Source organism: Streptomyces sp. NPDC054783 (assembly GCF_053611725.1).
Genome location: NZ_JBSHAY010000016.1, coordinates 1 through 54,445 on the forward strand (window position 1 = coordinate 1; position 54,445 = coordinate 54,445).

The 54,445-nt window shown below is 71.5% G+C and carries 55 protein-coding genes and 3 pseudogenes; 33 read left to right on the forward strand and 25 right to left on the reverse strand.

The annotated features are described in order from the left end of the window. Positions 1–44: 44 nt before the first annotated feature. Positions 45–866, reverse strand: a complete 822-nt coding sequence (gene modA / locus ACWGJ5_RS25940) for a molybdate ABC transporter substrate-binding protein (protein ID WP_453312068.1) — start codon at positions 864–866, stop codon at positions 45–47. A gap of 206 nt (positions 867–1,072) precedes the next feature. Between modA and ACWGJ5_RS25945 the strand changes: the two genes are divergently transcribed. Continuing rightward, positions 1,073–1,561, forward strand: coding sequence for a molybdopterin-dependent oxidoreductase (locus ACWGJ5_RS25945; RefSeq protein ID WP_453312069.1), 489 nt, complete (start codon positions 1,073–1,075; stop codon positions 1,559–1,561). Positions 1,562–1,739: 178 nt separating this feature from the next. Here the strand turns inward: ACWGJ5_RS25945 and ACWGJ5_RS25950 are convergent. Further along, positions 1,740–2,399 (reverse strand): annotated as a pseudogene (locus ACWGJ5_RS25950) (2Fe-2S iron-sulfur cluster-binding protein); the annotation flags it as partial. Next, complete coding sequence (locus tag ACWGJ5_RS25955; RefSeq protein ID WP_453312070.1) at positions 2,396–3,352, reverse strand: FAD binding domain-containing protein; 957 nt, start codon at positions 3,350–3,352, stop codon at positions 2,396–2,398. The gene ACWGJ5_RS25955 and the pseudogene ACWGJ5_RS25950, both read right to left, overlap by 4 nt. A 75-nt stretch (positions 3,353–3,427) precedes the next feature. On the opposite strand from ACWGJ5_RS25955, the gene ACWGJ5_RS25960 reads away from it, so the two are divergent. Next, a complete protein-coding gene (locus tag ACWGJ5_RS25960; protein WP_453312071.1) occupies positions 3,428–5,038 on the forward strand; it encodes a helix-turn-helix domain-containing protein in 1,611 nt (536 codons plus the stop codon). A 27-nt stretch (positions 5,039–5,065) separates the two neighbouring features. Here ACWGJ5_RS25960 and ACWGJ5_RS25965 read toward each other — a convergent pair whose 3' ends face one another. Then, positions 5,066–5,461, reverse strand: a complete 396-nt coding sequence (locus tag ACWGJ5_RS25965; protein ID WP_388758078.1) for a TOBE domain-containing protein — start codon at positions 5,459–5,461, stop codon at positions 5,066–5,068. Between the two features lie 80 nt (positions 5,462–5,541). Between ACWGJ5_RS25965 and ACWGJ5_RS25970 the strand changes: the two genes are divergently transcribed. Beyond that, positions 5,542–6,168, forward strand: coding sequence for a DUF1707 SHOCT-like domain-containing protein (locus ACWGJ5_RS25970; protein ID WP_453312072.1), 627 nt, complete (start codon positions 5,542–5,544; stop codon positions 6,166–6,168). Positions 6,169–6,249: 81 nt separating this feature from the next. On the opposite strand, the gene ACWGJ5_RS25975 is transcribed toward ACWGJ5_RS25970, so the two are convergent. Further along, a complete protein-coding gene (locus ACWGJ5_RS25975) occupies positions 6,250–8,208 on the reverse strand; it encodes an amino acid transporter (RefSeq protein ID WP_453312073.1) in 1,959 nt (652 codons plus the stop codon). Positions 8,209–8,521: 313 nt separating this feature from the next. Beyond that, a complete protein-coding gene (locus ACWGJ5_RS25980; RefSeq protein WP_453312074.1) occupies positions 8,522–9,052 on the reverse strand; it encodes a universal stress protein in 531 nt (176 codons plus the stop codon). A 266-nt stretch (positions 9,053–9,318) separates the two neighbouring features. Between ACWGJ5_RS25980 and ACWGJ5_RS25985 the strand changes: the two genes are divergently transcribed. The 5 genes from ACWGJ5_RS25985 (at position 9,319) to ACWGJ5_RS26005 (ending at position 15,404) form a co-directional block, all read left to right on the forward strand. Next, a complete protein-coding gene (locus ACWGJ5_RS25985; RefSeq protein WP_453312075.1) occupies positions 9,319–11,070 on the forward strand; it encodes a glycoside hydrolase family 43 protein in 1,752 nt (583 codons plus the stop codon). Positions 11,071–11,180: 110 nt separating this feature from the next. After that, positions 11,181–12,476, forward strand: coding sequence for an extracellular solute-binding protein (locus ACWGJ5_RS25990; protein ID WP_453312076.1), 1,296 nt, complete (start codon positions 11,181–11,183; stop codon positions 12,474–12,476). Positions 12,477–12,484: 8 nt separating this feature from the next. Then, complete coding sequence (locus tag ACWGJ5_RS25995; protein ID WP_453312077.1) at positions 12,485–13,501, forward strand: carbohydrate ABC transporter permease; 1,017 nt, start codon at positions 12,485–12,487, stop codon at positions 13,499–13,501. Continuing rightward, a complete protein-coding gene (locus ACWGJ5_RS26000) occupies positions 13,498–14,328 on the forward strand; it encodes a carbohydrate ABC transporter permease (protein ID WP_453312078.1) in 831 nt (276 codons plus the stop codon). Before ACWGJ5_RS25995 ends, ACWGJ5_RS26000 begins: the two co-directional genes overlap by 4 nt. Positions 14,329–14,357: 29 nt before the next feature. After that, positions 14,358–15,404 carry an endo-1,4-beta-xylanase gene (locus ACWGJ5_RS26005; RefSeq protein WP_453312079.1) on the forward strand — a complete coding sequence of 349 codons (1,047 nt, stop codon included), beginning with the start codon at positions 14,358–14,360 and terminating at the stop codon, positions 15,402–15,404. A gap of 100 nt (positions 15,405–15,504) precedes the next feature. Here the strand turns inward: ACWGJ5_RS26005 and ACWGJ5_RS26010 are convergent, their stop codons facing one another. Both ACWGJ5_RS26010 and ACWGJ5_RS26015 read right to left on the reverse strand, forming a co-directional pair. Beyond that, the gene (locus ACWGJ5_RS26010; protein WP_067045924.1) at positions 15,505–15,711 is read right to left on the reverse strand and encodes a DUF5999 family protein; all 207 of its coding nucleotides are present in this window, start codon (positions 15,709–15,711) and stop codon (positions 15,505–15,507) included. A 275-nt stretch (positions 15,712–15,986) separates the two neighbouring features. Then, entirely contained in the window at positions 15,987–16,589 is a 603-nt protein-coding gene (locus ACWGJ5_RS26015) for a hypothetical protein (protein ID WP_453312080.1), read from the reverse strand. 569 nt (positions 16,590–17,158) lie between these two features. Here ACWGJ5_RS26015 and ACWGJ5_RS26020 point away from each other — a divergent pair. After that, complete coding sequence (locus ACWGJ5_RS26020) at positions 17,159–18,676, forward strand: glutamate--cysteine ligase (RefSeq protein ID WP_453312081.1); 1,518 nt, start codon at positions 17,159–17,161, stop codon at positions 18,674–18,676. Positions 18,677–18,936: 260 nt separating this feature from the next. Further along, positions 18,937–19,737: a CPBP family intramembrane glutamic endopeptidase gene (locus ACWGJ5_RS26025; protein WP_453312082.1), complete on the forward strand. Its 801-nt coding sequence runs from the start codon at positions 18,937–18,939 to the stop codon at positions 19,735–19,737. A gap of 19 nt (positions 19,738–19,756) precedes the next feature. Here ACWGJ5_RS26025 and ACWGJ5_RS26030 read toward each other — a convergent pair whose 3' ends face one another. Next, positions 19,757–20,569, reverse strand: a complete 813-nt coding sequence (locus tag ACWGJ5_RS26030; RefSeq protein ID WP_453312083.1) for a PhzF family phenazine biosynthesis protein — start codon at positions 20,567–20,569, stop codon at positions 19,757–19,759. A 192-nt stretch (positions 20,570–20,761) separates the two neighbouring features. Here ACWGJ5_RS26030 and ACWGJ5_RS26035 point away from each other — a divergent pair, with 192 nt between their 5' ends. Continuing rightward, positions 20,762–21,388: a PadR family transcriptional regulator gene (locus ACWGJ5_RS26035; protein ID WP_453312084.1), complete on the forward strand. Its 627-nt coding sequence runs from the start codon at positions 20,762–20,764 to the stop codon at positions 21,386–21,388. 64 nt (positions 21,389–21,452) lie between these two features. Here ACWGJ5_RS26035 and ACWGJ5_RS26040 read toward each other — a convergent pair whose 3' ends face one another. Next, positions 21,453–21,881 (reverse strand): type II toxin-antitoxin system Rv0910 family toxin, encoded by a 429-nt coding sequence (locus ACWGJ5_RS26040; RefSeq protein WP_453312085.1) that lies wholly within the window; start codon positions 21,879–21,881, stop codon positions 21,453–21,455. A 309-nt stretch (positions 21,882–22,190) separates the two neighbouring features. Here ACWGJ5_RS26040 and ACWGJ5_RS26045 point away from each other — a divergent pair, with 309 nt between their 5' ends. The 3 genes from ACWGJ5_RS26045 to ACWGJ5_RS26055 all read left to right on the forward strand — a co-directional run bounded on the left by ACWGJ5_RS26045 (position 22,191) and on the right by ACWGJ5_RS26055 (position 25,064). Next, the gene (locus ACWGJ5_RS26045) at positions 22,191–22,811 is read left to right on the forward strand and encodes a Clp protease N-terminal domain-containing protein (protein WP_453312086.1); all 621 of its coding nucleotides are present in this window, start codon (positions 22,191–22,193) and stop codon (positions 22,809–22,811) included. 72 nt (positions 22,812–22,883) lie between these two features. Then, the gene (locus tag ACWGJ5_RS26050; protein WP_453312087.1) at positions 22,884–23,888 is read left to right on the forward strand and encodes an EamA family transporter; all 1,005 of its coding nucleotides are present in this window, start codon (positions 22,884–22,886) and stop codon (positions 23,886–23,888) included. Between the two features lie 192 nt (positions 23,889–24,080). Beyond that, on the forward strand, positions 24,081–25,064 hold the full coding sequence (locus tag ACWGJ5_RS26055) for a DMT family transporter (RefSeq protein WP_453312088.1): 984 nt from the start codon (positions 24,081–24,083) through the stop codon (positions 25,062–25,064). Here ACWGJ5_RS26055 and ACWGJ5_RS26060 read toward each other — a convergent pair. Then, positions 25,046–25,726: a pyridoxamine 5'-phosphate oxidase family protein gene (locus tag ACWGJ5_RS26060; RefSeq protein WP_453312089.1), complete on the reverse strand. Its 681-nt coding sequence runs from the start codon at positions 25,724–25,726 to the stop codon at positions 25,046–25,048. The two genes, ACWGJ5_RS26055 and ACWGJ5_RS26060, sit on opposite strands and share 19 nt — an antisense overlap. Positions 25,727–25,802: 76 nt before the next feature. Between ACWGJ5_RS26060 and ACWGJ5_RS26065 the strand changes: the two genes are divergently transcribed. Continuing rightward, a complete protein-coding gene (locus ACWGJ5_RS26065) occupies positions 25,803–27,134 on the forward strand; it encodes an aminotransferase class I/II-fold pyridoxal phosphate-dependent enzyme (protein ID WP_453312090.1) in 1,332 nt (443 codons plus the stop codon). 107 nt (positions 27,135–27,241) lie between these two features. On the opposite strand, the gene ACWGJ5_RS26070 is transcribed toward ACWGJ5_RS26065, so the two are convergent. Then, on the reverse strand, positions 27,242–28,174 hold the full coding sequence (locus ACWGJ5_RS26070; protein WP_453312091.1) for a DMT family transporter: 933 nt from the start codon (positions 28,172–28,174) through the stop codon (positions 27,242–27,244). A 74-nt stretch (positions 28,175–28,248) separates the two neighbouring features. On the opposite strand from ACWGJ5_RS26070, the gene ACWGJ5_RS26075 reads away from it, so the two are divergent. Then, positions 28,249–29,151: a LysR family transcriptional regulator gene (locus tag ACWGJ5_RS26075; RefSeq protein ID WP_453312092.1), complete on the forward strand. Its 903-nt coding sequence runs from the start codon at positions 28,249–28,251 to the stop codon at positions 29,149–29,151. Positions 29,152–29,154: 3 nt separating this feature from the next. Here the strand turns inward: ACWGJ5_RS26075 and ACWGJ5_RS26080 are convergent, their stop codons facing one another. Beyond that, positions 29,155–29,625 (reverse strand): pyridoxamine 5'-phosphate oxidase family protein, encoded by a 471-nt coding sequence (locus tag ACWGJ5_RS26080; protein WP_453312093.1) that lies wholly within the window; start codon positions 29,623–29,625, stop codon positions 29,155–29,157. Positions 29,626–29,763: 138 nt separating this feature from the next. Between ACWGJ5_RS26080 and ACWGJ5_RS26085 the strand changes: the two genes are divergently transcribed. Further along, a complete protein-coding gene (locus ACWGJ5_RS26085) occupies positions 29,764–30,408 on the forward strand; it encodes a cysteine hydrolase (RefSeq protein WP_453312094.1) in 645 nt (214 codons plus the stop codon). Positions 30,409–30,414: 6 nt separating this feature from the next. Here the strand turns inward: ACWGJ5_RS26085 and ACWGJ5_RS26090 are convergent, their stop codons facing one another. Further along, complete coding sequence (locus tag ACWGJ5_RS26090) at positions 30,415–30,912, reverse strand: Rieske (2Fe-2S) protein (protein WP_453312095.1); 498 nt, start codon at positions 30,910–30,912, stop codon at positions 30,415–30,417. 208 nt (positions 30,913–31,120) lie between these two features. On the opposite strand from ACWGJ5_RS26090, the gene ACWGJ5_RS26095 reads away from it, so the two are divergent. From ACWGJ5_RS26095 to ACWGJ5_RS26125, 7 genes are all read left to right on the forward strand, one after another. Next, a complete protein-coding gene (locus ACWGJ5_RS26095) occupies positions 31,121–31,885 on the forward strand; it encodes a HipA family kinase (RefSeq protein ID WP_453312096.1) in 765 nt (254 codons plus the stop codon). Further along, on the forward strand, positions 31,882–32,331 hold the full coding sequence (locus ACWGJ5_RS26100; protein ID WP_453312097.1) for a DUF3037 domain-containing protein: 450 nt from the start codon (positions 31,882–31,884) through the stop codon (positions 32,329–32,331). The genes ACWGJ5_RS26095 and ACWGJ5_RS26100 overlap by 4 nt, the downstream gene beginning before the upstream one ends. A 151-nt stretch (positions 32,332–32,482) precedes the next feature. Beyond that, positions 32,483–33,244: a 3-oxoacyl-ACP reductase FabG gene (fabG, locus tag ACWGJ5_RS26105; RefSeq protein ID WP_453312098.1), complete on the forward strand. Its 762-nt coding sequence runs from the start codon at positions 32,483–32,485 to the stop codon at positions 33,242–33,244. 13 nt (positions 33,245–33,257) lie between these two features. Then, on the forward strand, positions 33,258–34,025 hold the full coding sequence (locus tag ACWGJ5_RS26110; protein ID WP_453312099.1) for an SDR family oxidoreductase: 768 nt from the start codon (positions 33,258–33,260) through the stop codon (positions 34,023–34,025). Positions 34,026–34,212: 187 nt separating this feature from the next. Next, complete coding sequence (locus ACWGJ5_RS26115; protein WP_453312100.1) at positions 34,213–35,790, forward strand: ABC transporter substrate-binding protein; 1,578 nt, start codon at positions 34,213–34,215, stop codon at positions 35,788–35,790. A 108-nt stretch (positions 35,791–35,898) separates the two neighbouring features. Continuing rightward, a complete protein-coding gene (locus tag ACWGJ5_RS26120; RefSeq protein ID WP_453312101.1) occupies positions 35,899–36,582 on the forward strand; it encodes a uracil-DNA glycosylase in 684 nt (227 codons plus the stop codon). A gap of 212 nt (positions 36,583–36,794) precedes the next feature. Beyond that, complete coding sequence (locus ACWGJ5_RS26125; protein ID WP_453312102.1) at positions 36,795–37,250, forward strand: hypothetical protein; 456 nt, start codon at positions 36,795–36,797, stop codon at positions 37,248–37,250. A gap of 108 nt (positions 37,251–37,358) precedes the next feature. On the opposite strand, the gene ACWGJ5_RS26130 is transcribed toward ACWGJ5_RS26125, so the two are convergent. Together ACWGJ5_RS26130 and ACWGJ5_RS26135 are read right to left on the reverse strand one after the other, a co-directional pair. After that, on the reverse strand, positions 37,359–37,823 hold the full coding sequence (locus ACWGJ5_RS26130) for a hypothetical protein (RefSeq protein ID WP_453312103.1): 465 nt from the start codon (positions 37,821–37,823) through the stop codon (positions 37,359–37,361). 115 nt (positions 37,824–37,938) lie between these two features. Beyond that, positions 37,939–38,451 carry a DinB family protein gene (locus ACWGJ5_RS26135; protein ID WP_453312104.1) on the reverse strand — a complete coding sequence of 171 codons (513 nt, stop codon included), beginning with the start codon at positions 38,449–38,451 and terminating at the stop codon, positions 37,939–37,941. A gap of 99 nt (positions 38,452–38,550) precedes the next feature. Here ACWGJ5_RS26135 and ACWGJ5_RS26140 point away from each other — a divergent pair. Continuing rightward, positions 38,551–39,253 (forward strand): annotated as a pseudogene (locus ACWGJ5_RS26140) (FAD-dependent monooxygenase); the annotation flags it as partial. A 28-nt stretch (positions 39,254–39,281) separates the two neighbouring features. Then, on the forward strand, positions 39,282–40,193 hold the full coding sequence (locus tag ACWGJ5_RS26145) for a Gfo/Idh/MocA family protein (RefSeq protein WP_453312105.1): 912 nt from the start codon (positions 39,282–39,284) through the stop codon (positions 40,191–40,193). On the opposite strand, the gene lnt is transcribed toward ACWGJ5_RS26145, so the two are convergent. Together lnt and ACWGJ5_RS26155 are read right to left on the reverse strand one after the other, a co-directional pair. Continuing rightward, entirely contained in the window at positions 40,111–41,685 is a 1,575-nt protein-coding gene (gene lnt, locus ACWGJ5_RS26150; RefSeq protein ID WP_453312106.1) for an apolipoprotein N-acyltransferase, read from the reverse strand. The two genes, ACWGJ5_RS26145 and lnt, sit on opposite strands and share 83 nt — an antisense overlap. Before the next feature lie 72 nt (positions 41,686–41,757). Further along, entirely contained in the window at positions 41,758–42,375 is a 618-nt protein-coding gene (locus tag ACWGJ5_RS26155; RefSeq protein WP_453312107.1) for a TetR/AcrR family transcriptional regulator, read from the reverse strand. A 63-nt stretch (positions 42,376–42,438) separates the two neighbouring features. On the opposite strand from ACWGJ5_RS26155, the gene ACWGJ5_RS26160 reads away from it, so the two are divergent. Further along, positions 42,439–42,618: a hypothetical protein gene (locus tag ACWGJ5_RS26160; RefSeq protein ID WP_453312108.1), complete on the forward strand. Its 180-nt coding sequence runs from the start codon at positions 42,439–42,441 to the stop codon at positions 42,616–42,618. Here ACWGJ5_RS26160 and ACWGJ5_RS26165 read toward each other — a convergent pair. After that, complete coding sequence (locus ACWGJ5_RS26165; RefSeq protein ID WP_453312109.1) at positions 42,615–43,121, reverse strand: nuclear transport factor 2 family protein; 507 nt, start codon at positions 43,119–43,121, stop codon at positions 42,615–42,617. The genes ACWGJ5_RS26160 and ACWGJ5_RS26165 overlap by 4 nt on opposite strands. A gap of 234 nt (positions 43,122–43,355) precedes the next feature. On the opposite strand from ACWGJ5_RS26165, the gene ACWGJ5_RS26170 reads away from it, so the two are divergent. Then, positions 43,356–44,009, forward strand: a complete 654-nt coding sequence (locus ACWGJ5_RS26170) for a hypothetical protein (RefSeq protein WP_453312110.1) — start codon at positions 43,356–43,358, stop codon at positions 44,007–44,009. Between the two features lie 284 nt (positions 44,010–44,293). Here ACWGJ5_RS26170 and ACWGJ5_RS26175 read toward each other — a convergent pair whose 3' ends face one another. From ACWGJ5_RS26175 to ACWGJ5_RS26185, 3 genes and pseudogenes are all read right to left on the reverse strand, one after another. Next, positions 44,294–46,354, reverse strand: a complete 2,061-nt coding sequence (locus ACWGJ5_RS26175; RefSeq protein ID WP_453312111.1) for a restriction endonuclease — start codon at positions 46,352–46,354, stop codon at positions 44,294–44,296. Positions 46,355–46,530: 176 nt separating this feature from the next. Next, on the reverse strand, positions 46,531–46,710 hold the full coding sequence (locus tag ACWGJ5_RS26180) for a hypothetical protein (RefSeq protein ID WP_453312112.1): 180 nt from the start codon (positions 46,708–46,710) through the stop codon (positions 46,531–46,533). A gap of 355 nt (positions 46,711–47,065) precedes the next feature. Beyond that, positions 47,066–47,212 (reverse strand): annotated as a pseudogene (locus ACWGJ5_RS26185) (undecaprenyl-diphosphate phosphatase); the annotation flags it as partial. 245 nt (positions 47,213–47,457) lie between these two features. Here ACWGJ5_RS26185 and ACWGJ5_RS26190 point away from each other — a divergent pair. The 4 genes from ACWGJ5_RS26190 to ACWGJ5_RS26205 all read left to right on the forward strand — a co-directional run bounded on the left by ACWGJ5_RS26190 (position 47,458) and on the right by ACWGJ5_RS26205 (position 50,633). Further along, a complete protein-coding gene (locus ACWGJ5_RS26190) occupies positions 47,458–48,639 on the forward strand; it encodes a Gfo/Idh/MocA family protein (protein WP_453312113.1) in 1,182 nt (393 codons plus the stop codon). Next, positions 48,636–49,568, forward strand: a complete 933-nt coding sequence (locus ACWGJ5_RS26195; protein WP_453312114.1) for a DUF6807 domain-containing protein — start codon at positions 48,636–48,638, stop codon at positions 49,566–49,568. The genes ACWGJ5_RS26190 and ACWGJ5_RS26195 overlap by 4 nt, the downstream gene beginning before the upstream one ends. Continuing rightward, the gene (locus tag ACWGJ5_RS26200; RefSeq protein WP_453312115.1) at positions 49,562–50,287 is read left to right on the forward strand and encodes a cupin domain-containing protein; all 726 of its coding nucleotides are present in this window, start codon (positions 49,562–49,564) and stop codon (positions 50,285–50,287) included. The genes ACWGJ5_RS26195 and ACWGJ5_RS26200 overlap by 7 nt, the downstream gene beginning before the upstream one ends. Before the next feature lie 70 nt (positions 50,288–50,357). After that, positions 50,358–50,633: a YciI family protein gene (locus ACWGJ5_RS26205; RefSeq protein WP_453312116.1), complete on the forward strand. Its 276-nt coding sequence runs from the start codon at positions 50,358–50,360 to the stop codon at positions 50,631–50,633. Between the two features lie 3 nt (positions 50,634–50,636). Here the strand turns inward: ACWGJ5_RS26205 and ACWGJ5_RS26210 are convergent, their stop codons facing one another. After that, positions 50,637–51,107, reverse strand: coding sequence for a winged helix-turn-helix transcriptional regulator (locus tag ACWGJ5_RS26210; RefSeq protein WP_453312117.1), 471 nt, complete (start codon positions 51,105–51,107; stop codon positions 50,637–50,639). A 136-nt stretch (positions 51,108–51,243) separates the two neighbouring features. Here ACWGJ5_RS26210 and ACWGJ5_RS26215 point away from each other — a divergent pair, with 136 nt between their 5' ends. Next, positions 51,244–52,413 carry a thiolase family protein gene (locus ACWGJ5_RS26215; RefSeq protein WP_453312118.1) on the forward strand — a complete coding sequence of 390 codons (1,170 nt, stop codon included), beginning with the start codon at positions 51,244–51,246 and terminating at the stop codon, positions 52,411–52,413. Positions 52,414–52,423: 10 nt separating this feature from the next. On the opposite strand, the gene ACWGJ5_RS26220 is transcribed toward ACWGJ5_RS26215, so the two are convergent. Next, positions 52,424–53,191: a TVP38/TMEM64 family protein gene (locus tag ACWGJ5_RS26220; protein ID WP_453312119.1), complete on the reverse strand. Its 768-nt coding sequence runs from the start codon at positions 53,189–53,191 to the stop codon at positions 52,424–52,426. A gap of 98 nt (positions 53,192–53,289) precedes the next feature. Further along, positions 53,290–54,441 (reverse strand): glutathione-independent formaldehyde dehydrogenase, encoded by a 1,152-nt coding sequence (locus ACWGJ5_RS26225; protein ID WP_453312241.1) that lies wholly within the window; start codon positions 54,439–54,441, stop codon positions 53,290–53,292. Between the last annotated feature and the right edge of the window lie 4 nt (positions 54,442–54,445).

Genomic DNA, 54,445 nt, shown 5'->3' on the forward strand with positions numbered 1-54,445 from the left:
GCCCGTGCGGGGGCCGGCCGCTGCGCCGGGCTCGTCGAGCGAGGTCACGGCTTGAGGAACCCTGCCTCGCTCAGCACCTTCTGGCCCTCGGCGGACCGCACCAGGGCGATGAACTCCTTCGCGGCAGCGGCGTTCGGCGCGTTCTTCAGCAGGACGATCGGGTAGGAGTTGATCGCCTTGGCGGACTCGGGGAACTCCACGCCCTCCACCTTGCCACCGGCGGACTTCACATCCGTCTTGTAGACGACCGCGGCGTCGGCCTCCTTCAGCTCCACCTTGTTCAGGGCGGCCTTGACGTCCTGCTCGTAGGAGACCGGGGTCAGCTTGAGCTTGCTGGCGTCCAGGGCCTTCTGGGCGGCGGCGCCGCACGGCACCGTCTTGTCGCACAGCACGACCTTCAGGCCGGACTTGGTGAGGTCCTTCAGGGAGGACACCTTGTCGGGGTTGCCCGGCAGGGTGGCGATCTCCAGCTGGTTGCGCACGAAGGTGGCCGGGGTGCCGTCCGCGTCCTTCTTGCCCGTCACGATCGCCATGGTCTTGGGGCTGGCGGCGGCGAAGACGTCCGCCGGGGCGCCGCCGGTGATGCTCGCGGCGAGGGTGTCGCTGCCGCCGAAGTTGAAGCTGACCTTGGTGCCCGGGTGCTGCTGCTCGAACTGCTTGCCCAGGGCCGTGAAGCTCTCCTTCAGGGAGGCGGCGGCGAACACGGTGATGTTGCCGGACACCTTCGGGGAGGCGGAGTCCGACGTGTCCGACTTGGTGTCGGACGAGTCCGAGGACGAGGAGCAGGCGCTGAGTGCCATCAGGGCGGCGGCTCCCGCACCGGCCAGCTGCAGCATCCGCCGGGTCCGGCGCACGGAACGGGTCATCACGGATCTACTCCTCAGGTTCTGTGGAACGACTGTCGCGCCCTGTCGCGGCCGGCGGCACCGGCCGTGCGGGGATGATACTGCCGCATCTGCCAGCCGTAAGTCTCCTGTCGTATTGCATGAGCTGCGAAGTTGTGACTTACAGCTTGCATGTGCGTTTGTACGGCGCTCTGCGGCGGGTACGGTCCTGCGGGAGGTGGTCGCAGATGACGCTCGTGGAAGTCGCCCTGACCGGTGATCTGGCCCGGCCCGCCCGGCTGACCGTGCCCGACCTGCGCCGCTGGCCGCAGCACCGGGTGGACGTCAGCTTCGAGTGCGCGACCAGCGGCATCCAGCACCACCGGTTCGCCGGACCCCGGCTGTACGACGTCCTCGCCGACGCGGGGCCCGGCTTCGACCCGGCGCGGCGCAAGGACCGGCTGCGCTATCTCATCGCGGTGACCGGCACCGACGGCCACCACGCCGTGCTGTCCTGGGCCGAGATCGACCCGGACTTCGCGGACGCGCCCGTCCTGCTGGGCGTGCGCATCGACGACACCCCGCTCGACGCGGCCGGGCCCCAGCTGGTCCTCCCGCAGGACCGGTGCGGGGCCCGGCACATCAGCGGGATCACGGGGATCCGGGTGGACGGCGGCTACCGCTGTGCCGGTCCAGCGCCCGCCACACCCGGTCACGCAGCAGCGGCACCTCGGTGAACCGCACGCCCGTGGCGTCCCGCAGCGCGTTGGCCAGGGCCGGGGCGACGGGGTCGAACGGGCTCTCGCTCATCGACTTGGCGCCCAGTGGGCCGATCGCGTCGGAGGTCTCCATGAAGTGCACCTCGGTGCGCGGCACGTCGGCGTACTGCGGGAGCCGGCCGGTGCCGGGAAGGTGAGCGTCGTGGTGATTGAGGACGGCGTGGACGCCGGGGACGCGCAGGGCGGCCGTGGTGTCGACGGCGAGGATGCGGGCGTGGGCGTGCGGGGAGCGCAGCAGCTTCATGTGGAGCAGGCCCGGCACCTCGAGGTCGAAGGTGTAGCGGGCGGTGCCGGTGACGACCTGCGGCCCGGCCGGTGCGGGCAGGCTACGGCCCACGGACTCGCCGGGCGCGGGCTGCTCCACGTGCTTCACCCCGCGTACGGCGTCCTCGATGGCCCGGTAGCCGGTGCACCGGCACAGGTTGCCCATGAACGCCCGGGGCAGGTCGGCCAGTTGGTCCTCGTCCAGGGCAGCGGTGGTCATCAGGAAGCCGGCCGTGCAGAAGCCGCACTGGAAGCCCTGCGCGTCGAGGAACTTCTGCTGGACGGGGTGGAGTTCGCCGGCCGGGCAGGCCAGGCCCTCGACCGTGGTGACGCAGTGGCCGTCGGCCCGGAACGCCGGGTACAGGCAGCTGTGCACGGGCCTGCCGTCGACGTGGACCGTGCAGGCCCCGCAGTCGCCCGCGTCGCAGCCCTTCTTCACGCCGAACCAGCCGCGTTCGCGCAGATAGGTACGGAGGCACTGGCCGGGCCGGGGCTCCTCCCCGAAGCTCCGGCCGTTGATGTGAACCTTCATCGCCGCTCCTCCTCCGCCAGCTCCCGGCGGATCTCCGCCGCCAGCCGGAAGGTCATGTGCCGCCGCCACTCGGGCAGTCCGTGGATGTCGTCGAACCACGCGTCGTCCGCGACCGCCCCCTCGATCGCCGCCCGCAGCGCCGCGGCCGTCGGGGCCGGTGGAAACCAGACCCGCACCGGGCGGACCGTGGCCGCGGTGAGGGTGATCGCCACCGAGTGGTCGACCGGGTCGAGCGTGCCGATGACCAGGGCGGCCGAGCGGCCGAGGCCGTACAGCGAGGTCTGCCGGAACGCCGTACGGCAGGCCAGGGCGCGGGCGGGCAGGGTGACCGAGCGCAGCAGCTCGCCCTCGGCGAGGTCCTTGCGGCCGGCCCCGGTGACGAAGTCGGTGACCCGGACCCGGCGCCGGGCGCCGTCCTGGGCGATGAGCAGGCACTCCCCGTCGAATGCCGCCGTGAGGGAGATCATCGGGCCGGCCGGCAGACCGTTGCAGAGGTTCCCGCCGACCGTGGCCATGTTCCAGATCTTGAACGACGCGAGGAACGCGCGGCAGCACTGCTCGACCAGCGGCGCCGTGGGGGCGAGCAAGTCCCGTGCGCACCGTGACAGTTCGGCGATGGTGCAGGTGGCGGCCAGCTCCAGCGAGCCGTCCGCGTGGCGCTGTACGGGCGTCCAGCCCATGCGGCTCAGGTCCACCAGGCGCCGCAGGTGCGGCTGGGGCTCGGAGAACAGGTACGTTCCGCCGCCGAGCCAGGCGTCCCCCGGCCGCCAGGGCGCGGGCCGCCTGGCGTCTCGTAGGCCACCGTGTTCAGGTCCATGGCCGGAAGTGAACCAACGGGATCCGGCCCGGACGACTGGTGCCGAGCACGGAATCACCGACCGCGAAACGGCTCCGGCTGGAGGATTCACCAAGAGGCATTCCGCTCCCTGAGGCTTGCATTTACGATGTTTCATCTCGTACTCACCTGGTGAATGCGAGATGCCGGGGGTTTCCGTTCGCCACCCGGCGGCCGTACGAGGAGCCAGCACATGCACGTCGAACACCTCCTGGGGGACGCCTCCCTCGGCCTGCGCCTGCTGTGGGCGGAGGACGCGCTGCTGAGGCGTGAAATCAGCGGAGTGACCGTCACGGACCTGGAGGACCCGGCCCGGTTCGTGCGGCCGGGCGAGGTGGTGCTCAGCGGACTCGTGTGGTGGACGCCGCAGGCCGGCTCCGGCAAGGCGGAGCGGTTCGTCTCGGCGCTGAAGGACGCGGGCGCCGCCGCGCTGCTCGCGGGGGAGGAGACCCATGGGGGCGTGCCGGACGACCTGGTCGAGGCGTGCGTACGCCACCGGGTGCCGGTTGCCGGAGTGCCGGCGCACATCATGTTCCGGTCGATCACGGACACCGTGTATCTGCGTCAGTGGGGTGGGCTGAGCCGGCATCACGCGCTGCCGGAGAACGCGCGCGTGCGACTGAGCCGGCTGCTCGCGCAGGAGGCCGGGCCGGACGCCGTCCTCGCCGCGGCCGTCGCCCACCTCGACGGGACCGCCGCGTACGTCTTCACTCCGAGCGGGCGGACGGTCGCGGCCACGGCCGGCGCACCCGCCGTGCCGGCTCGGGAGGCGGTCGCGCTCGTCGCGGACGGGTCCGGGGTGACCGTCTCCGTTGACGCCGGCGGGGTGTCGCCGTACGAGCGCCGGCTGTTGTACCTGCCCGACCCGCATGCCGCCCCGCCGCGCATGCTGCACGAGGTCGCCGCCGTGCTGGCGCACTGTCAGCAGGCCGGCGCCCGGCGTAGGTCGGCCGGGCCTCGCGGGGCGGACGAACTCGGCGCGCTGCTGGCCGTGCCGGCCGGTCGGGAGGACGGTGCGGTGGAGGCGGCACTGCGCCGGTGCGGACTGCCGGAGTCGGGGCCGTACCAGGTGATCGTCGTGGATGCGGCGGCACGGCAGTCACCGGAGGGTGAAGTGCCGCTTGCCGAGGGCGCGTTGACGGAGATTGCCGGGCATCTGGTGGGGGATGTCCGAGGTGCCGGTGCGGCCAGTGCTGCCGGCGCGGTGGGGGGCGAGGGCGGTGCGGCTGCCGAAGAAGCCGGTGCCGGGACTCCCGCCGTGGCGGCCGACGTGGGGAGGCTGCCGGACGGGTGCGCGTTCGCGGTGCTGTGCGGTGCGCCGGCCGGCTGGGCGGACGAGGTGTGGCCGCTGGTCGCCGACTGCGTGTCCGGTGTCGTGCTGCACGCCGGTGTCGGCATGCCCGCGGCGGAACCCGAGGGGCTGGGCGGCGCGCTGGCGCGGGCCCGTTACGCCCTGGCCTCGGCCCGCACCACCTCGCCCGCCGCCTCCCGCCTGACCGACGCCGGCTCCCTCACCACCCTCGACGCCCTGCTCACGGGCGTGCCGGCCGACGTGCGTGCCGCCTTCAGCCGTACCGTCCTCGGCCCGTTGCTGGAGGACGGCCGGCCCGCCACCGCCGTCCTGCTGAGCACGCTGGAGACCTTCCTGGCCTGCGACGGCTCCTGGGCCCGCACGGCACAGGCGCTGCATTTGCACGTCAACACCGTGCACTACCGGGTGGAGCGCATCGAGCGGCTCACCGGGCGCGACCTGTCCCGGCTGCGGGACCGCCTCGACCTGTGGGCGGCGCTGCTGTGCCGGTGACGCCGGTGACAGCAGGGACGTGACGGGTCAGACGCGGTCGATGTGCACGTTCGTCGACTTCACGCGCGCGGTGGCCTCCATGCCGACCTCCAGGCCCAGTTCCTCGACGGCCTCCCGCGTCAGCAGCGACACCAGCCGGTGCGGGCCCGCCTGGATCTCGACCTGGGCGGCGACGTCACCGAGCTTGATCGCCGTGACGATGCCGGGGAAGGCGTTGCGGACGGAGGTGTAGGAGGCGTCCTCCTCGCCGCTGCCCGCCTTGGCCAGTTCGACCGAGAACGCGGCGAGATCCCTGCCGTCGATGAGCCGTCGCCCGGACTCGTCGCGATGGGTCGCCACCCGGCCCGCGTCGGCCCAGCGGCGGGCGGTGTCCGGGCTCACGCCGAGCAGCCGTGCCGCCTGGCCGATCGTGTAGGACTGCATGCCGGTCACGATAGGGCCACGTCACGGGAACCGCGGACGTGGGGTTGGCCGTTGGGTATAACGCGATATAGCGTTAGTGCGTGACGACGACCCCCTGCGGGGACCTGATGAATCGGGGTGAGGGTATGGCGGCCGAGCTGCTGCACACGGAGATGCCGTCAGGGCTGCGTGCCTCGCACGCGGACCGGGACCGGGTGGTGGACGTCCTGACGGGTGCCGCGGGCGACGGCCGGATCACGGCGGAGGAGCTGGAGGAGCGCGTGTCGGCCGCGCTCTCCGCGCGCACGCTGGGCGAGCTGGCGGCGCTGACGGCCGACCTGCCGGACACCGCCGGGACCGCACCGGCCAAGGACGTCGTGCGGATCGAGCAGCAGGGCGCATCGGCCGTACGGGCGGACGGCTGGGCGGTGCCACGACGCATGGAGATCGCGTCCGCCTGGGGGGACGTGACCCTCGACTTCTCCAGCGCGGTGATCAGGCACGACGCCCTCCGCATCGACCTCGACATGCGCGGCGGCACCCTGCGGCTGATCACCCGGCCCGGCGTCGTCGTGGAGGCCGACGCGCTGGTGATCGGCTACGGCAAGACCAGGGTGCGGCCGGCCGGTGATGCCGGGACGCCAGCCGTGCTCCGCGTGGAGATGCACGGCCGGCTCAGCATGGGGCGTCTGGAGGTACGGCCGCCCAGGCGCTGGTTCGGCCGCTAGGACGACCTCGCCGCGGCTGGGGCGACCTCGCCGCGGCGCAGCCCTGCGCCGCGGCCCGTCCCGGTCGCGTCCCGCCCGGTCTCAGCCGGTGTGCACCCGCGGCCGACGTTCCCGGTCCGGCTCCGCCTCGCGCAGCACCTCGCGGGTGACCGGGGCGACCTCGCCCTGGCCGAAGAGGAAGAAGCGCAGGAAGTTGGCGAAGGGGTTGCCCTCGGTCCACTCGAAGTAGATGTGGGGGGTGCAGCGCGTCGTGTCGCGCACATGGAGGAGGAGCGCGGCGAGGGCGTTGGGGATGGAGGAGGACTCCAGGGTGAGCACGCGGTAGCGGTCGTGCAGGACCTCGCCGCGCACGGTCAGGCCGGCCTCGAACTCGGAGGGGTCGGTGACCGTGACCTCGACGAAGACGAAGTCCTCCTGCTCCGGCATGTCGTTGTCGGCGCGGATCTGCTCGACCTTGTCGCGGTACTCGGCCTTGTCGCGGTGCCCGGGTTCGTTGGCGATGAACCGAATCTTCCGGCTGGCCATGTCGCGGATGAAGCGTTCCGCCATGGGGTCGAGCGTCATGTGGGTCACGCGCAGCTCGAAGGCGCGGGCCAGCCGGGACAGCAGCGAGACCAGGATGATGCCGACGATGAAGCAGGCACCGATCTTCACACCGTCCGGGCGCTCGATGACGTTCGCCACGGTCACGTAGAGCAGGACCGCCGAGACGACCGCGAAGGCGATGGTCCAGCCGCGCTGGCCGGCCCGACGGGCGGCGATGGTCACCGCAATGGCCGCGGAGGACATCAGGACCAGCACGCCGGTGGCGTAGGCGCCGCCCTGTGCGTCGACGTCGGCGTCGAAGATCCAGGTCACCAGGAAGGCGACCAGGGTGAAGACGATGACCATCGGGCGCACGGCGCGGGCCCAGTGCGGGGCCATGCCGTAGCGGGGCAGGTAGCGCGGCATGAGGTTGAGCAGGCCGGCCATCGCGGAGGCGCCGGCGAACCAGAGGATGGCGATGGTGGAGAGGTCGTAGACCGTGCCGAAGGCGCCGCCGAGGTACTCGTGGGCGAGATAGGCGAGCGCGCGGCCGTTGGCCTTGCCGCCGGGCTTGAACTCGTTCGCCGGGATCAGCACCGTGGTGATGAAGCTGGTGGCGATCAGGAAGACGCTCATGATCAGCGCGGCGGCCGTCAGCAGCTTCTTGGTGTCGCGGATGCGGCCCTTCGGGTTGTCCTCGGTGTCGTCGGGGTCGCCCTGGACGTGGGGCATGACGGCGACGCCGGTCTCGAAGCCGGACAGGCCGAGGGCGAGTTTGGGGAAGACCAGCAGGGACACACCGATCATGGCCAGGACGTTGCCGTGCTGGGTGGTCAGGGCGCTGGTCCAGTCGGTGACCACGTGCCCGGCGGTGAGCACGTGCCACAGGCCGACCACCACGACCACGGCGTTCAGGGCGAGATAGACCACCACCAGGGCAACCGCGACGCCGATCGCCTCCAGGAAGCCCTTGAGGAACACCGCGCCCAGCAGGGCCACCAGCAGCAGAGTGATGATCATCTGCTGGCCGTGCAGGACGTTGGTCAGGTGCGGGTTCTCGATCAGGTGGGTGGAGGCGTCGGCGGCCGACAGGGTGATGGTGATCAGGAAGTCGGTGGCGGCGAAGCCCAGCAGTGTCAGGACGAACAGCTTGCCCTTCCAGAAGGACAGCAGCCGCTCCAGCATGGCGATGGAGCCCTCGCCGTGCGGGCTCTCCTCGGCCACCCTGCGGTAGACGGGCAGGGCGCCCGCGAGGGTGACGACGACGAGGACCAGGGTGGCGACGGGGGAGAGCAGACCGGCCGCCAGGGCCGCGATGCCGGGCTGGTAGCCGAGGGTCGAGAAGTAGTCGACACCCGTCAGGCACATCACCCGGTACCAGCGCTGGCCCTTGTGCGGGGGCTCCGGCTCGGCGTGCGGGCCGGTGTGGCCCCCGGCCTTGCCCATGTCGGACAGCCCTTCCAGCATCCAGGCGCGGAGGCGGTTGGTACTGGGAGGCTGCTCGGTCGTGGCCATCAGTGGGCTCCTGTGTGCGGCTCAGCTCTTTCTGGCCATCACGCAGATGGCGGCATCAGCGTAAGCGGAGAGTGACGCCTGGGCCCACGGATACGGGCGGAGGGGTGCGTCAATCTTGCGTTAAGAATGGCGCGCGGACGCCAGAGCCGCATCAAGAAGTTGAGGCCGGAGAGGTGTTCCGGGAGCAGGGCCCTTCGGGGCGCAGGTCGTGCCGCGGGACCATTGACGGCCACCGAGTGTCATATTTCACAGCGCCGACCGCACCATCTCATTCCATGCCGGAGGCCCTCGCTGTCAACGCGCCGGGCCGACGTCACAGGCGCCGGATGTCCATGCGCAGGTGCCAGGTGTTGCGCCGGTGGACGGACAGCAGTTCCGACTCCAGTGGGGACGGGGGCACCGCGAGCACCGGACAGACCGCGTGCGCCAGGCAGTGCCGGCAGACGCGGCCCGAGAAGGCGCGCTGCAGGCCGCGCCGGCCCGCACCCACCACCAGGACGTCGTCCTCCCGGTCGGCGGTCGCCACCAGAGCCGGCCCCGGGGCGCCGCGGACGACGAGGGCGTGCATCGGAACACGGGGGGCGTTCCCGCCGAAGATCTCCTCGAGCACCGAGGCGAGCCGCTGTCCGGCCAGCCGCTGCCAGTCCTCGATCAGGAGGCCGGCGGCGGGGGAGCGGCGCGCGGCGGAGTCACCGCCCGGCGGCTCCCAGGCCAGCACCGGCCACAGTTCCGCTCCCAGCCGGCGGGCAAGCGCGGTGGCCCGCCGCAGGGCCGTGACACTGCCGAGGGATCCGCTCACACCGACCACGACCCGAGCGGTCGCCGAGGCGTCGTAACCGGACATCACTCCACCGTTCCTCGCGGGCGACGCCGGGGCGTCTCGCGCGCGGACGTGCCCGCCCTGCAAGGCCGTTGCTTCCTTCCATCCCACTCCTGTACCGGCGTTTCGACCAGCCGTGCGGACGGTGTCTTTTCAACTGTTTCCGTCCGGCGGCTCGACGGATTCCGTTCCGGGGCAGTCGGCTCTTCCGTTTCGGGGGCAATCGGCGTGCCCGCCACTAAGATTCGGCGCCGCATCCGAAAGTTTCGACTGCCTGTTGGGGGCGAACCATGCGGATCTACGACAACCCCGTCCTCCCCGGCTTCCACCCCGACCCGAGCGTGTGCCGGGCCGGTGACGACTACTACCTCGTGTGTTCCAGCTTCGAGTACTTCCCCGGCGTCCCGCTGTTCCACAGCCGGGACCTGGTGCACTGGCGGCAGATCGGCAACGTCCTCGACCGGCCGGGCCAGTTGACGCTGCCCGACGACACACCGGCCTCGGGCGGCGTCTACGCGCCGACGATCCGTCACCACGACGGGCTCTTCCACGTCATCACCACCGACGTCACGGCCGGGGGAACCTTCCTCGTCACCGCCGAGCGCCCCGAGGGTCCCTGGTCGGACCCGGTGTGGATCGACCTGCCCGGTATCGACCCCGACCTGGCCTGGGACGAGGAGGGTTCCTGCTGGTGCGCCATGGCCGGGGTCACCGTGGCCCGGATCGATCCGCGCACCGGCGAGGTGCTCGAAGGCCCGCTGCCGATGTGGTCCGGCACTGGTCTGAGGGACCCGGAGGCGCCGCATCTGTACCGGATCGGCGACTGGTGGTACCTGCTGCTCGCCGAGGGCGGGACCGCGCTCGGCCACGGTGTCTCGGCCGCCCGCGCCCGCTCGCCGCGCGGGCCGTGGGAACCGGCTCCCGGCAACCCGCTGCTGTCCCACCGCGGTACGGGTCTGCCGATCCAGTGCACCGGCCATGCCGACCTGGTCCAGGCGGCCGACGGCACCTGGTGGATGGTGCTGCTCGGCACCCGGCCGCGCGGCTACTTCCCGGAGTTCCATGTGCTGGGCCGGGAGACCTTCCTGGTCCCGGTGGAGTGGGCCGACGGCTGGCCCCGGGTGGGCCCGGTGCGCGAGCGGCATCCGGCGCCTGCCACCTGGGTTCCCCTCGAACCACCGCCGGTGCGCGACGACTTCAACTCCCCGGTGCTCGCGCCGTACTGGATATCCCCGCGCCGCAGACCCGAGGGGTGCTGGTCGCTCACCGGGCCGCCCGGCCGGCTCACGCTGACCGCCGTCGGGGACAGCCTCGACCGGCCCGGGCACACCTTCGTCGGCCGCCGCCAGCAGCACCTGGACTGCCGGGCCGCCGTGCGCCTGGAGCACTGGACGGGCCGCGCCGGACTGTCCGTCCGCCTGGACGAGGACCATCACTGCGACCTGGAGGTGGCCGCGGGAAGGCGCCTGGACGTGGCCGGGGAAAACGGCCTGGAGGCGGCCGCGGCAAACGCCCCGGACACGGGCGCGGGAAAGTGCCTGGACACGGGCGTGGGAAATGACCCGGACACAGGCATGGGAAACGGCCTGGACGGGCCCGCGGGCCACGACGCGGACGCGGGCGCGGGCCACGGCTTGGGCGGGGCCGTGGGCAACGGCCCCGGCATCGCCGCCGGAAAGCCCCTGGGCGCGGTCGCAGGAGACGAGTCGGAAGCGGGTGTGCGGACCGTGGCCGTGGTCGTGCGGATCGGGCCGGTGCGTCGGTGCGTCGCCGAACTCCCGTTGCCCGTGGGCCCGGTCACCCTGGCCGTCGACATCCGGGCGGCCCGTGCCCCCGGACCCGGGAGTGGCCCCGACAGCATCGCCTTCTCCGTCGAAACCTCCGGGGGAACCGTCCGGCTGACCGAGTTGGACGGCCGCTATCTGTCGACCCAGGTGGCCACCGGATTCACCGGCCGTGTCATCGGCATGTACGTCACCGAGGGCCGCGCGGCCTTCGACTGGTTCGACTACGCGCCCGCAACCTCCTGCGCGACACCTTGACGCTCCCCACGCGCGTTTCTAGAGTCGCGGTCCGGAACGTTCGGGATTTTCTTCGAATGTTTCGAAAACACCTCTTCGAAGCAACTCCGAAATTTTTCGAAGGAGCGCAGATGGGCGACCCTGCACTGTCCCGCCGCGGCTTCCTGGCGGCCTCCGTCGCCGCCGGTCTCGGTGTGACCGCACTCAGCGGCTGCGGCGGCGACTCGGACGGAGGGTCGTCCTCGGGGACGACCACGATCGAGTGGTGGAACATCTCGACCACCGAACCCACCAAGACCGTATGGGCCGGTCTCGCCAAGAAGTTCGAGGCGCAGAATCCCAAGGTCAAGATGAAGATCGTCCAGTTGGAGAACGACGCCTACAAGTCGAAGATGACCGCGCTGACCGCCTCCGGGAAGCTGCCGGACATCTTCCACACCTGGGGCGGCGGCGTGCTCCAGCAGCAGGTGGACGCCGGGCTGGTCGAGGACCTCACCGACCGCACCAGGCCCTGGGCCGGCGGACTGCTGTCGGTGGCCAAGCAGCCGTACCTCCTCGACGACAAGCTGTACGGCATCCCGTTCGACATCGGCATGATCGGCTTCTGGTACGACAAGGCGCTCTTCGAGAAGGCGGGGATCAGCGCGCCCCCGACCACCTGGGGCGGCTTCCTGGACGCCGTGAGGAAGCTCAAGTCCGCCGGGATCACCCCGCTGGCGCTGGCCGGCAAGGAGAGCTGGACCGGCATGTACTACTGGGCGTACCTCGCGATGCGCACGGCGGGTGTCGACGCCCTGCAGAAGGCCGACGAGAAGAAGGACTTCAGCGGTCCCGGCTTCGTCCAGGCCGGACAGCACCTGAAGGACCTCGTCGGCCTCCAGCCCTTCCAGAAGGGCTTCCTCGGGGCCGCCTACTCCTCCCCGACCGGGCAGGCCGCGACCGTCGGCAACGGCAAGGCCGCCATGGAACTCATGGGTCAGTGGGCGCCGGTCGTGGAGGCGGACGCCGGCAAGGGACTCGGCGTGAACCTCGGCTTCTTCCCGTTCCCCGAGGTCGAGGGCGGCGCCGGGAAGATCACCGAGGTGTTCGGCGGAGGCGGCGGCCACGCCCTGCGCAAGGGTGCCCCGCAGGCGGCCGTGGACTTCCTGAAGTTCTTCGCCTCCGAGACCACGGACAAGGAACTGGTGCAGAAGACAGGTGTCCTGCCCGTCGTACCGGCGGCCGAGAGCGTCCTCACCGACCCCAACACCAAGGCCGTACAAGCCCAGTTGAAGGGATCCACCGGCTTCCAGCTCTACCTCGACCAGGCCTACGCCCCCGCCCTCGGCCAGCAGGTCAACGACAGCGTCGCCGGGCTGATCGCCGGATCCAAGTCCCCGCAGCAGGTCACGCAGGCGATCACCGGCACCGCGAAGCAAGGGCAGTAGGGCGGGCGATGACCTCCACCTCCCTCTCGGGCCAACGGGGTGAACGGGGCGAACGCAGCGGGCCCGGCGCCGTCCTGCCGGCCCCGGCGGCCGACGCCGGCCGGCAGCGCAGCCGCAGGCGCGCCCTGCACTGGCTCACCGCCGTCGGTCTCCAACTGCCCGCCCTCGTACTGTTCGGCGTGCTGGTCCTGCTGCCGATCCTGTTCGCGCTGTACGCGTCCTTCTTCCGCTGGGGCGGCTTCGGGATGCCGTCCGACTACACCGGCACCGACAACTTCAGCCGTCTGCTGCAGGATCCGGTGTTCCTCGGCGACCTGTGGCGGATGCTGCTCCTGGTCGTGCTGTCGCTCGCGCTGCAGCTGCCGTTCGCGCTCGCCATGGCCGTCCTGCTCAACCAGAAGGTGCGCGGCCGGGCGGTGTACCGGATGCTGTTCTTCGCGCCGTACGTGCTGTCCGAGGCCATCACGGGCGTGCTGTTCGGCATGATCTTCGCCCCGGACGACGGTCTCGCGGATCATGTCCTCGGCGCGATGGGGCTCGGCGGGCTCGGTGGCCAGTGGTTCGCCGGCACCTCCACCGTGCTGGCCACGCTGTTCCTCGTCATGACGTGGAAGTACTTCGGCTTCCACATGATGCTCCACCTGGCCGGACTGCAGTCCATACCGGCCGAGTTGACCGAGGCGGCGATCGTCGACGGCGCGAACCCTTGGCAGCGCTTCCGGCACGTCACGCTGCCGCTGCTCGCGCCCACGCTGCGGATCAGCGTCTTCCTTTCCGTGATCGGGTCGATACAGCTGTTCGACCTGGTCTGGGTCGTCACCGCGGGCGGACCCGACCACCACTCCGAGACGATGGCCGTGACCATGTTCCAGTACGGCTTCAAGCGCTACCAGGTCGGCTACGCCAGCGCGATCAGCGTGGTCATGTTCGCCGTCAGCCTCGTCTTCGCCCTCGCCTACCAGCGGTTCGTCCTGCGCCGCGACCTGGAAGGGGCCACCACGAGCATGAGGGGAGCCGGAGCATGAGTGTCCGCCGCAAGGGTCGTACGCTCCCCTTGCACGTCGTCCTGGTGGCGGTCGGTGCCGTCATGGCCGTACCGCTGCTGTACGCGCTGCTCTCCGGCTTCAAGTCCACCGACCGGCTCTCCCGCAACCCCGTGGGGCTGCCGAAGCCGTGGGTCTTCGCCAACTACGGTGACATCCTCGGCTCGGGCTCCTTCTGGCGGCTGGTCGGCAACAGCACGCTGATCGCGGCTGGTACGACGGTCATCGTCGTCGCGGTCTCGGCGCCGGCCGCGTTCTCCTTCGCGCGGTTCGCCTTCCGGGGCCGGGAGGTGCTGTTCACGCTGTTCACGATGGGGCTGATGTTCCCGTTCGCGGTGGCGGCGCTGCCACTGTTCCTGCTGCTGCGCTCGATGGGCCTGCTGGACAACCCGCTGGGCGTGATCCTGCCGCAGGCCGCGTTCGGGCTGCCGATGACGATCATCATCCTGCGTGGCTTCTTCCGGCAGATTCCCGGCGAACTGGAGGAGGCGGCCACGCTCGACGGCTGCGGACCTCTCGGCTTCTTCTGGCGGGTGCTGCTGCCGATGGCCCGGCCCGCGCTCGGCACGGTCTCCGTGCTCGCGGTCGTCACCAGCTGGAACAACTTCTTCCTGCCCCTGCTGGTGTTCACCGACAGCACCTGGTGGACCATCCCGATCGGGGTACAGCAGTTCCAGGGCCAGTACTCCGCCGACACCGCGCGCGTCTTCGCCTACCTCGTCCTCGCCATGGTCCCCGCCCTCGCCTTCTACTCGGTCGCCGAACGCCAGCTGGTCGGCGGCCTCACCGCGGGCGCCACCAAGGGCTGAACACACCGTTGAGAGACAGGAGTCGCACCATGCCCAGCAAGAGCACGCGTCTCAGACTCGCCGGCGCCCTCTCCGCCGCCCTCGTGGCCGCCGGACTCGCCGCCCCCGCGGCCCAGGCCCACGAACGGCAGCCCACCCTCGCCGACCTCGCCGAACGCCACGGCCGCTACTTCGGCAGCGCCACCGACAACCCCGAACTCACCGACAGCGCCTACACCAGGATCCTCGGCGGCGAGTTCGACATGATCACGCCAGGCAACGGCATGAAGTGGTACGCCACCGAGCCCCAGCAGGGCGTCTTCGACTGGACCAACGGCGACCAGATAGTGAACCTGGCCCGGAAGAACCACCAGAAGGTCCGCGCCCACACCCTGGTCTGGCACAGCCAGCTGCCCGACTGGCTCACCTCCGGGCAGTGGACCGCGAGCGAGCTGCGGGCGGTGCTGAAGAAGCACATCACCACCGAGGTACGGCACTACCGGGGCAAGGTGTACTCCTGGGACGTCGTCAACGAGGCCTTCAACGAGGACGGGACCTATCGCGAAACCCTCTGGTACAAGACCCTCGGCCCCGGCTACATCGCCGACGCGCTGCGCTGGGCCCACGAGGCCGACCCGCACGCCAAGCTCTACCTCAACGACTACAACATCGAGGCGGTCGGCCCGAAGAGCGACGCCTACTACGCGCTGGCCAAGGACCTCAAGACCAGGGGAGTGCCACTCGACGGCATCGGCTTCCAGACCCATCTGGCCCTGCAGTACGGCTATCCCACCAGCCTTCCGGACAACCTGCGCCGCTTCTCCGGACTGGGCCTGGACACCGCCCTGACCGAGGTCGACATACGGATGCGGCTGCCGGCGACCGGGGACGAGCTGGCCGAGCAGGCGAGCTGGTACCGGCAGCTGACCGAGGCCTGCCTGGCCGTGCGCCGGTGCGTCGGTGTGACGATCTGGGACTACACCGACAGGTACTCCTGGATCCCGGCCTTCTTCCCGGGCGAGGGCGCCGCCCTGCCGTGGGACGAGCAGCTCGACCCCAAGCCGGCGTACCAGGCCCTGCGGGAGGCGCTGCGCTAGCGCCCGGCTACGTCCGGTAGCCACCCCTGGACACACATCGGGGCCGGTGCGCACCTCACAGGGTGCGGCCGGCCCCTTGGGTCGTTCGCCCGCGCTCCGCTCAGGCGGCGGTCATCACGTGCTCCGCACCGAGCGGGCGGTGCGGAGCGATGATCCGGCCGTCGGGCAGCAGCTCACCGGTGTCCTCGAAGAGCAGGACGCCGTTGCACAGCAGACTCCATCCCTGCTCCGGGTGGTGCGCCACGAGACGGGCGGACTCCCGGTCGGCGGACTCGGCTGGCGGACACGGCGGCTGGTGCTGGCACATGGGTGGGATCTCTCGCTCTGTCGTGGTCATGGCCGTCCCCCGTGGTGTTAAGTCGGTCGGAACCCAGTGTTGCCCTCTCGGCGTCGTTCCGCAGGGATTTCGCAGCACCGCTTCCCACAGGTTCATGACGCGTCACCCACGCGGACGGTTCAGCCCAAGTGCACTGTCACTTCGGGTGGTTCGCAGTGGCCGGATCGGGCTAGTCCCTGCAGGCCAGACCCCTGACATGCACGTACCCCGCTTCCCCTGCGGGCAAGCGGGGTACGCGGTGTCCGTCAGGCCGCGGGCGAGTCGAGCACGGGGGGCGCGAGCAGGGGAAGCGGGGTGGCGCGATGAGTCAGCACCGGCAGCAACTCACTGACCCGGAAGGGGCGGTGCGCCGGTATGCCGGGCGGCGCCGGGGCCAGTGGGACGAGCAGATCGGTGCCGGCCGGGTGTCCCTCGGCTCCGTCGGCGGTGATGTCGCCGTGCAGCCACAGGGTGAGCATGTACAGCCCCGGCACGGACAGCAGCCGGGCCTGGTAAGGCTGCGGCAGCGCCTCGGCCTGCTGCAGGGCGCGCTCGGTGGAGGGGACGTACGGACCCTCGAAGAAGTGTGAGAAGGCCCAGCCGTCGGGGGTCAGCATGGTGTCCGCCGCGGCCACGGCGCGCTCGCCGCAGCGGATCAGGAAGCGCCAGCCGGCCAGCCGGGTCGCGGACAGGCCCGGTGCCGTGATGCGGTCCAGTACGTGCACGGGCAGCGGGAGCTCGGGTGTCGTCGGCCCCTGCGCGGCGCGCAGGGAGGGGGTCGGGGCCTCACGCACCGCGGTGGGGGAACCGAGGGCGGTGAGGACGGAGCGCAGGGCAGGCGCGGGGGCAGGGGGCACGTGCAGCGGCATGTGGGTCGCCTCTCTCGTACGACAGGCGCGGCGGCGCGAGGAGGGGTGGGGCGGACGGCGCTGTCTGCTCACGGAAGGCCGGAAGGGTGAAGGCCCGGGTCGGTGAACGTGGGTGCGGCTCGGCCCGCCGCCCGTCACCGGGACGGCCTGAACACGGCAGGAACCAGGACCGAGGCGTCAACCTTCTGCCTTGTGGGCGAAGTTTATATGACGCATGTTCGGCCGTTGTTTCGTCTATCCCAATTCCGGAAGTCGCGCAAGGCGGTAATACGCCGACGATTTGCGGGACTCCTCCCGGTTTCCGGACCGTCCGTCGCCGCTGACCTCGTAATACGCACTGGTAACGGTCGGCCGAATGTCGTCGGCGTTTTTCACGAGGTGCTGCGGGAACCCGTTGGTGCAGACCGAACGCATGCCCCGTGAATGTGCCGCGGGGAACATTCCGACAGGGTAGCGGGTGCCGGGCCCGCGCGGGGCGTTATCGATCGCTTCCACTGGGCATCATCCTCCCTGCACCCGGGAGCCCGGCGGCCGGACGTCGGCCCGCCCATCCGAGGAGGGACACTTCGATGGGGGAGAAGGTCGTGGCGGGGCAGTTCGACCTGTCCGATCGCCAGCGCCACCGTGAAAAGCTCCAGAAGTGCCTCGCGGGACTGGAGCGACTGCTGAGGGAGAAGCGATTCGATCGTCCCAAGAACCTCATGGGAGTCGAGATCGAATTGAATCTCGCAGGGCCCGACGGTATGCCGAAAATGTTGAACGGGCAGGTACTGGAGCGTATCGCGAGCCGCGATTTCCAAACAGAACTCGCCATGTTCAATCTGGAAGTCAACATCGCCCCACACCGGTTGGGCGGCCGGGTATTCGACCGGCTCGCCGAGGAACTGCGCACCTCGCTCGCCTATGCCGACCGCAAGGCGGGCGAGGTGGACGCCGGCATCGTGATGATCGGCATCCTGCCCACGCTCGACCGTGACGACCTGGTCTCCTCCAACCTCTCCGAGGTCGACCGCTACACCCTGCTCAACGACCAGATCGTGGCCGCGCGCGGCGAGGACTTCCGGCTCGACATCGAGGGCGTCGAGCATCTCGTCTGCACCTCCAAGTCGATCGTCCCCGAAGCCGCCTGCACCTCCGTGCAGCTGCACCTCCAGGTCACCCCGGCCCGGTTCGCCGACGTGTGGAACGCGGCGCAGGCCGCGTGCGCCGCGCAGATCGCCGTCGGCGCCAACTCCCCGTTCCTGTTCGGTCACGAACTGTGGCGCGAGTCCCGGCCCCCGCTGTTCCTGCAGTCCACCGACACCCGCCCGCCCGAGCTCCAGGCCCAGGGCGTACGGCCGCGCACCTGGTTCGGCGAACGGTGGATCAGCTCCGCCTACGAGCTGTTCGAGGAGAACCTGCGCTACTTCCCGGCGCTGCTGCCCATCTGCGACGACGAGGAACCGCTGGAGGTCGTCGAGGCCGGAGGCACGCCCAGGCTCGCCGAGCTGGTGCTGCACAACGGCACGATCTACCGCTGGAACCGGCCGGTGTACGGCATCGCCGACGGCGTCCCGCACCTCAGGGTGGAGAACCGGGTGCTGCCGGCCGGGCCGACCATCACCGACGTGATCGCCAACGCGGCCTTCTACTACGGCCTGGTCCGCGCCTTCGCCGAGGAGTCCCGCCCGGTGTGGACCCGGCTGCCCTTCGCCGCGGCGGAGGCCAACTTCGACGCCGCCTGCCGGTACGGCATCGACGCGCGGTTCGTGTGGCCCCGGCGGGGGCGTTACGGCGGCACGGGCGAGGTCGACGCGGTCACCCTGGTCCGCGACGAGCTGCTGCCGCTGGCCTCGGCCGGGCTGGACGCGTGGGGCGTGGAGGCGGCCGACCGCGACCTCTACCTGGGCGTCATCGAGGAGCGCTGCCGGCGCCGGGTGAACGGGGCGTCCTGGCAGGCGGCGACATTCCACAGGCTTCTGGAGCAGGGGCTGTCCCGCGAAGGCGCGCTGGCAGCCACGACGCGGCGCTACGCCGAGCTGATGCATGTGGGGGAGCCGGTGCATATGTGGCCGGTGGGGTTGCCCGAGCCGGTGCCGCTCGGTTGACCACCGGGTGAGGCGCGGGGTGGTGGGCTGGCCGGGCACCGGCTCGCTCCCGCCGGGCCGGTCCGCCGTGGGATCGAGCGCCCCGGCGACCGCAGATCCGCGCCGCCGTGGCGGAGCGCCGTCGCGGCGGACCTGAAGAGTGCGGCCCTGCCGGGGTGCTCGGCGGAGCCAGGTGGCCGTACGTCGTCCTCACATCTTCTTCTGCGATCCTTGCCAGGGCAGTGGTGGGCCAGGGGCCCGTGAGCCGGATGGAGGCAGGGGTGCAGGTGGAGGCTGACTCGGTGGCCGATTCCGCGGCGCGGCGGCGTGACCCTCGGCGCATCCTGCGGGACGAGACGCTGCTCGTCCTGGCGCTGTCGCTCGGAGCGAGCGGGGTCTCCGCGCTGATCAGCTTCGTCGGCGCGGTCACCAAGCCGGGCGGCCTGAAGGACCAGGCGGCCACCCTCAACGCCTCGGCTGCGCCCGGCCGCCCCTGGCTCGACCTGGCCTGGCAGCTGTTCGGCATCGCCAGCGCGCTGGTCCCCGTCGCCCTGGTCGCCCATCTGCTCCTGCGCGAGGGCGGCAGCCTGCGGACGCTGGGCTTCGACCGCACCCGGCCCTGGCCCGACCTGGGCCGGGGCGCCGGAGTCGCGGCCGTGATCGGCAGCACCGGGATCGCCTTCTACCTGGCCGCCCGCGGCCTCGGCTTCAACCTCACGGTCGTGCCCGAGGCCCTGCCGGACGTGTGGTGGAAGTTCCCGGTGCTGATCCTGTCCGCCGTGCAGAACGCGGTCCTCGAAGAGGTCATCGTGGTCGGCTATCTGCTGCGCAGGCTGGGCCAGTTGGGCTGGACCCCGGGGACGGCGCTGGTCGCCAGCGCGGTCCTGCGCGGCTCGTACCACCTCTACCAGGGCGTCGGCGGCTTCATCGGCAACATGGTCATGGGCGTGCTCTTCGTGTGGCTGTACCGCCGCTGGGGGCGGGTCGGTCCGCTGGTCGTCGCCCACTCGCTGCTCGACATCGGGGCGTTCGTCGGCTACGCCCTGCTCGCGGGCAAGGTGGGCTGGCTGCCGACGGCCTGACCAACGGCGGGCCGCCCGGTCAGGCGTGCAGCTCGCCCTCGATGACCGTGACCGCGCGGCCGGTGAGCAGGGTGCGCTCGCCGCGCAGGGCGGTGCGGACCAGGCCGGTGCGGCGGGAGGCCTGCAGCCCGGTGAGGTCGTCGCGGCCCAGGCGCGCGGACCAGTGCGGGGCGAGCGCGGTGTGGGCGCTGCCGGTGACCGGGTCTTCGTCGATGCCGACGTTCGGGAAGAAGCAGCGGGAGACGAAGTCGTAGCCGCGGGACGGGTCGTCGGCGCGGGCGGTGGCGATGATGCCGCGCGCGGAGTAGGCGCCGAGGGACTTGTGGTCCGGCGCGAGGCCCAGGACCGTCTTCTCGTCGGCCAGTTCCACCAGCAGGTCGCCCACGTTCGGGCCGGTGTCGAAGGCGGCGACCGGCTGCGCGCCGAGGGCCTCGGCGACCCCGGCGGGGATCTCGGCCGGGGTGAGCGGGGCCGTCGGGAAGTCGAGGGTGATCGAGCCGTCCCCGGCGGGCGTGGCGATGAGCACGCCGCTGCGCGTGGTGAACCGCACCGGGCCCTCGTGGGCGCCGGTGGTGTGCAGGACGTGGGCGGTGGCGAGCGTGGCGTGCCCGCACATCGCTACCTCGGCGACGGGCGTGAACCAGCGCAGCGCCCAGTCCGCCTCGCCGCCCTCGGGCAGCCGGTGGGCGAAGGCCGTCTCGGCGTGGTTGACCTCCATGGCGACGTTCTGGAGCCAGTCGTCGTCCGGGAAGGCGTCGTCCAGGAGCAGGACTCCGGCCGGGTTGCCGGCGAAGGGGCGGTCGGTGAAGGCGTCCACGATTCGAATGCGCATGGCGCCGACGCTAGCGGCCGCGACGGACGCCCGCCCAAGGCCAATTCGCGAGTCCTGGCACGCTTCCCGCACCCCTGCGGCGTCGCATCGGGAGGGGTCTTGTCATGCGATCGGTTCCGATATATCGTTGAGACATCGCGAACGATACGCGATGCAGACGTGACAGATCATCGATGGAATGGAGTGATCGCGATGCGTACCCACGGATTCGAGCGTGGACATCGGCACGAGGGCCCCGGCCAGCGGGACATGGGTGGATTCGACCGGCGGCGGGCCGCCTTCGGGCCCTTCGGTCCGGGTGGCCCGGGGTTCGGCCCCGGCGGTCCCGGTTTCGGCCCCGGCCCCTGGGGACCCCGGGGGCGCGGAGGCCCGAGGGGACGGGCCCGGCGCGGGGACGTACGGGCCTCGATCCTGGCCCTGCTCAAGGACCGCCCCATGCACGGCTACGAGATGATCCAGGAGATCGCCGAACGCAGCGGCGGCGCGTGGAAGCCCAGCCCCGGCTCGGTCTACCCCACGCTCCAGCTGCTGGAGGACGAGGGCCTGATCGCCAGCGAGAGCGAGGGCGGCAAGAAGCTGTTCGCGCTCACCGAGGACGGGCGCGCCGCCGCCGACGAGGGCCCCGACGCCCCCTGGGAGGAGGCCTCGCGCGGGGTCGACTGGGAGGCCCTCAGCGAGATCCGCCAGGCCGGCTTCGGCCTGATGGAGGCCTTCGGCCAGGTCTGGAAGACCGGCAGCAAGGAACAGCGCGAGAAGGCGCTGGCCGTCATCAACGACGCCCGCAAGAAGCTGTACCTGATCCTCGCCGACGAGCACTGAGACTCGTACGGCGGTCCGGGCGCCCCGCGGAACACCTCCGCGGGGCGCCTTCCCGTGTCCCGGCTCAGGCGACCAGGCCGGCCAGCTTGCGCAGCGACTCGTTCAGCGCGGCCGTCGCCGAGTCCTTCAGCTTGCCCGCCATCAGCGACACCGCGGCGCCGGTGAACTCGCCGTCGATCCGGACCGATGTGGCGTCGCCGTCGGGCGTGAGGGTGTAGCGGGTGGCCACCGTCACCGCCATCGGGCCCTTGCCCCGGATGGCGAACACCCGGGCCGGCTCCAGCTCCTCGATGGTCCAGTCGACCTCGGCCGGAAAGCCCATCAGCTTCATGTTCTCCTGGAAGGTCCCGCCCACGGCCAGGCTCTCCGGGCCCCCTTCGGGGAAACTGGTGTGGGTGGCGTTCCACTCTCCGTACGACGACCAGTCGGTGAGCTGGGCCCACACCTTCTCGGCCGGTGCCTGGATGCGTGCCTCCGCGCTGACTTCGGCCATGGGACCACCCCTTCGGATCGGACGTAGCGGGCTACGGTGTCGCGGAACGTAGCCGCAGGGGCGCGAACATTCAATACTGATGAACCGTCAGAGATTCCGGGGCGCCGTGCGGGCTCGGCCCACCCGCCGGGGGTGCGCGGCGGTTGCGTACGGGGCGCAGGGCAAGGCGGCGCGCGCCCTTCGGGCCGGCTCGGCCGAATCTCCTCCGCAAGGATGAGATCCCGAACGCCGACCTCCACTCTGTGTGGGACGCGAAGATGGTTCCCCTCGTCGATGTCCCGGCCCGTTGGGGCTGATGGGGTAGGGGTTGTGCAACCCCGTACAACCCCCTGGACCGCCCGTGACGAGGCGGCCGCGTACATCGACGACGATGCCGTGCTCGGCGCCGAGCTGGCAGCGGTGGTCGCCGGTGCCCGCCGCAGGGCCGTCCGGGACGGGGACCGCCAGACCGACACCGCCCATCTGCTGCACTCCCTCCTGGAGCACGACCCCGAGGTCCGCGCCGCCGTCGGCGGCCCGCAGCAGCTCGCCCGGCTGCTCGGCTACCTCGTGCAGCGCAGCATCGGCTACGGGCTGCGCTGGCAGGGCAGCGTCGAGGACTCCGGCGCGCTCGCCGTCGTCCCCGCCGCGGCCGTTCCCGGCGCACGCGAGCCGAGGGACACCGCCGGCTGGTCGCCCGCGGCCGCCGCCGCCCTCGCCGACGCCCGCGAGCGGGCCCGGCTGCGCGGCGAGCCCCGTGTCACCGGTCTCGGCCTCCTCGCCGCGCTCACCGCGGACCCGGGTTCGCGTGCGGTGGAGGTCCTCGAACGCGCGGGCGTCCGCGAGCTGAACACCCGGCTCGGACCCGGGACGAACCCGGTCGGACCCGGGGCGGACCGCAGCGCAACCGGCGCGGACGAGTACGCCGCCGGCGGCGGCCCGGCCCACTGACACCGGCGGAGACGTCCAGCCCCTGAGACAGGTGTCAACAGGGATGACGCTCATGTCGCCGCCTGTCATCATGTGCCGGTGCATACGTCAGAGAGCAGTCAGGGCAGCCGTGGCAAGGGCGTCGGACTCGGTCTCGCGCTCGCCTCGGCGCTGGCCTTCGGCGGGTCGGGAGTGGCCGCCAAGCCGCTGATCGAGGCGGGACTCGACCCGCTCCACGTGGTCTGGCTGCGCGTGGCCGGCGCCGCCGTCGTCATGCTGCCCGTCGCCGTACGGCACCGCGCGCTGCTGCGCCGCCGGCCCGCACTGCTCGCCGGGTTCGGACTGCTCGCCGTCGCCGGCGTCCAGGCCTGCTACTTCGCCGCGCTCTCCCGCATCCCGGTGGGCGTGGCGCTGCTCGTCGAGTACCTGGCTCCCGCGCTGGTGCTCGGCTGGGTCCGGTTCGTGCAGCGGCGGCCCGTGACGCGCGCCGCCGCGCTCGGCGTGGTCCTCGCGGCCGGCGGCCTCGCCTGCGTGGTGGAGGTCTGGTCGGGGCTGAGCTTCGACGCCCTGGGCCTGCTGCTCGCGCTCGGGGCCGCCTGCTGCCAGGTGGGCTACTTCGTCCTGGCCGACCACGGCGGCGACGCGGGCGAGGAGGCACCGGACCCGCTCGGCGTCATCGCCTACGGCCTGCTCGTCGGCGCCCTCGTGCTGACGGTCCTCGCCCGGCCCTGGAGCATGCGCTGGTCGGTGCTGACCGGTACCGCCGACATGAACGGCACCGCCGTACCGGCCCTCGCGCTGCTGGGCTGGATCGTGCTGATCGCCACCGTCGTCGCGTACGTCACCGGCGTGCTGTCGGTGCGCCGGCTGTCGCCGCAGGTCGCCGGGGTCGTGGCCTGCCTGGAGGCGGTCATCGCGACCGTGCTGGCCTGGGTGCTGCTCGGCGAGCACCTGTCGGCGCCTCAGATCCTCGGTGGCGCGGTCGTCCTGGCCGGTGCGTTCATCGCCCAGTCCTCGACCCCCGTGAAGGGCTCCGCCGAGCCGGTGGCCGCGGGCGGCGCCGAACGCGAGTTGTCGTCGCGGGGCACGACTGCATAGAGTGCCGGTCATGCCGTCGAACGCACTCGTCCTTCCGCCTCCGGCCGCCTGAGGCGGGCCTCCGAAACATCAGCCCCACGCTTGTGCGCCGGGCTTGACGGTGCTGCCCGCAGACGAAGTCCGCGCGTCCCGCTGAAGCGGGCGCCCCCGAACTTCCGCACCCCTGGGTGCGTTTCTGCGGAAGAGTTTCCCTTGACGACGTCGAACGCCGCTTCTGGCCTGCCCGTCGGGCGTGGCCTGCTCTATCTGATCATCACCGGTGCCGCCTGGGGCACCGCCGGAGCCGCCGCCTCCCTGGTCTACCGGACCAGTGACATGGGCGCCTTCGGACTGTCCTTCTGGCGCTGCGCGCTGGGTCTGGTCCTGCTGCTCGCCGGACGCGGACTGCGTCCCCGGACCCGCCCGGCCGGCACCGAGCCCCTGGTCCGCAGGGCCGGGAAGGTCCTCGCCACCGGCCTCGGCCTGGCGGTGTTCCAGACCGCCTACTTCGCCGCCGTGGAGTCGACCGGCCTGGCCGTGGCCACCGTCGTCACCCTCGGCGCGGGCCCCGTCCTCATCGCACTCGGCGCCCGGCTGCTGCTCGGCGAACGGCTCGGCGCCGGCGGGGTGTCGGCCGTCGCCGGGGCGCTCGCCGGGCTCGCCGTGCTGACCTTCGGCGGTTCGGCCGCGACGGTACGGCCGGCGGGAGTGCTCCTGGCGCTCGTCTCGGCCGCGGGCTACGGCGCCATGACCCTGCTGACCCGCTGGTGGGGGAGGGCCGGCGGCACCGACGCCTCCGGCACCACCGTGGGCGCCTTCGCGGTGACCGGCCTGTGCCTGCTGCCGTTCGCGCTGCACGAAGGCCTGCTGCCGCACACCGCCCACCCCGCGCGGCTGCTGTGGCTCGTGCTCTACATCGCCGCCGTGCCCACGGCCCTCGCGTACGCCCTGTACTTCGCCGGGGCGGCCGTCGTACGGTCCGCCACCGTGTCCGTGATCATGCTGCTGGAGCCGGTGACCGCGGCCGTGCTGGCGGTCGTCCTGCTCGGCGAGCGGCTCACGGCGAGCACCGCGGCCGGCACCCTGCTCCTGCTCGGCGCGGTCGCGGGCCTCGCGGTGAGCGAGGCCCGCGGGGGCGGCGGCCGGGAGTCGGCCCCGGTGTCAGCCCTGTCCGGGGCTCACAAGGCCTTCAGGTAGTCCGGGAGCTCGATGCCCGGTGCCAGGTCGGTGCTGGGCAGCGGCGTGCCGTAGCCCTTTTGGAGCGGGACGACGCCGGCCCAGTGCGGCAGGTCGAGGTCCTCGGGCTCGTCGCTCGTGCCGCCGGTGCGGAGCTTGGCCGAGACCTCGTCCAGGTCCAGCCGGATCACCGCGGTGGCGGCCAGCTCCTTCTTGTTCGCGGGCCGGGAGTCGGCGGCGCGGCCCGGCACGACGTGGTCCACCAGCGCGTCCAGGGCCAGCCGCCGCTCCTCGGGATCGGTGACCTGGCGCGCGACGCCGTGCACCACCACGGAGCGGTAGTTGATGGAGTGGTGGAAGGCGGAGCGGGCCAGCACCAGCCCGTCCACGTGGGTGACGGTCAGGCACACCGGCAGGCCCGGGTCGGTCTCGCCGCTCATCCGCAGCGGGCGGGAACCGGTGGATCCGTGCACGTACAGCCGCTCGCCGACCCGGCCGTACAGGGTCGGCAGCACCACCGGGGCGCCGTCGCGGACGAAGCCGAGGTGGCAGACGTACCCCTCGTCGAGTATCGCGTGCACCAGTTCCCTGTCGTACGACGCGCGGTTCGCGGAGCGCGTGGGCACGGTGCGGTCGGTCGGGGTGTAGGCGGCGGCCTGGGTTTCCTCGGTCGTCCCCGGCATGAGGGTTCCTCCATGGTCAAGCGACGGCGGTCCGGCGATCTCGCGATCCCTTTTGCACTAGTGCATAATGCTATTTGTGCTAGGAGAGTATCCCATCGAAGGGGGCGGCGCGGCCGAGATCGCGGCCAGCGTCGAGCGCGCGGTCGGCGCCGGAGAGCTGCGGCCGGGTCAACCCCTGCCTCCCATGCGGGAGTTGGCGACCCGGCTGGGTGTGAACCCGAACACCGTGGCGGCCGCCTACCGAACCCTGCGCGAGCGCGGGGTGATCGAGACGGCCGGCCGCCGGGGCAGCCGGGTCCGGCCCAAGCCGGCCACCACCGGCCGCAAGGAACTGCGCGTGGAGGTCCCCGCCGGGGGCCGCGATCTGTCGGCAGGCAATCCCGACCCGGCCCTGCTGCCCCGCCTGGCCCCGGCCCTCGCCGCGGCGGCGGAGGAGGGCGACCGGCGGCCCGTCCTCTACGGGGACGACCCGGTCGACCCGGAGCTCGTCCGCATGGCCCGCGCCGAACTCGACGCCGACGGCGTCCCGGCGGGCCCGCTGACCGTGACGTCCGGCTCCCTCGACGCCATCGAGCGCGTCCTCGCGGCGCACCTCAGACCGGGTGACGCGGTCGCCGTCGAGGATCCCGGCTGGGGCAGCGTCCTCGACCTGGTCCCGGCGCTGGGCCTGCGCACGCTCCCGGTCGGCATGGACGACGACGGACCGCGCCCCGAAGACCTGCGCCGGGCCCTGGAGTCCGGGGCGCGCGCGCTGATCGTCACCGACCGCGCGCAGAACCCGACCGGCGCCTCGGTGACCGCCACGCGCGCGCGTGCCCTGCGCGCCGTCCTGCGCGACCACCCGCGCACCCTGCTGATCGAGGACGACCACGGGCACGGCATCGTCGACCTCCCGCTGCACCCCCTCGCGGGCGTCACCCACCACTGGGCCGTCGTCCGCTCCGCCTCCAAGACCTACGGCCCCGACCTGCGCGTGGCCGTCGTCGCCGGCGACCCGGTCACCGTCGACCGGGTACGCGGCCGCCAGCGCCTGGGCCCCGGCTGGGTGAGCCTGCTGCTGCAGCGGGCGGTGGTCCGGCTGTGGACGGAGGGCGCGGTGGACCGGGTGGCGGTGGCGAAGGCGTACGGCGCGCGCAGGGACGCGCTGGTGGACGCGCTCGCGGAACGCGGGGTCGTCGCCCACGGCCGCAGCGGCATGAACGTGTGGGTGCCGGTCCCCGACGAGACCGGCGCCGTGGCCCGGCTGCTGCAGGCGGGCTGGGGGGTGGCGCCGGGAGCACGCTTCCGCCTGAACAGCGGGCCGGCGATCCGCATCACGATCTCGACGCTCACCGGGCGGGACATCGACTCCGTGGCCGACGCGGTGGCGGCAGCGGTACGACCGTCACCGGCTCGCGCCTACGGCTGAGGGTGCGCTCCGAAGGGGCGCGGGCTGTGTTGAATAGCGGCTCCGCCGCGTGGGCGCGACAGGCCACAACGGACAGTCGGTCGCGCACGCACCCGAGTCCCTCCCCGTCAGACGCTCCTCCGCCGCACCTGGGTGAGCGCGGCACCGGCGAGAACGATCACCGCGCCCACCGGTGTGGTCCACCGCAACGACTCCCCGAGAATGGCCACACCCGCACCCGTGGCGATGACCGGAATGAAGTACGTGACCATCTGCGCGGTGGTGGGCCCGACTTCGGCGACCAGCCCGTACTGGATCAGCACCGCCAGTCCCGTGCCCAAGGCCCCCAGCGCGGCGATCGCGAGCAGCGGAACGAGCGAGAAATGCGCGGGGAAGCTGGTGAACAAAGACGTCACAGCGGCCAGTTGAAGCGCCGCGAGCAGCAGCTGCGCGCCCGTCATCGACAGGTGGGAGTTCCCCGTCCCGGCCAGCGTCCGCCGGACGTAGATCCAGCCGACCGGGTAGCTCAGCGAGGCCAGCAGCGCCATCGCCGTACCCGTGGCGTCCAGCCCGTGGAAGCCCTGCCACACGCCCAGGACCGTCAGCACCCCGAGGAAGCCGAGGCCGAGGCCGGCCACGCGGACCCGGGTCGGCCGGTCCTCCGAGAGGGCGACCAGGGACAGGGCCATGCCCCACAGGGGCGAGGTGGCGTTGCAGATGCCGGCCAGTGTGGACGGGATCGTCAGCTCGGAGTAGGCGAAGAGGGAGAACGGCAGGGCGTTCAGGAAGAACGCGGCGACCGCCATGCGGGCCCACAGCCGGGCGCCGCGCGGCAGCCTCTCCCGCTTGACCGCCATCGCCGCCGCCAGTACCGCCGTCCCGAACACCAGACGCCCGAGGGTGACCTGGAAAGGTGCGTAGCCCTCTGTGCCCACCTTGATCAGCAGGAAGCTGAAGCCCCAGATCAGGGACAGCGCGCCGAAGCGGAGCCGCCAGTCGAGGCGGGGGCGAGGTCGGGCAGGGGTGGGGGACTGGGTTCTGGTTGCGCTGACCGTGCTCATGACCTCAACGATGCTGCAGGCAACCTCGTAGCACAATCGACTTTTGCCACCGAGTACCTCTTAGAATGGCTTACATGTTGAACCTGGAGCGCCTGCGCACCCTGGACGCCCTCGCCCGGCACGGCTCGGTGAGCGCCGCCGCGGACGCGCTGCACGTCACCACGTCCGCCGTCTCCCAGCAGCTGGGCAAGCTGGAGCGCGAGATCGGCCAGCGGCTGCTCGCCAAGAACGGCCGCGGGGTGCGGCTCACGGACGCCGGCCGGCTGCTGTCGGAGCACGCGGCGCGCATCCTGTCCCAGGTCGAACTCGCCGAGTCGGACCTGGAGGCGCATCGCGGGCAGGTCGTCGGCGAACTCAGGCTGTCCGCGTTCCCGACCGCCGCGCGCGGGCTCTTCCCGGTCGCGCTCGGCGCGCTGCGGGCCGAGCACCCCGGGCTGCGGGTGCGGTCCAGCGAGCTCGAGCCGGAGCAGGGCATCGCCGGCGTCGTCCGCGGCGATCTCGATCTCGCGGTGGTCCTGGACTGGTACAACAAGCCGATGCCCGTGCCCGACGGTCTGGTCAAGGCACCCCTGCTGGACGACCCGGCCGACGTCGCCATGCCGGCCGGGCACCGGCTCGCCGGCCGGGACGAGGTGGACCTCACCGAGTTCGCCGAGGACGAGTGGATCACCTGGGGCAGGGGCGAGTTCTGCCACGAGTGGCTGATGTTCACTCTGCGGTCCAAGGGCGTCGAGCCGATCGTCGGCCACCGCGCGGGCGAGACCCACACCCAGCTCGGCCTGGTGGCCGCCGGACTGGGCGTGTGCATCGCGCCGCTGCTGGGCCGGCACCCGGTCCCGGACGGCGTGGTCCTCGTGCCGCTCAAGCAGCGGGTGCGCCGGCACGTGTACGTGGTCTGGCGAGCGGACGCCGACCGCCGCCCCTCGATCCGGGCGGCGGTGGAGGCCCTGCGCGCGGCCGCGCAGAAGGTCGGCTGAGCCCTACTGCGACCCCAGCTTGCGGAAGTCCCAGGAGACGATCTTCTCCGGGGTCAGCCGCGCCCAGGCGTGGCGGCCGTCGTGCGGCATCTCGTCCAGGCCGAAGTTCTTCCGTGTGAACAGCGTCTCCGGCGTGTCGAGTTCGGCGCACAGCTCCCCGGTGCGCGGCGCCTCGCCCACGAACTCCACCCGGCCGGACAGCTCGACGCCGCGCAACTGGTCGTACTCCTCGCCCGAGTCGACCACGACGGCCACCCGCGGATCGCGCCGCAACTGTGTCCAGCGCCTGCTGCGCACCACCGAGTACAGCCACAGCGAGGTGCCGTCCCAGGCGAACCACAACGCGCTGACATGCGGAGTGCCGTCCGCCGAGACGGTCGCGACCCGGCAGGTGCGCTGACTGGTGAGGAACTCGTCCAGCTCGCCCGGCGTCATCATGATCTTCCGGCCCCGGCGCTGCTGAGTGACGGTCATGCGGCCCCCTCTTCTCCCACGTCGTGCCAGAGAACTATCGTGTACTGCTGATCCTCTGACATCACGTCAGAAAAGAGAACGGGTCGGCTGCGGTACGGCCCGGTTCCGAACGGGTCGTCTTCCAAGGGGGCGCGTGCCATGCCGTCGTACGCACAGCTCAGCGAACTCCTCGACCCGGTGAGCACCGTCCTGCTCACCGTGGAGTGCCAGCAGGGGGTCGTCGGCCCGGACAGCGCCCTGCCCGAACTCGCCCGCGAGGCCCGCTCCTCCGGTGCGCTGACCAATGTGGCCCGGCTGGTCGCCGCCGCCCACGAGACGGGTGTGCAGGTCGTCCACGCGATCGCCGAGCGCCGCCCGGACGGCCGGGGAGCGAGCCGCAACGCCCGGCTGTTCCGGGCCGCGGAACGGCTGCCCGTGCAGCAGTTGTCGGGCACCACCGCGGCCCGTGTCGCGCCGCCCATCGAGGTGACCGAGGAGGACTTCGTCGTACGGCGGCTGCACGGCCTGTCCCCGATCCACGGCACCGGCGTCGACGCCCTGCTGCGCAACCTCGGCTGCCGCACGCTGGTCGTCACCGGTGTCTCCGCCAACGTGGCGATACCCAACGCGGTGTTCGACGCGGTCAACCTGGGCCACACCGCCGTCGTCCCGGCCGACGCCATCGCGGGGGTGCCCGCCGACTACACCCCAGCGATGATCCGGCACACCCTCGCGCTGGTCGCCACGGTCTCGACGACCGACGAGGTGCTCGCATGCCTCGAACGTCCGCGCGGGCGCGCGTGAGACGGCTCAGGCCAGCTTGATCTCGTCGCCGGAGACTGTGATCTTCGCCGCGGGCAGCGGCTGGGTGGCGGGACCCTGCTTCACGCTGCCGTCCTCGGCGGAGAAGTGGCTGTTGTGGCACGGGCACACGATCACGCCGTTCGCCACGCTGCCCACGGCACACCCCTGGTGGGTGCACTTGGACGAGAACGCCTTGTACTGGCCCGCCGCCGGCTGTGTCACCACGACACCCTGGTCCTTGAAGACCTTGCCGCCGCCCTCGGGGATGTCGGAGGTCTTGGCGAGGGCGGTGCCGCCGGCGGAGCCGCCGCTGTTCTGCGAGGAGCCGGTGGAACCGGTGGAGCCGCTGGTCCCGGAGGAACCGGACCCGGTGTTCGCCGTGTCCGACGAGTTGTCGCCCGAACCGCAGGCGGTCAGCGCGGCGGCGAGCCCCGCCGCTCCGGCCGCCGCCACGACGGTACGGCGGGCGGGTCGGGCATGGGGCTGGGGCGATGCGCTGGTCATGTGGAGTTCCCTTCCGCGGAGCTTCTCGTGATCCGTCCAGGGGTACGGCGCCCGGCCGCCACCCGTTCAGACGGGCACCCAGATCCTTGCCGTCCGGGCATGAGACGGCGGTAGGCCACAGCTGTCGGCTTGCTGTCGGCCGCACCCCGCCGAGCCTGTCGGCCGCACCCCGCCGAGGCTGTCGGTTGTACCCCAGTAACCTGGGGCGATGCTCAAGGAAGTCACCGCGACCCGGTACGTCACGCCCCTGCGTGAGGGGGGCTCGCTGCCGGGGCTCGTCGAGGCGGACGACTTCGGGGCCTATGTCCTGAAGTTCACCGGCGCCGGACAGGGTCGCAAGACACTGGTCGCCGAGGTGGTGTGCGGCGAGCTCGCCCGCCGCCTCGGATTCCGGATGCCCGGGCTGGTCACCGTCCGGCTGGATCCGGTGCTCGGTCTCGGCGAACCCGAACAGCAGGTGCAGGACCTGCTCAGGTCCAGCGGCGGCACCAACCTCGGCATGGACTTCCTCTCCGGCGCCCTCGGCTACGACCCGCTCGCCTTCCCGGTGAGCCCCGAGGAGGCCGGCCGGATCGTCTGGTTCGACGCGCTGATCAACAACGTGGACCGGTCCTGGCGCAATCCGAATCTCCTGGTGCACCGCGGCGAGCTGTGGCTCATCGACCACGGCGCGACCATGATCTGGCACCACAACTGGCCCGGCGCCGAGGCCTCGGCGGCCCGCCCCTACGACGCCTCCGACCACGCCCTCGCCCGCTTCGCCCCGGACGTCGCCGCCGCCGCGGCCGAGCTGGCACCCCGGGTCACCGCGGATCTGCTCGCCGAGGTCACCGCCGAGATCCCCGACGCCTGGCTCACCGACGAGCCCGGCTTCGACACCCCGGACGACCTGCGCCGGGCCTACGCCGGGCCGCTGCTCGCGCGGGCCGAGGCCGTCCACGAACGCATCACCGGCATCCAGGGGGCCAAGTGAGCGAGACCCACATCCACATGGCCGGCCACGTCACCGAGCGGCACATCACCCGAGCGGGCCAGGGCGGTCACCGGGACGTGTTCGAGTACGCGCTGCTGCGGGTCGTACCGCGCGTGGAGCGCGGCGAGTGCATCAACGCGGGCGTCGTCGTCTACAGCCGCGCGCAGGCCTACGTCGGTGCCCGCACCCACCTGGACGAGGCCCGGCTGCTCGCCCTGGACCCGGAGGCGGACGTGGCCGGGATCCGGGCGGTGCTCGGCGCGGTCGAGCGGCACTGCGCGGGTGGTGCGGAGGCCGGGCAGGCGGCCGGGGACGACGCCGGCCGCCGCTTCCGCTGGCTGATCGCGCCCCGCTCCACGGTCGTCCAGCCCGGTCCCGTGCACACCGGCCTGACCACCGACCCGGCGGCCGAGACGGAGCGGTTGCTGGACCTCTTGGTGAGGTAATGGATCACACGCACCCGGTGTGCCGTTGACACCGGGTGCCAGGGCTTCTAGCGTCACGTGTGCTGAAGGTACTAAGCGGTCGCTCACCGCACGGGAGGGGCTCACTTCCAAGGGCCCCGACAGGTTCTCTCAAGGGCGAGGAGAAACAGCAATGTCCACCACTGAACAGCGGGTCGCGGTAGTCACCGGGGCGGCGCGCGGCATCGGCGCCGCCACCGCCGTACGGCTGGCCGCCGAGGGTCGTGCGGTCGCCGTGATCGACCTGGACGAGGCCGCCTGCAAGGACACCGTCGAGAAGATCACCGCCGCCGGCGGCAAGGCGATCGCGGTCGGCGCAGACGTGTCCGACGAGGCGCAGGTCGAGGCGGCCGTCGCCCGGATCGTCGAGGAACTGGGCGCCCCCACGATCCTGGTCAACAACGCGGGCGTACTGCGCGACAACCTGCTGTTCAAGATGAGCGTCTCCGACTGGGACACCGTCATGAACGTCCACCTGCGCGGCTCCTTCCTGATGACCAAGGCCGTGCAGAAGCACATGGTCGACGCGGGCTTCGGCCGGATCGTCAACCTCTCCTCCTCCTCGGCGCTCGGCAACCGCGGCCAGGTCAACTACTCCGCAGCCAAGGCGGGCCTGCAGGGCTTCACCAAGACCCTCGCCATCGAGCTGGGCAAGTTCGGCATCACCGCCAACGCCGTCGCCCCCGGATTCATCGCCACCGAGATGACCAAGGTGACCGCCGACCGCATGAAGATGGACTTCGAGGACTTCAAGAAGGCCGCCGCAGGCACGATCCCGGTGCAGCGCGTCGGCGAGCCCGAGGACATCGCCAACGCCATCGCCTTCTTCACCGGCGAGGCGGCCGGCTTCGTCTCCGGCCAGGTGCTGTACGTCGCCGGCGGACCGCTCAACTAAGGGATACAGGTACATGACTTCCGCTGAACTCCCCGAGCTCTCGGGCAAGGTCGCCCTCGTCACGGGCGCCAGCCGCGGCATCGGCTACGGCGTCGCCGAGGCACTCGTCGCCCGCGGCGACCGCGTGTGCATCACCGGCCGCAACGAGGACGCACTGAAGGAGGCCGTCGAGAAGCTCGGCTCGGACCGGGTCATCGGCGTCGCCGGCAAGGCGCACGACCTGGCCCACCAGACCGAGGCCGTCGAGCGCACCATGGAGGCCTTCGGCCGCCTGGACTTCCTGGTCAACAACGCCGGCACCAACCCGGTCTTCGGACCGATCGCCGACCTCGACCTGGAGGTGGCCCGCAAGGTCTTCGAGACCAACGTGATCTCCGCGCTCGGCTTCGCCCAGAAGACCTGGCACGCCTGGCAGAAGGACAACGGCGGCGCGATCGTCAACATCGCCTCGATCGCGGGCCTCGCGCCCTCGCCGTTCATCGGCGCCTACGGCGTCAGCAAGGCCGCGATGATCAACCTGACCCAGCAGCTGGCGCACGAGTTCGCGCCGAAGGTGCGGGTCAACGCGATCGCCCCCGCCGTGATCAAGACCAAGTTCGCCCAGGCCCTGTACGAGGGCCGCGAGGCGGAGGCCGCCGCCTCCTACCCGCTGGGCCGGCTCGGCGTGCCGTCCGACATCGGCGGGGCCGCCGCCTTCCTCACCTCCGAGCAGTCCGACTGGGTCACCGGTCAGACGCTCGTCGTGGACGGCGGAATCTTCCTCAACGCCGGCGTGGGCTGAGCCACCTTCCGGGCGTCGATTTTCGGACGGATCGACGCCCGGAACCCCTCCTGGAATCCGCACAGCGGACTGACAACGTCGTCATCGCGAAGTCGATCAAGAAGCCCGGATTCAGGGGAGGTTCAGAGGACAGAGCGCTGCGGTATGGTCTGCCGACCCTTGGTATGGCAGATCGAGGAGCGTGCGCGTGTTCAACCGGAACCGATTCCTGCGGAGAGTCGCGGCGATCGCGTCCATGTCCCTGGTGACCGGCTGCGGCCTGCTGTCCGACGGCGGCGGCGACGGCAAGGGCCCCATCGTCGTCGGTACCACCAGCGCCCCCAGCACGCTGGACCCCGCCGGTGCCTGGGACGGATCCTGGGAGCTGTACCGGAACATCTTCCAGACGCTGGTCGCCTATCCCAGCGGTGCCACCGCGCCCCAGCCCGACGCCGCCGAGAGCTGCTCCTTCACCGACTCGGCCAGCCGCACCTACCGCTGCACGCTGCGCGCCGGCATGAAGTTCGCCGACGGCGACCCGCTGAACGCCCAGGCCGTCAAGTTCTCCATCGACCGCATCCGCACGATCGACGCCCCCGGCGGGCCCGCCGGTCTGCTCGGCAGCCTGGACCGGGTGCAGGTGACCGGCGACCGCGAGATCGTCTTCCAACTCAACCAGCCCGACGCGACCTTCCCGTTCGTGCTGGCCACGCCCGCAATGTCGATCGTCGACCCGAAGGACTACCCCGCGCGCTCCCTGCGCAAGGACGACGACGTCGACGGCTCCGGACCGTACAAGGTCCAGTCCTACGACGAGGGCAAGCAGGCCGTCCTCGTCACAAACGGCAACTACCAGGGCTTCGCCAAGCGGCAGAACGACGCGGTGACCATCCGCTACTTCCAGGACTCGGCCGGGATGGTCAAGGCGCTGCGGGACAAGCAGATCGACGTCACCTACCGTGGCCTGGCCGCCGACGACATCCTCGCCCTCCAGCAGCACGCGGACAGCAACCTGCAGCTGGTCGACGGCTCCGGCATCGACATCAGCTACCTGGTGTTCAACCCCAAGGACTCCTGGGCCAAGCAGCCCGCCGTACGCAAGGCCGTCGCCCAGATCGTCGACCGGGGCGCCATCGCCCACAAGGTCTACAAGGACACGGTCGACCCGCTGTACTCGATGGTCCCCAAGGGCCTGACCGGACACACCACCGGCTTCTTCGACGACTACGGCGACCCGAGCGTGCCCAAGGCCCGCAAGATCCTCTCCGACGCGGGCATCCACCAGAGCGTCCCGCTCACCCTCTGGTACACCACCGACCGCTACGGCTCCGAGACCGGGCTGATGTTCCAGGAGCTGAAGCGGCAGCTGGAGGCCTCCGGGCTGTTCACGGTCACGCTCAAGAGCCGCCCCTGGAAGACCTATGTGGTCGGCTACCAGAAGGGCGAGTACCCGGTGTTCGGCCGCGGCTGGTTCCCGGATTTCCCCGACGCGGACAACTTCATCGCCCCGTTCGTCGGCGAGCACAACGCGCTCGGTACGCCCTACCCGTCCAAGGAGATCACCGACAAGCTGCTGCCCCACTCGCGCGCGGAGAGCGACCGCGCTCAGACGGTCAAGGACATGGAGGACGCCCAGCAGGTCTTCGTGAACGACGCGCGGCTGATCCCGCTGTGGCAGGGCCGGCAGTTCATCGCCGCCAGCGAGGACGTCTCCGGCGGCGAACAGGCCCTCGACCCGTCGACGATCATGATGATGTGGGCGCTGCACCGCAAGACCAGCTGGTGAACCGGGCGAAACTCCCTTCACATGCCGGTTGTCAGTGGTCACCTGTAGGTTCTGAACCCTGCAAGTGACCGCACGCCGGTAGTTGATCGACACTGTGAGGACGTTGACGTGACCGACATCGCCATGCTGCCCGAGTCCTGGCGCGGGGTTCTGGGCGACGAGCTGCAGCAGCCCTATTTCAAGGAGCTGACCGAGTTCGTCGAGGAGGAGCGGGCGAAGGGTCCGGTCTACCCGCCGCGCGAGGAGGTCTTCGCCGCGCTGGAGGCGACGCCGTACGAGCAGGTCAAGGTCCTCGTCCTGGGCCAGGACCCGTACCACGGCGAGGGCCAGGGCCACGGCCTGTGCTTCTCGGTCCGCCCCGGCGTGAAGACCCCGCCCTCCCTGCGGAACATCTACAAGGAGATGCAGGAGGAGCTGGGCCTGCCGATCCCGGACAACGGCTATCTGATGCCGTGGGCCCAGCAGGGCGTGCTGCTGCTCAACGCGGTCCTCACGGTCCGGGCCGGCGAGGCCAACTCGCACAAGGGCAAGGGCTGGGAGAAGTTCACCGACGCGGTGATCCGCGCGGTGGCCTCCCGCCCCGACCCGGCGGTCTTCGTCCTCTGGGGCAACTACGCGCAGAAGAAGCTGCCGCTGATCGACGAGAAGCGGCACGTGGTGGTCAAGGGCGCGCACCCCTCGCCGCTGTCCGCGAAGAAGTTCTTCGGCTCGCGCCCGTTCACCCGGATCAACGAGGCGATCGCCGCGCAGGGGCATGAGCCGATCGACTGGCACATCCCGAATCTGGGCTGAGGGCAGGGGGCGCCTCGAACCCGGCGGGGGTGCAACTCCCGCGGGGCGCGGGGCTGCATCACTGTGTGGCTCCGCCGCGTGGGCGCGACCAGCCCTCCACCGGCCCGCAGCCGACCGCCGGCCCACGGCACAACGGCGCCGCCTGACGAGAAATCCTGGCGGCGCCGTTTAGCGTCAGCACCACACAGCGGTCGACAGCCCGGAGGGCACGCGTGGCGGAGCAACAGGAGCAGGCGGCACCGGATGCCCTGCTGACGCGGATCGGTCAGGTTGTCATGCTGCACCACGGCGGCGACCGCGAGGAGGCGCGCAGCCGCTTCCTGAACCTGTGGGCGGAGGTCGGCCAGGACGGCGACCCGCTGCACCGGTGCACCCTGGCCCACTATCTGGCCGACACCCAGGAGGACCCCCAGGACGAACTCGCCTGGGATCTCAGGGCGTTGTCGGCGGCGGAGGAGCGGGGCGCCCCGCTGAGCGTGCGGGGCCTCTACCCCTCGCTGCATCTCAATCTCGCCGCCGACTATGTGAAGCTGGGCCGGACCGAGGCGGCCCGCAGCCATTTGCACCGGGCGCGCGAAGCCGCCGGCGCTCTGGCGGACGACGGGTACGGCGACGGGGTGTGGGCTGCCATCGGGCGGCTGGAGCTGCGGCTGGGTGAGGGCGCCTAAGAGTCTGCAGGGGCGAGGCGTTCCTGCGGCTGCGGCTCCGTTGTGGCTTGTCGCGCCCGCGGCGGAGCCGCAGCCGAACACGGCCCCCGCGCCCCTTCGGGGCACGTTTCAGTGGCCGTAGGTCTGCTCGCAGATCTTCGCCTCCGGGCTGTCTGCTCGCCAGCCGCCGTACTGCCTGCCCAGGGCGCACACGTTCGGGGCCTTTGGGGCCGCGTTCGGCAGGTCCGGGGCGGCGGGGTGCGACTGCCGGGGGCGCATACGAGGACGTGACGGCAAGGGCGGGGCCGCCGGGGGATGGTGGACGACCGGGGGTGCCTCCACCATCCGATGCGGCGTGGTCGGCGTGGCGGGCCGCGGATGGCGGGACGGCTCCGTCCTCTCCAGTGCCTCCTGGGCCGGCGCCTGCACCGCCCGCGGCTCCGCGGTGCCGTCCGGCCGGGGCGCCGTCGGCAGTGAGGGCGCCGTGTCCCGGGGCGGCGCGGGCGTCGCGGGGCGCGGTACCGTCACACAGCCTGAGAGGGCCGAGACGGCCACGGTGACCAGGAGCGCTGCGGTGGTCGTCGTTCGATGCACCCGCGCAACTCTGCTGGTTCGGCGCCCCGGTTGGTAGCAGGGAGCCGAGGTCGGTCCCCCCGCACGGGTGATCTCGTGCCCCGTACGGAGGGGTTCCGGGGACCGGGGCTGACGTTCAGTCGCCGGTGGCGCCGTCGATCCGCTCGCGGATCAGGTCGGCGTGGCCGTTGTGCCGGGCGTACTCCTCGATCATGTGGGTGTAGATCCAGCGCAGGCTGAACGGCTCGTCGCTGAACCTGCTCCTGCCCTTGGACAGACCGTCGAGCTCGAAGCCTGCCGCGTTGCGCCGCGCGATCTCGATCTCCGCCTGCCAGGTCGCGTACGCCTCCTGCCAGGTGTCGGCCTCGGTGAGATGGAACTCTCCGTCCCGGTCCTCCTCCGTGCAGTGGATCGGGCCGGGCTCGTCGCCCACGAGCACCTTGCGGAACCAGCCCCGTTCCACCTCCGCCATGTGCCGCACCAGGCCCATGAGGGACAGCTCGGAAGGTGGCACGGACGCGGTCCGCAGCTGCTCGTCGGTCAGTCCCTCGCACTTCCAGGCCAGCGTCCGGCGGTGGTAGTCCAGCCAGCCCTCCAGCATGGCGCGTTCACCGGCGTTCAGGGCGGGTTCTCGGCGTTCGGTCGTCATGCCCGTGATCCTCGCCGAAGATCACGCCTTCCACCAGGGGTTTTCACCGGCCCAGCAACCCCGCGAGCAGTTCCCGCAGGCCCGTGCGGATCTCCTGACCCCGGCCCGGTGTACGCGGGGTTCACCACGTGGCAGGTGCTCATCCCGGTGCCCGGTGCCCGGTGCCCGGTGCCCGGTGCCCGGTGCCCGGCGCGCGGTTCGCCTCGCACGAGACCTGGGGCCGGGGCCGCGTCTGGGGCACCCAACCGGTCAAGGACGGCTGCGTCCACGCCTACGCGGCGGCCATGACCCCCGCCGGAGGGCGGGCGCCCGACGACGAGAAGGCCGAACTCCTGCGCCCGTTCGGCGACTGGCACGACCCCATCCCCGCCGTGCTCGCCGCCGTCCGTCCCGAGGACGTGTTCCGGCACGACGTCCACCCATCGTCACACCCCGGCCCTCCCCACTCTCGGCTTCGCTCGAGCGGGGGGACCCCATCCACTCGGGCCGGGTGGCCCTGCTCGGCGACGCCGCCCACGCCATGCCGCCGACCCTCGGCCGGGGCGGCAACCAGGCCACCGAGGACGCCGTCGTGCTCGCGCACCACCGCGCCGACCTGGCCGCCTACTTCGCCGCCCGGCTGCCGCGCACCACCGCGATCGCCCGCCAGGCCGTCGAGGCCGCCCGCGTGAACATGGCTGCCAACCCCGTCGCCGTCGCCGTACGCGACACCGTGATCGCGGCCCTGTCCCAGGCCGGACCCGCGCTCCTCCTGTGCGGCTTCGACGACATCGCCGGCCGGCGGCCCCCGTATGCTGCCGGAGAGGCAATCGAGCGGCAGGGGAGAGCACGTGAAGGTCGGCTGCATCGGACTCGGGGACATCGCGCAGAAGGCGTACCTGCCGGTGCTGGCCATGCAACCGGGCGTCGACCTGCACCTCCAGACCAGGACGCCCGCCACCCTCGACCGGGTCGCGGACAGCCTGCACCTGCCGGCCGGCTGCCGGCACACCACGCTGGACTCCCTGCTCGCCGCCGGTCTGGACGCGGCCTTCGTACATGCGCCGACCGCCGTCCACCCCGAGATCGTCAGCCGGCTGCTCGATGCGGGCGTGGCGACGTACGTGGACAAGCCGCTCGCCTACGAACTCGCCGACTCCGAGCGGCTGGTGGGCCTCGCCGAGGAGCGCGGGGTCTCCCTCTTCGTGGGCTTCAACCGCCGGTACGCGCCCGGGTACGCGCAGTGCCTGGAGCACCCACGCGAGCTGATCCTCATGCAGAAGAACCGGATCGGGCTGCCCGAGGAACCGCGCTCGATGATCCTGGACGACTTCATCCACGTCGTCGACACCCTGCGGTTCCTGGTGCCGGGCCCGGTCGACGACGTCACCGTCCGCGCCCGCGTCGAGTACGGGCTGCTGCATCACGTGGTGCTCCAGCTCGCCGGGGACGGCTTCACCGCGCTCGGCGTGATGAACCGGCTCAGCGGCTCCAGCGAGGAGATCCTGGAGGTCTCCGGGCAGGACACCAAGCGTCAGGTGCTCAACCTCGCCGAGGTCATCGACCACAAGGGTCAGCCGACCGTGCGCCGCCGCGGCGACTGGGTGCCGGTGGCCCGGCAGCGCGGCATCGAGCAGGCGGTGCTCGCGTTCCTCGACGCCGTGCGCGCGGGGAAGGTGCTCAGCGCCCGGGACGCGCTGGCGACCCATGAGCTGTGCGAGCGGGTGGTACGAGCGGTTCGGGACCGTTCCGCCGCAGCCTGAGCGTCCGCAGGCTCTCGGTGACGCACAGCGCCGCCAGCACCAGCAGCGCGCCGTGCACCGGCCAGTCGCCGTAGCGGACGTACGGCGTGATGCCGTGCGCGAGCGGTACGTCGTACACGCGGGCGGCGCTCGCGTCGGTGCCGAGCCACGGACCGAGCCGCTGCCCGCCCGGACCGTACACGGCCGAGACGCCGGTGAGGGTGGCGTGCACCATCGGGCGGCCGGTCTCGGCGGCCCTGATCGCGGCCAGCGAAGCATGCTGCTCCGGCGCCCAGCTGCCCTGGAAGGTGGAAGTGGCGGACTGTCCGAGCAGGACATCGGCGCCGTCCTCCGCCAGATGCCGGCTCATGTCGGGGAACGCGGTCTCGAAGCAGATCAGCGGGCCGATCCGCAGCCCGTGCCCGACGTTCATCACGACCTGCTCGGTGCCGCGCCCGCGATCCTCGCCGGCCGCCTTGCCGACCGAGGTGGCCCAGCCGAGCAGCGAGCGGGCCGGTATGTACTCGCCGAAGGGCACGAGCCGCATCTTGTCGTACCGCTCGCCGGTCGGGCCGTCCGGGCCGACCAGCACCGAACTCTTGTAGATCCCGGGCCGGTCGGCGCGGCGGGCGTCCACGTTCACCAGCACGTCCGCCCCGGTCCCGCGGGACAGCGCGGCGATCCGCCGGGCCAGGTCGGGCCGGTCACTCAGGTCGTACCCGACACTGGACTCGCCCCACACGACCAGGTCGACGTCCTGCCCGACGAGCCGCCGGGTCAGCTGCTCCTCGCGGTCGAACCGCTTTTCGGCACTGTCGTGCCCGTCCACGATCCCGGGCTGTACGACGGCGATCCGCACCCGCCCGTCGACCTCCGGGTGCGGTGCCCAGGCCCACACGGCCGAGGTCGCGGCGGCCGTGGCGACCAGCGAAGCCAAGGCCGGGACGCGGGCCTCGCGCGCGGATATCAGCAGGGTCACCGCCACGTTGACGGCCACCACCAGAAAGCTCAGCAGCCACACGCCGCCGACCGAGGCCAGCCGCAGCGCCGGCGACACCTGCCACTGGCTGGCGCCCAGCATGCCCCACGGGCCGCCCAGTCCCTGCCAGGAGCGCAGCAGCTCCACCATCAGCCAGGCGGACGGCAGTACCAGTACCGCGGCGGTGCCCCGGCCCGGCGTCGGCTGCTCGCGCAGGAACCGGCGCACCAGCCAGCCCCAGGGCGCCCACAGGAGGCCCAGCAGGGCGGCTATCAGGAAGATGAACACGTGCAGGCTCGGCAGCAGCCAGTGGTGCACGGCCACCAGGAATCCGAAGCCGCCGCTCCAGCCGTCGTACGCCGCGCGGCGCCCGCTCGGGGCCGAGCGGGCCAGCAGGATCCAGGGGACCAGAGCGACGTACGCGAACCACCACAGCGCCGGCGCGGGGAAGGCGAGCACGGGCAGCGCACCCGCGAGGGCCGCGGCACAGGAGCGGCGCCAGGGGGAGGTGAGCCAGCGGTTGATCGTCCTCATGGGGCCCTCCTACCCTGCGCCAACTCCAGTGTGCGCGTCCGAGGGGATCTAGGACAGGGGGCGTGGGGCCGTTCAGATCTTCATCCGCGCTCGCGGGTTCCGGAGTGGTGCGAGGCCGTCGAAGACGATGGCCAGCATCCGTTCCCGCACCTCCTCCTCGAGGCGGGCGTGCGCGGCGGCTCGGGATGTGCCAACGAGCATGGCGTACACCTCGGGCAGTTCGACGTCGTCCCGGACGGCGCCGGCGCGTTGGGCACGCTGAAGCAGAGCGCCGACGGCTCGACGCAGTCCGTCCGATGCCCGAGCGGCGTCGCCGCCGTTCTCGCCACCGGCCTCGAGCAGGGCCTCGGATACGGCGATCTTGCCGGCCGCGTCGGCGACGAGGTGGCTGAAGAAGTCGAAGAACGCCGCTCCCGGGTCCATGGCGTGGAACAGCGTTTCTGCCTGCGCGCGCAAGCGGTCGAACCGCTGCACGAGTACGGCCTCGAGCAGCGCCGCCTTGGTGGGGAAGTGACGGAAGATTGTGGCGATGCCGACGCCCGCCAGGCGGGCCACCTCCTCGGTGGACGCCGACCGGCCACCCTTGCCGAAGACCTCCTCGGCGACGTGGAGGATCCGTTCGCGGTTGGTTCGCGCGTCAGCGCGTTGCGGCCGTCTGCCGCCCGTCTCTCGGTTGTCCGGGGTGCTCATCGCGCTTTCACTCGTATACCGCTATCCGAAGTCGCGACTCCGTATGGTCGACAGACCCATGTCGTGCATCCGTTCGACCCGCTTCGTGCCGCCGCCCTCGGCACCCGTGACGTGCTGCGAGTGCGCGACGGTGAGACCGTCAGCTCCCGCGACCATCCCGACCATGTCACCGCCGCCCGGGTCCGCGGGCGACTCGACACACTTGTCGCAGCCGTGCGGGCCGGCGGAGCCGCCTCGGCCTAGAGCGGGTGCCGATCCGGATCTTCATTGGACGGGGTTGGGGTCACCCCGGCTGAAAGACGGCGCCATTTCTCCTCCACGGTCACCTGGTGCAGGCGCCAGCCCTCCCGGGTGCGCAGGAGCGCGAAGTCGTACCGGCCACCGCACACCAGGTCCGGCGCCGTAGGGCTGCCATTGGTCGCGAAGCGCATCGGGTTGAGGTAGTCGGCCCGCACGGAGGCGGTGTCGCCGGTGTCGTGCTCCAGGAAGCCGAACCGCACCTGGCGGTTGACGATCAGATGCTGCCGCATGGCGAACAGAGCCAGGTTCTCGGCGAGCCATCCGGCGATCTGACCCGCGTCGCCCTCGATGCCGCCGGCAGAACGGTAGTCGGCGCGTCCGTTCGCCGTGAACAGCATTCGGTACGCGGTCCAGTCGCCGTCGTCGACCGCCACCGCGTACGCGGTGATCAACTCGTCCACGGCCAGCCGGTCCATCACGGTCGCGAGCTCAGCGCGCTGCGTCATCGGCACAGTGTTGGGCATGCCGGACGCTGAGCCAAGAGGCGCGCCGGGACAATCGGTGGCGCGGCCGAATTCGGTGGTACGTGGCGGGCCGGAGACCCGAATCCGTCGCCGTGAACGATCAATCCACCGGGCCCGAACGGAAGTTCCGCATCCGGGCCGGGTAAGGCACGAGAGGTCTACGAGAGAAGTATCAACCCAGTTGGGTGAACCTGCCGAAGTATGGATCATGGCTGTGTGACGAAGTGGACGAAGAGCGAACCTCCGGCCGAGCAGCCGAGCCCTGAGCCGGAGTTTTCCGCGTACCAGCAGGCGATGCGGGAAAGGCTGCTCGCGGCCCCGGTGGTACCGGCGCCCGAGCCCTGGCGGCGCATCGCGTACGCCCCGGTCGGCGGGCTTCTCGGAATCGGCTTCGCCGCGCACCCCGGCACCGGCCAGGACTTGGTGATGGTCGTCTCGAGCGACGGTCACGGTCTCTTCGACGCCGTCACGGGGGAGAAGATCGCCCGGGATCGTGACCCCGACCCCGAGGACAGCGGCCCCGACGCGGATCCCGCTCTGTCGTGTCCTGGACTGGGACCAGTCGCCGGAAGCAGGGTGCGCATCGCCGGGCTCTTCGGAGGAGGACTGCACACCACCACCGAAGACGGCTGGAAGCTGGAGGTCGTTGCCCCGGCCTGGCCCAACGAGCGTGTCCTGCTCTCCCGCGGCAGCGGACTGCCGCACTCCGGTCCGTACGGGGAGCGCTGGTGGCACATCTTCCACTCCGACTACTCCGAACTCCGCGCCGCTGGATTCTCCCCCTCCGGCCAGATCCTTGCCGTAGCGACGAGCAGCGATCTGTCCCTGTGGACTCGCAGCGCCGGCCACGGCGGCACAGGTGGCGACTGACCGGTCGGGTGCCTGGAGACATGCGCGGGTGGCCGCTGCACGGCGGCACTCGGTCAGTCGAACGCCATGACCAGGCGAACGCCGTCATCACCGAAGCGGCCTGCCAGAGCCCTCATCACAGCGAAGTCATGGGGCCAGTGAGTTTCAGGACCCAGGACGCCGCCGGCGGTGAACGGTTCGTATGCGCACATCACTTCGTCGGTGGTCCACTCCACGCGTGGCGAGGCCCCGGGATCCAGGGAGGCGAGTTCCGCCCAGCTTCCCTCGGGCTGCTCGACCTCGGACTACTCGACGTCGACACCGAAGTCCTGGACGAGCCCTTCCAGGCCGCCCGTGTAGCCCTTGCCGCCCAGGACGAAGTCCCAGTCCCCGTTCGACCTGCGACGGAACGAGCCGAGCACCAGAGCGGTCTCGCCTGGCCGCCCGTCGGAGACCTGCAGTCGTCCCAACTCGGCCAGCGACGGGTCGAGCAGGCGGATGCAGGCGTCCGTGAAGCCGGAGAGATCGGCGTTCGGGTCGGCCTCCGGGTCGATGGCGGCCACGAGTGCCAGTCGATCAGCGTCATTCGGCAGTCCGTCGAAGGAGACGCAGATTGCGGCCTTGTCGGGTGGAGCGGCCGGGAGCGCACGGACAGAGCCGTCCGGCGTCTGTGGGTTGTTGTAGAAGACGAAATGATCGTCGCTGAGGACGCGGTTGCCACGGCAGACGAGAGCGCACACGTCCAAGGAGACACTTCCGGTCCAGGACATGCCCAGGACGTTGTAGTCGGCGGGCAAGCGAGTGTCCACGACCGTCGGCGTCTGCTGCGCTGCGCCGCGACGGGCGCCGTCTCCCAAGCGGCCACGCAGTCCATGACGATGCAGCAGGTCGACGAGTTCGGTTCCCGAGATCAGCTCCAGCGGCTTGCCGTTGGCGAAGGTGTGTGAGCCAGGGCCGAACTTCGATGTCGTCACGAGGACACCCTTGTTGGCGCCGGTGTCCTGAACGGTCCCGTACAAGTCACGCACAGCGGTGGGCGGCACCGTGTTCCGGTAGCGCTTCACCTGTACGACTATCTTGCCGCCGCGGATCGGCGTCGGATCCAGTGCGTCGACGTCCACCCCGCCGTCGTTCGAGCGTTGCGTGGTGACCGCCTGCATCCCCATGGCGCGGAAGAGATCGGCAACCAGGTTCTCGAAGGCGATGGGGTCCATGCCGTACAGGTCGGGTTCCTCGTCGCCGCCCTGCGTGACGACACGACTTCCGACCTCCTGCGGCCGGCGGCTCGGCCGCACCGGCGTGAGTTGGTCGGGGCGAGCCGAGAGCTGCCCGCGCAGGGCATCGGCCAGACAGCTGCCGGCGTCCACCTGTGCCAGGTGCAGGTCGCGGAACGTCGCGCGTGGAGCCATGACCGTTGCCAGGTAGATGTGGCCCGGTCGGCCCGTCGTAGGGTCGTGCCCGTCCACGAACCCGTTCAAGGTCACCGACTCGAGCGCACCGAGCTCGTCCGCGGCGAAGAGTTCGTGCAGGACGAGCAGCATGCACTGTGCCAGGACCTCCCGGTACAGGGCCCGACGCTGACCCACCGGTCGGGGAGTCTCCTTGTCCTGGTCCACGCCGGACATGTATCGAACGGACTTGACGTCGGGTACGACGCCGTAGGCGGGCAGCTCCCAGTCCAGCACCAACTGTCCGGCTGCCGGGTCATAGGCTGCTGCGATCTGGCGTGGGAAGCCCTCCGGCCAGGCGGTCGAGGCGTAGAGAGCGGCCGAGAAGTACTCGACCACAGAAGCGGGGTCGTGGCGTCCGACGCCTTCCGTCAGCTCGACGACCCCGGCGTTGTACCGCCGCACCTCGGCCAGCTGGGCATCGGCCCAGTCCCGGTACTGCCGTTGGTACGACGCCAACTGTTGCTGCCGCTGCGCCTCCGCCGCCTGGGCCGCATGCCAGTCACGCTCGAAGTGTGCCCTGGCCTCGGCCTGAGCCTGAGCGCGGCGACCGGTGGTCCACCCGCGGTCCGTTTGGTAATGATCGAAGTTCGGCATGGGCACGGGTTGCGCCAAAGGCCCCGGAGCGAAGGGCTCGATCTCTTCGGGGCGCATGAGAGAGGAAGCCCTGAACGCCGGAGCCCGGCAGCCCGAGGCGAGAAGGTCTTGCAGCGCCGCGACCTGCGCGTCCAGTTCCTCCGTGCGACGGAGCGCCTCCGCCTGCCTGTGCTCGCGGTAACTCTGGGCTGCTTGCCGTTGATAGGCACGAGCCTGCTGTGCTTCCTGTCTCTGTCGTCTGGCTTCGGCCTCCCTCTGGCGCTGCTGTTGCCTCTGCATCTCAGCCCAGACGCCGACCAAGCTGTTAGAGCGACGACTCATGTGCCTACTGGCCCTCCCCAAGGCGCTCTGGTTGTCCCCACAACCAGTTGTAACGGGACGACTTTATCCAGCGACGGCCGGCTCGCACATCCACCCGGCAAGACCACCGCCGGCAGAAAGGACCGTGAGCGCGGCTTGGTCTGGATCGAGCCGGCGGCAGCGGGCCGTCGGCCGGGTCAGGCCGCCTTGATGACCTCGCCGCGGATCGCCTCGGCCCACTCGACCACCAACAGTTCGTACTCCGCGCGTTCCTGGGCCGACAGGGTGCCGCCCGCACGCAGCCACAGCGCCCGGATCTGCTCGTTCACCTCGGCGGCAGACCGCACGGAACCAGAGGGCGGGACATCGGGGGACATGCGGACAGCCTAGGGGTAAGCACTGACACTGCGCTACCGTCCCGCTACCCATAAGGTATGCCGTTGGTCACCGTCACCGTCACCGTCATCGTCACCGTGACTGTCACTGTCACCGCCACCTGCCGCACATGGAGCGCCCCGAAGCGGCCCGGGCGGCTCAGAAACCTCTGTGCACCGTGGGGGAGCCGTCGTGTGCGGCCGGGAAATCGTCGTGTGCGCTGGGGAAACCGCCGTGTACGACGGGGAGTTCGAGGAAGCCTGCGTCCCCGCCGGGGGGAGAGAGCCGAGGCCCGCCGCGCGGCAGCGGTCCAGGCAGCGCGGGGGAGGGGCGCGGGTGAGCTGCCGGGCGAGGGGGGATGTGCGTGATCGCCGTGAAGGCCGCGCCGGGGTCCTTCCAGCCCGAGAACGCCGCGGTCAGCCGCAGATGCGCGCTGGAGGAGGCGGGCAGGAACTCGGTCAGCCCCTGGACGGGTCCGAGGACGAGGGATTCGAGCCAAGGCATGGAGGTACGCCGTCCAAGCGCTGGGAGGTAAAGGGGAGTTCAAGTGGCCGGGGGCGGCGTAGCGGGCGCCGGTGACAGCGGGGAAAGAGGGGTTGTAGAGCGCGGGCGGTCCGTGGTGTTGACCGGTCCCGGCGTCGCCGCTTACGTTGCAGCGCAGGAGAAAGCGCTTGCTGAATTGCTTGCCGTATTGCTTCCCCACTGTCGGCCCGCGCGCCCGCCGTACCGGAGGAGTGCTGAACCCGCCCATGCCACCCTCTCCTCTCCTGCCCAGGCCCGACCGTCCTCGTCCGACAACTCCGTTCAGCGGCCGACGCATCCGGGCCGCAGTCATCGGCACCGGCGCCATCGGGCGCGGTTCCCATCTGCCCGCGCTGGCCCAACTCGCGCGGGAGGGCGAGACGGAGGTCGTCGCCGCCGTCGACGTCGACCAGGACGCCGTCGAGGCCCTCAGCGCCGGGACCGGCATCCCGCACGCCTACACCGACCTCGACCGGATGCTGGCCGAGCAACGACCGGACCTGGTCAGCATCTGCACCCCGCCCACCCTGCACCGCGCGCAGACCGTGGCCGCGCTGCGCGCCGGGGCCTGGGTGTGGTGCGAGAAGCCGCCGGTGCCTTCGCTCGCCGACTTCGACGCGATCGAGGCGGTGGAGGGCGCGGACGGCGGGCCGTACGCGGCGATCGTCTTCCAGCACCGGTTCGGCTCCGGTTCCCGGCATGTGCGCCGGCTGCTCGCCGAAGGCGCTCTCGGGCGGCCTCTGGTGGCGCACTGTCAGACCACCTGGTACCGGGACACCGCCTACTACGCCGTGCCCTGGCGGGGCCGCTGGCACAGTGAGGGCGGCGGACCGGCCATGGGTCACGGCATCCACCAGATGGACCTGCTGCTGGACCTGCTCGGGCCGTGGAGCGAGGTGCGGGCCATGGCCGGGCGGCTGGTGCGCGACGTCGAGACGGAGGACGTCTCCACCGCGCTGGTCCGCTTCGAGGGCGGCGCCCTCGCGACGGTCGTCAACAGCGTGCTGAGCCCCGATGAGGTCAGCCGCATCCGCATCGACTGCGAGCGCGCGACCGTCGAACTGACCCACCTCTACGGGCACGCCAACGACGACTGGCGCATCACTCCGGCCCCGGACGTACCCGCCGAACTGGCAGAAAGGTGGCGGGACTTCGGCCCGGACGTGCCCAGCTCGCACCTGGCCCAACTGCGCGAACTGGTCGCGAGCATGCGCGCGGGTGAGCGGCCGCGCAGCAGCGGTGCGGACGGGCGTACGAGCCTGGAGCTGATCACGGCCCTGTACAAGTCGGCCTTCACCGACACCGCCGTCCGTTCCGGTGAGATCGGCCCCGGCGACCCGTACTACACCGCCCTGCACGGCGGCGCCCCCGGCTGGGCACCGGCGACGGCCGAGGAGGTCCCGGCATGACCGGCGGCGGGCTGCGGGTGGTCCATGCGCACGACGACCGGATCACCGTCTCCGAACCGGCCACCGGCGTAGGGCTGATCGCCTACGTCTACCGCCCCGAGGCCGCCTGGGAGGCGCCCCGGCCCTACGTCCATCCGGTCCGCACCCTCGCCGGCGCCGTCGTCACCGACTACCGCCCGAACGACCACCGCTGGCACAAGGGCCTGTCCCTGACGGCCTCCCACCTGTCGGGGGCGAACCTGTGGGGCGGCAACACCTATGTGCCCGGGCAGGGATACCTCGAACTGCCCGAACGGGTCGGCTCGATGCGCCACGCCGGCTTCGACGAGGTCTCCGCGGCCGACGGCCGGGCGGTGATCGCCGAGCGGCTGACCTGGCATCCGTACGACGGTGAGCCGTGGGCCGAGGAGGAGCGGCGGATCGAGGTCCACGACGTGGACCCGGACTCCTGCTCCTGGGCGCTGACCTGGACCAGCGCCGTCACCAACCGGCGTGCCGAGCCGCTCGTTTTCGGCAGTCCCACCACCGCCGGGCGCGAACTGGCGGGCTACACCGGCCTGTTCTGGCGGGGCCCGCGCGCCTTCCGGGAGGGGCGGATCACCGGGCCGGAGGGGGCGGGACCCGCGCTGATGGGCACCCAGGCACCCTGGCTCGCGTACTGCGGCGAACACGACGGCACCGACGGCCATGCAACCCTCGTCTTCGCGCACGCCCCGGAGAACGACCACTGCGGCGCGGGCGGGACCCACCCCGCACACTGGTTCGTCCGCAACGAGCCCTTCGCCGCCGTCGCCCCCTCCTGGGCCTTCTTCGAGGAGCTGGAACTCGCCCCCGGCGACACGCTCCGCCGCCGCTACCGGATCGTCGTGGCGGACGGGGCCTGGCAGCGCGCGGACGTCGTCAAGTACCTGGAGGCGCATCCGTGGTGAGCACCGGGCAGCACACGTTCCGTGGCCTGCCGGGCGGGGTCGCCGTCTCCCGGCTGTGCGTGTACGACTGGCCCGGCGCCGACGGAGTGCGCGGCGGAACTCCCCATGTCCACCTGGTCTGTTCGGAGGCGTACGTCGTCACCGGCGGCCGGGGCGCGGTGCAGACGCTGACCGCGTCCGGCCACGAGGTCACCCCGCTCGCGCCCGGCGCGGTCGCCTGGTTCACGCCGGGCACCATCCACCGGCTGGTCAACGAGGACGATCTGCGCATCACCGTGGTCATGCAGAACAGCGGGCTCCCGGAGGCCGGGGACGCGGTGCTCACGCTCCCGCCGGAGTACCTGGCCGACCCGGCGGCGTACGCCGCCGCCACCACGATCCCGGCCGACGCACCGGAGGCCGAGCGGGAGCGGATCGCTCGCGCCCGGCGTGACCTGGCACTGGAGGGCTACCAGGCCCTGCGGGCCGCTCCTGGCCCACCGGCGCTGGCAGCCTTCCACCGGGCCGCCGCCGCGCTCGTACGGCCGCGGATCGCCGAGTGGCGCCGGCGCTGGAGGAGTGGCGCCGCCGCTGCCGCCGCGGCCACGGGGGAGCAGCTGGACCGCCTGGAACGGGGTGACGCTTCGCACCTCGCCGAGGCGGTCGTACGGGCGGAACCACCCGTTGGGCAGGGCAGGTTCGGGATGTGCGGGCGGCTGGACGTCTACCCGGGGCCCTAGGCCCTGCCGGCGCGTCCGGTGGCGGGTAGCCTGGGGAGGCGGGGAAGGGCCCGCTGCGCAGGGAGGCCCGATGAAGTACGTGGTGTTCTACGAGTCGGCCGACGACCTGGACGAGAAGGCGCCCGCCCACTTCGCCGCCCACGTGGCCCGCTACCAGCAGTTCGTCGAACGCGGCGAGCTGCTGATGATCGGCCCGTTCGCGAACCCCCGGGAAGAGGGCTCGATGGCCGTCTTCCGCACGCGCGAGGCGGCCGAGGAGTTCGTCGCCGGTGACCCGTTCGTCCTGCACGGAGTGGTGAAGGCCTGGCACATCCGTGAGTGGAACGAGGCCCTCACCGCGCCCTGAGCCTCACGCCGCCGTCGGACCGGTGCGCGTCCAGCCCGGCGCCTGCGGATGGGCCGTGAGGTCCTCGTGGCGGACCTCCTCGCCGCAGGCGCGGCAGGTGACGACCGGCACCAGTTCATTGCCGCAGATGTGCTCGACGGCCATGGGCAGGTCGGCGCCCTTGCGGATGTGGCGGTCGCCCCACTCCTTGAGCGTCACCAGGACCGGCTCCAGCTCCAGGCCGGCCTGTGTGGCCCGGTACTCGAAGCGCTGCGGGCGCTCGCTGTAGACGCGCTTGGTGAGGATCCCCACGTCCACGAGCCGGCGCAGCCGGGCGGCCAGGATGTCGCGCGGGGCGCCGATGTTGCGCACGAGCTGGTCGAAGCGGCCGTTGCCCAGGCACACCTCGCGCAGGACGAGCAGGGAGTACTTCTCGCCGACCAGCGCGAGGGCGTCGGCGATGGAGCAGGGGCGCGGGTCTTTCGTGGCGGCCATGAGGGCCAGTCTAGTGGAGCGTTTGATTTTCCAACCCGACGCGCTATGGTGAGTTTGGATTTCCTACTCACTGGTAGCTGCCGTAGCCCGCCGCCCGGCCCGCTGCGGACAGCCAGGCGGCCAAGGAGGCCCCGCCATGCGCGACGCAGTGATCGTCGAAGCCGTACGCACCCCCATCGGCAAGGGCAAGCCGAACGGTTCCCTTGCCCACGTCCACCCCGTGCAACTGCTCGCCCACACCCTGCGCACCCTGGTCGAGCGCTCCGGCGTCGACCCCGCGCTGATCGACGACGTCATCGGCGGCACCGTCGACCAGGTCGGCGAGCAGGCCATGAACACCACCCGGTACGCGGTCCTCGCCGCCGGCTTCCCCGAGACGGTCCCGGCGACCACGGTGGACCGCCAGTGCGGCTCCTCCCAGCAGGCCGTGCACTTCGCCGCGCAGGGCGTGATGTCCGGGGCGTACGACCTGGTGGTCGCCTGCGGTGTGGAGTCGATGAGCCGGGTGCCGATGTGGTCCAACGTGCCCGCCGGCAAGGACCCGTTCGGTCCCGGGGTCGCCGAGCGCTACCCCGAGGGCCTGGTCCCGCAGGGCATCAGCGCGGAGCTGATCGCTGCCAAGTGGTCCCTCACGCGCGCCCGGATGGACGAGTTCGCCGTCTCCTCGCACCACAAGGCCGCCGCGGCCTGGGACAAGGCCCTGTTCGACGCCGAGATCGCGCCGCTGGACGGCGTCGCCCGCGACGAGTGCGTCCGCCCCGGCAGCACCCCGGAGATCCTTGCCGGCCTCAAGCCCGCCTACTACGACCCCGGCTTCGCCGAGCGATTCCCGCAGATCGAGTGGAACGTGACGGCGGGCAACGCCAGCCCCATCAACGACGGCGCCTCCGCCGTCCTGATCACCTCCAGCGACACCGCGGCCCGCCTCGGCCTGCGTCCCCTCGCCCGCCTGCACAGCTTCGCCGTCACCGGCTCCGATCCGCTGCTGATGCTGACGGGCGTCATCCCGGCCACGGAGAAGGTGCTGCACAAGGCGGGGCTGGGGATGGCCGACATCGACCTCTTCGAGGTCAACGAGGCGTTCTCCAGCGTGGTGCTGGCCTGGCAGCAGGAGACCGGCGCCGATCTGGCCAAGGTCAATGTGCACGGCGGCGCGATCGCCCTGGGCCACCCGCTCGGCGCCAGCGGCACCCGGCTGACCACCACCCTGGTCCACGCCATGCGCGAGCGCGGTGCCCGCTACGCCCTGCAGACCATGTGCGAGGCGGGCGGCCTGGCCAACGCGATGATCCTCGAGGGTGTCTGACCGGTGACCCTCACCGGCCCCGCAGCTGGTGACGCTTGCGCCACGCCACCACCGCGCCCAGCAGCGCCGGTACGGCGATAGCGGCCATCGCGATCAGGAAGGCGGGAGACGTCGGCGCGGCGGCGCGGGCGCCGGCGACCGCGTAGGCGGCGGTGTTCGGGATCGAGCCGACGGCCGTGGCCAGCAGAAACGGCCACCAGCGCATACGGGAGACGGCAGCGCAGTAGTTCGCCGCCCAGAACGGCACGCCCGGGAAGAGCCGGGCCGCCAGCATGGACCGGAACCCGTGCCGGCTCAGCTGCCCGTCGGCCGCCTTCAGCCAGCGGCCCCGCAGCAGCGGGCGCAGCGCGTCCTGCCCGAGCACCCGGCCGAGCCCGAACGCCACGACCGCCCCGAGCACCGTCCCCGCCAGCGCCGTCACCAGGCCCAGCTGCGAGCCGAACAGCGCGCCCGCCGCCAGGTTGAGCAAGGGGCGCGGCACGAACGCCACGGTGCACAGCCCGTACGCCACACCGAAGACCGCGGCCGCCGCCGCCCCGCCCAGCTGCGGCGGCCAGCCGTGCGTCAGCAGCCGCTGCGGTTCGAAGGCCAGCACGCACGCGGCGGCACCGGCGAGCAGGGCGAGCAGCAGCGACAGCCGGGCATACGGATGCGCCGGCGCCCGCGCACACCGGCCGGCGAACCCGGTGCGGGGCAGCGGTGACACGGGTACGACGAGCTGCGTGGCGGCGGCCCGGGGAGAGGCCGTGGCGGTGCCAGAGCGGTTGGCATCGAGCATCCGGTGACATTAACCGACGAACGCGTGTGATCGCCGTCAGGTGTGCCGCACCGAGCGGGTCCGGGCACCTCGGGCGCCCGGACCCACGGACCCATGTCTCACGCGGCGAGCACGTGACCGGGATGCAGCACCACCTTGGTGTAGCCCTCGACCCGTTTGTCGAACTTCTCGTACGCCTGCGGCGCCTGGTCCAGCGGCAGCTCGTGGGAGACCACGAAACTGGGCTTGGCGCGCCCGGCGATGGTCATGTCGCGCAGCTGGCGGTTGTACCGTTTGACGTTGCACTGACCGGTGCCCATCTGCTGGCCCTTCTCGAACATCTTGCCGATGGAGACCAGCAGCTGACCGTGCCTGGCGTGCTCGTCGGGGCCGCCCGGGTCCGACGGCACGTACAGACCCGGCACGCCGAGCAGGCCCGTCGGCCGTACCGTCATGACCAGCTCGTTGAGGACGATGGCCGGTTCCTCATGGCTGGCGTCGTGGGCCTGGGCCTGGTAGCCGACGGCGTCGACACCCTTGTCGGTGCCCTCGCCTCCGGTCTGCTCCTTGATCTGCTCCGCCGGGTCGCCCTTGGTGAAGTCGATCGGGATGGCCCCGATCTCCTCCGCCTTGGCGAGCCGCTCGGGCACCCGGTCGACCGAGAACACCTTCGCCGCACCGCGCAGCAGTGCCGAGTAGGCGGCCATCAGCCCCACCGGTCCGGCGCCGTAGACGGCCACGCTCTCGCCCGGGGACACCTGGGCGAGCTCGCAGCCGTGGTAGCCCGTCGGGAAGATGTCGGCGAGCAGCACGAAATCGGTCTCGAATTCCTCCCCCGGAGGCAGTTTCAAGCAGTTGAAGTCGGCGAACGGCACCCGCAGCAACTCGGCCTGGCCGCCCTTGTACGGGCCCATCGCCACATAGCCGTAGGCCCCGCCCGCGAACCCGGGATTGACCGTCAGGCAGAAGCCGGTCTTCCCGGCGAGACAGTTCTTGCAGAATCCGCAGGCGACGTTGAACGGCATCACGACACGGTCACCCTGGGACAAGGAGGTCACACCGCTGCCGACCTCCTCGATGATGCCGAGGTTCTCGTGTCCGAAGACGATGCCCGACTCGGCCGCCGTGCGGCCCTCGTACATGTGCAGGTCCGAGCCGCATATGGCGCTCGACGTGACGCGTACGAGCACATCGTTTGGATGCTGGATCCGGGGATCCTGGACGTCCTTCACCACCACGCTGAAGGGCTCTTCGTAGACGACGGCTTTCACGTCT

Coding starts and splice junctions, on each gene's coding strand:
- ACWGJ5_RS26030 (WP_453312083.1), bottom strand. CDS start 20,569: ATGCGCATTCGAATCGTGGACGCCTTCACCGACCGCCCCTTCGCCGGC.
- ACWGJ5_RS26010 (WP_067045924.1), bottom strand. CDS start 15,711: ATGTGCCAGCACCAGCCGCCGTGTCCGCCAGCCGAGTCCGCCGACCGG.
- ACWGJ5_RS25995 (WP_453312077.1), top strand. CDS start 12,485: ATGACCTCCACCTCCCTCTCGGGCCAACGGGGTGAACGGGGCGAACGC.
- ACWGJ5_RS25965 (WP_388758078.1), bottom strand. CDS start 5,461: ATGCAGTCCTACACGATCGGCCAGGCGGCACGGCTGCTCGGCGTGAGC.
- ACWGJ5_RS26000 (WP_453312078.1), top strand. CDS start 13,498: ATGAGTGTCCGCCGCAAGGGTCGTACGCTCCCCTTGCACGTCGTCCTG.
- ACWGJ5_RS26190 (WP_453312113.1), top strand. CDS start 47,458: ATGCCACCCTCTCCTCTCCTGCCCAGGCCCGACCGTCCTCGTCCGACA.
- fabG (WP_453312098.1), top strand. CDS start 32,483: ATGTCCACCACTGAACAGCGGGTCGCGGTAGTCACCGGGGCGGCGCGC.
- ACWGJ5_RS25980 (WP_453312074.1), bottom strand. CDS start 9,052: ATGTCCGGTTACGACGCCTCGGCGACCGCTCGGGTCGTGGTCGGTGTG.
- ACWGJ5_RS26180 (WP_453312112.1), bottom strand. CDS start 46,710: ATGTCCCCCGATGTCCCGCCCTCTGGTTCCGTGCGGTCTGCCGCCGAG.
- ACWGJ5_RS26110 (WP_453312099.1), top strand. CDS start 33,258: ATGACTTCCGCTGAACTCCCCGAGCTCTCGGGCAAGGTCGCCCTCGTC.
- ACWGJ5_RS25985 (WP_453312075.1), top strand. CDS start 9,319: ATGCGGATCTACGACAACCCCGTCCTCCCCGGCTTCCACCCCGACCCG.
- ACWGJ5_RS26210 (WP_453312117.1), bottom strand. CDS start 51,107: ATGGCCGCCACGAAAGACCCGCGCCCCTGCTCCATCGCCGACGCCCTC.
- ACWGJ5_RS26215 (WP_453312118.1), top strand. CDS start 51,244: ATGCGCGACGCAGTGATCGTCGAAGCCGTACGCACCCCCATCGGCAAG.
- ACWGJ5_RS26175 (WP_453312111.1), bottom strand. CDS start 46,354: ATGAGTCGTCGCTCTAACAGCTTGGTCGGCGTCTGGGCTGAGATGCAG.
- ACWGJ5_RS26035 (WP_453312084.1), top strand. CDS start 20,762: ATGCGTACCCACGGATTCGAGCGTGGACATCGGCACGAGGGCCCCGGC.
- ACWGJ5_RS25975 (WP_453312073.1), bottom strand. CDS start 8,208: ATGGCCACGACCGAGCAGCCTCCCAGTACCAACCGCCTCCGCGCCTGG.
- ACWGJ5_RS26090 (WP_453312095.1), bottom strand. CDS start 30,912: ATGACCAGCGCATCGCCCCAGCCCCATGCCCGACCCGCCCGCCGTACC.
- ACWGJ5_RS25990 (WP_453312076.1), top strand. CDS start 11,181: ATGGGCGACCCTGCACTGTCCCGCCGCGGCTTCCTGGCGGCCTCCGTC.
- ACWGJ5_RS26075 (WP_453312092.1), top strand. CDS start 28,249: ATGTTGAACCTGGAGCGCCTGCGCACCCTGGACGCCCTCGCCCGGCAC.
- ACWGJ5_RS26095 (WP_453312096.1), top strand. CDS start 31,121: ATGCTCAAGGAAGTCACCGCGACCCGGTACGTCACGCCCCTGCGTGAG.
- lnt (WP_453312106.1), bottom strand. CDS start 41,685: ATGAGGACGATCAACCGCTGGCTCACCTCCCCCTGGCGCCGCTCCTGT.
- ACWGJ5_RS26080 (WP_453312093.1), bottom strand. CDS start 29,625: ATGACCGTCACTCAGCAGCGCCGGGGCCGGAAGATCATGATGACGCCG.
- ACWGJ5_RS25945 (WP_453312069.1), top strand. CDS start 1,073: ATGACGCTCGTGGAAGTCGCCCTGACCGGTGATCTGGCCCGGCCCGCC.
- ACWGJ5_RS26220 (WP_453312119.1), bottom strand. CDS start 53,191: ATGCTCGATGCCAACCGCTCTGGCACCGCCACGGCCTCTCCCCGGGCC.
- ACWGJ5_RS26060 (WP_453312089.1), bottom strand. CDS start 25,726: ATGCCGGGGACGACCGAGGAAACCCAGGCCGCCGCCTACACCCCGACC.
- ACWGJ5_RS25955 (WP_453312070.1), bottom strand. CDS start 3,352: ATGAAACATCGTAAATGCAAGCCTCAGGGAGCGGAATGCCTCTTGGTG.
- ACWGJ5_RS26070 (WP_453312091.1), bottom strand. CDS start 28,174: ATGAGCACGGTCAGCGCAACCAGAACCCAGTCCCCCACCCCTGCCCGA.
- modA (WP_453312068.1), bottom strand. CDS start 866: ATGACCCGTTCCGTGCGCCGGACCCGGCGGATGCTGCAGCTGGCCGGT.
- ACWGJ5_RS26135 (WP_453312104.1), bottom strand. CDS start 38,451: ATGACGACCGAACGCCGAGAACCCGCCCTGAACGCCGGTGAACGCGCC.
- ACWGJ5_RS26195 (WP_453312114.1), top strand. CDS start 48,636: ATGACCGGCGGCGGGCTGCGGGTGGTCCATGCGCACGACGACCGGATC.
- ACWGJ5_RS26165 (WP_453312109.1), bottom strand. CDS start 43,121: ATGACGCAGCGCGCTGAGCTCGCGACCGTGATGGACCGGCTGGCCGTG.
- ACWGJ5_RS26085 (WP_453312094.1), top strand. CDS start 29,764: ATGCCGTCGTACGCACAGCTCAGCGAACTCCTCGACCCGGTGAGCACC.
- ACWGJ5_RS26040 (WP_453312085.1), bottom strand. CDS start 21,881: ATGGCCGAAGTCAGCGCGGAGGCACGCATCCAGGCACCGGCCGAGAAG.
- ACWGJ5_RS26155 (WP_453312107.1), bottom strand. CDS start 42,375: ATGAGCACCCCGGACAACCGAGAGACGGGCGGCAGACGGCCGCAACGC.
- ACWGJ5_RS26020 (WP_453312081.1), top strand. CDS start 17,159: ATGGGGGAGAAGGTCGTGGCGGGGCAGTTCGACCTGTCCGATCGCCAG.
- ACWGJ5_RS25960 (WP_453312071.1), top strand. CDS start 3,428: ATGCACGTCGAACACCTCCTGGGGGACGCCTCCCTCGGCCTGCGCCTG.
- ACWGJ5_RS26005 (WP_453312079.1), top strand. CDS start 14,358: ATGCCCAGCAAGAGCACGCGTCTCAGACTCGCCGGCGCCCTCTCCGCC.
- ACWGJ5_RS26015 (WP_453312080.1), bottom strand. CDS start 16,589: ATGCCGCTGCACGTGCCCCCTGCCCCCGCGCCTGCCCTGCGCTCCGTC.
- ACWGJ5_RS26205 (WP_453312116.1), top strand. CDS start 50,358: ATGAAGTACGTGGTGTTCTACGAGTCGGCCGACGACCTGGACGAGAAG.